General features: G+C 72.0%; 41 protein-coding genes (1 of these 41 running past the window's edge). 13 read left to right on the plus strand and 28 right to left on the minus strand.

The window, feature by feature from the left end:
- Positions 1-132 precede the first annotated feature (132 nt).
- The 5 genes from AB0937_RS11430 to rpsO form a co-directional block, all read right to left on the minus strand.
- The gene (locus AB0937_RS11430; protein WP_366711113.1) at positions 133-588 is read right to left on the minus strand and encodes a tetratricopeptide repeat protein; all 456 of its coding nucleotides are present in this window, start codon (positions 586-588) and stop codon (positions 133-135) included.
- A gap of 13 nt (positions 589-601) precedes the next feature.
- Positions 602-1,354: a 4-hydroxy-tetrahydrodipicolinate reductase gene (dapB, locus tag AB0937_RS11435; RefSeq protein WP_366711115.1), complete on the minus strand. Its 753-nt coding sequence runs from the start codon at positions 1,352-1,354 to the stop codon at positions 602-604.
- Positions 1,355-1,383: 29 nt separating this feature from the next.
- Positions 1,384-2,763, minus strand: a complete 1,380-nt coding sequence (locus AB0937_RS11440; RefSeq protein ID WP_366711116.1) for a pitrilysin family protein — start codon at positions 2,761-2,763, stop codon at positions 1,384-1,386.
- The gene (locus AB0937_RS11445; RefSeq protein ID WP_366711117.1) at positions 2,760-4,976 is read right to left on the minus strand and encodes a polyribonucleotide nucleotidyltransferase; all 2,217 of its coding nucleotides are present in this window, start codon (positions 4,974-4,976) and stop codon (positions 2,760-2,762) included. The genes AB0937_RS11440 and AB0937_RS11445 overlap by 4 nt, the downstream gene beginning before the upstream one ends.
- A 289-nt stretch (positions 4,977-5,265) precedes the next feature.
- Positions 5,266-5,553 carry a 30S ribosomal protein S15 gene (rpsO, locus tag AB0937_RS11450; RefSeq protein ID WP_010042739.1) on the minus strand — a complete coding sequence of 96 codons (288 nt, stop codon included), beginning with the start codon at positions 5,551-5,553 and terminating at the stop codon, positions 5,266-5,268.
- 267 nt (positions 5,554-5,820) lie between these two features.
- Between rpsO and AB0937_RS11455 the strand changes: the two genes are divergently transcribed.
- The 7 genes from AB0937_RS11455 to AB0937_RS11485 all read left to right on the plus strand — a co-directional run bounded on the left by AB0937_RS11455 (position 5,821) and on the right by AB0937_RS11485 (position 16,828).
- Positions 5,821-6,117, plus strand: a complete 297-nt coding sequence (locus AB0937_RS11455; protein ID WP_366711119.1) for a DUF397 domain-containing protein — start codon at positions 5,821-5,823, stop codon at positions 6,115-6,117.
- Between the two features lie 455 nt (positions 6,118-6,572).
- Positions 6,573-10,589 (plus strand): SCO5717 family growth-regulating ATPase, encoded by a 4,017-nt coding sequence (locus AB0937_RS11460; RefSeq protein ID WP_366711121.1) that lies wholly within the window; start codon positions 6,573-6,575, stop codon positions 10,587-10,589.
- A gap of 297 nt (positions 10,590-10,886) precedes the next feature.
- Complete coding sequence (locus tag AB0937_RS11465; protein ID WP_366711123.1) at positions 10,887-12,740, plus strand: ABC transporter substrate-binding protein; 1,854 nt, start codon at positions 10,887-10,889, stop codon at positions 12,738-12,740.
- A 17-nt stretch (positions 12,741-12,757) separates the two neighbouring features.
- Positions 12,758-13,807, plus strand: coding sequence for an ABC transporter permease (locus AB0937_RS11470; protein WP_366711124.1), 1,050 nt, complete (start codon positions 12,758-12,760; stop codon positions 13,805-13,807).
- Positions 13,804-14,715 (plus strand): ABC transporter permease, encoded by a 912-nt coding sequence (locus AB0937_RS11475; RefSeq protein WP_366711125.1) that lies wholly within the window; start codon positions 13,804-13,806, stop codon positions 14,713-14,715. Before AB0937_RS11470 ends, AB0937_RS11475 begins: the two co-directional genes overlap by 4 nt.
- On the plus strand, positions 14,712-15,803 hold the full coding sequence (locus AB0937_RS11480) for an ABC transporter ATP-binding protein (protein ID WP_366711126.1): 1,092 nt from the start codon (positions 14,712-14,714) through the stop codon (positions 15,801-15,803). The genes AB0937_RS11475 and AB0937_RS11480 overlap by 4 nt, the downstream gene beginning before the upstream one ends.
- Positions 15,800-16,828 (plus strand): ABC transporter ATP-binding protein, encoded by a 1,029-nt coding sequence (locus AB0937_RS11485; protein WP_366711128.1) that lies wholly within the window; start codon positions 15,800-15,802, stop codon positions 16,826-16,828. Before AB0937_RS11480 ends, AB0937_RS11485 begins: the two co-directional genes overlap by 4 nt.
- Positions 16,829-16,894: 66 nt before the next feature.
- Here the strand turns inward: AB0937_RS11485 and AB0937_RS11490 are convergent, their stop codons facing one another.
- From AB0937_RS11490 to rimP, 9 genes are all read right to left on the minus strand, one after another.
- The gene (locus AB0937_RS11490; RefSeq protein ID WP_366711130.1) at positions 16,895-17,848 is read right to left on the minus strand and encodes a bifunctional riboflavin kinase/FAD synthetase; all 954 of its coding nucleotides are present in this window, start codon (positions 17,846-17,848) and stop codon (positions 16,895-16,897) included.
- A 205-nt stretch (positions 17,849-18,053) separates the two neighbouring features.
- A complete protein-coding gene (locus tag AB0937_RS11495) occupies positions 18,054-21,590 on the minus strand; it encodes a trypsin-like peptidase domain-containing protein (RefSeq protein ID WP_366711131.1) in 3,537 nt (1,178 codons plus the stop codon).
- Positions 21,591-21,846: 256 nt separating this feature from the next.
- A complete protein-coding gene (gene truB / locus AB0937_RS11500) occupies positions 21,847-22,752 on the minus strand; it encodes a tRNA pseudouridine(55) synthase TruB (RefSeq protein WP_366711132.1) in 906 nt (301 codons plus the stop codon).
- Positions 22,749-23,201 carry a 30S ribosome-binding factor RbfA gene (rbfA, locus tag AB0937_RS11505; protein WP_366711133.1) on the minus strand — a complete coding sequence of 151 codons (453 nt, stop codon included), beginning with the start codon at positions 23,199-23,201 and terminating at the stop codon, positions 22,749-22,751. The genes truB and rbfA overlap by 4 nt, the downstream gene beginning before the upstream one ends.
- A gap of 32 nt (positions 23,202-23,233) precedes the next feature.
- Positions 23,234-23,527 (minus strand): DUF503 domain-containing protein, encoded by a 294-nt coding sequence (locus tag AB0937_RS11510; protein WP_030853207.1) that lies wholly within the window; start codon positions 23,525-23,527, stop codon positions 23,234-23,236.
- A gap of 133 nt (positions 23,528-23,660) precedes the next feature.
- Positions 23,661-26,762 (minus strand): translation initiation factor IF-2, encoded by a 3,102-nt coding sequence (infB, locus tag AB0937_RS11515; RefSeq protein WP_366711134.1) that lies wholly within the window; start codon positions 26,760-26,762, stop codon positions 23,661-23,663.
- Between the two features lie 145 nt (positions 26,763-26,907).
- A complete protein-coding gene (locus AB0937_RS11520) occupies positions 26,908-27,204 on the minus strand; it encodes a YlxR family protein (protein ID WP_366711136.1) in 297 nt (98 codons plus the stop codon).
- Positions 27,205-27,306: 102 nt separating this feature from the next.
- Positions 27,307-28,305: a transcription termination factor NusA gene (nusA, locus tag AB0937_RS11525; RefSeq protein WP_366711137.1), complete on the minus strand. Its 999-nt coding sequence runs from the start codon at positions 28,303-28,305 to the stop codon at positions 27,307-27,309.
- A 2-nt stretch (positions 28,306-28,307) separates the two neighbouring features.
- Entirely contained in the window at positions 28,308-28,805 is a 498-nt protein-coding gene (rimP, locus tag AB0937_RS11530) for a ribosome maturation factor RimP (protein WP_366711138.1), read from the minus strand.
- A gap of 278 nt (positions 28,806-29,083) precedes the next feature.
- On the opposite strand from rimP, the gene AB0937_RS11535 reads away from it, so the two are divergent.
- Genes AB0937_RS11535 through AB0937_RS11545 form a run of 3 tightly spaced genes read left to right on the plus strand, consistent with a single transcriptional unit; the run spans position 29,084 to position 31,050 of the window.
- Complete coding sequence (locus AB0937_RS11535; RefSeq protein WP_366711139.1) at positions 29,084-29,641, plus strand: hypothetical protein; 558 nt, start codon at positions 29,084-29,086, stop codon at positions 29,639-29,641.
- A complete protein-coding gene (locus tag AB0937_RS11540) occupies positions 29,638-30,102 on the plus strand; it encodes a ferritin-like domain-containing protein (RefSeq protein ID WP_366711140.1) in 465 nt (154 codons plus the stop codon). The genes AB0937_RS11535 and AB0937_RS11540 overlap by 4 nt, the downstream gene beginning before the upstream one ends.
- A 48-nt stretch (positions 30,103-30,150) precedes the next feature.
- Positions 30,151-31,050 (plus strand): aminoglycoside phosphotransferase family protein, encoded by a 900-nt coding sequence (locus AB0937_RS11545; protein ID WP_366711142.1) that lies wholly within the window; start codon positions 30,151-30,153, stop codon positions 31,048-31,050.
- 79 nt (positions 31,051-31,129) lie between these two features.
- Here AB0937_RS11545 and AB0937_RS11550 read toward each other — a convergent pair whose 3' ends face one another.
- From AB0937_RS11550 to AB0937_RS11580, 7 genes are all read right to left on the minus strand, one after another.
- Positions 31,130-32,830, minus strand: coding sequence for a proline--tRNA ligase (locus AB0937_RS11550; protein ID WP_366711144.1), 1,701 nt, complete (start codon positions 32,828-32,830; stop codon positions 31,130-31,132).
- A 194-nt stretch (positions 32,831-33,024) separates the two neighbouring features.
- A complete protein-coding gene (locus tag AB0937_RS11555) occupies positions 33,025-33,555 on the minus strand; it encodes a GNAT family N-acetyltransferase (RefSeq protein WP_366711145.1) in 531 nt (176 codons plus the stop codon).
- A gap of 114 nt (positions 33,556-33,669) precedes the next feature.
- Positions 33,670-34,518 carry a GNAT family N-acetyltransferase gene (locus AB0937_RS11560; protein WP_366711146.1) on the minus strand — a complete coding sequence of 283 codons (849 nt, stop codon included), beginning with the start codon at positions 34,516-34,518 and terminating at the stop codon, positions 33,670-33,672.
- 164 nt (positions 34,519-34,682) lie between these two features.
- Entirely contained in the window at positions 34,683-35,840 is a 1,158-nt protein-coding gene (gene ispG, locus AB0937_RS11565; RefSeq protein ID WP_366711147.1) for a flavodoxin-dependent (E)-4-hydroxy-3-methylbut-2-enyl-diphosphate synthase, read from the minus strand.
- Between the two features lie 168 nt (positions 35,841-36,008).
- On the minus strand, positions 36,009-37,301 hold the full coding sequence (locus AB0937_RS11570) for a site-2 protease family protein (protein WP_366711436.1): 1,293 nt from the start codon (positions 37,299-37,301) through the stop codon (positions 36,009-36,011).
- A gap of 8 nt (positions 37,302-37,309) precedes the next feature.
- A complete protein-coding gene (dxr, locus tag AB0937_RS11575) occupies positions 37,310-38,491 on the minus strand; it encodes a 1-deoxy-D-xylulose-5-phosphate reductoisomerase (RefSeq protein WP_366711438.1) in 1,182 nt (393 codons plus the stop codon).
- Positions 38,492-38,839: 348 nt separating this feature from the next.
- The gene (locus AB0937_RS11580) at positions 38,840-40,780 is read right to left on the minus strand and encodes an acyl-CoA dehydrogenase family protein (RefSeq protein WP_366711148.1); all 1,941 of its coding nucleotides are present in this window, start codon (positions 40,778-40,780) and stop codon (positions 38,840-38,842) included.
- Between the two features lie 349 nt (positions 40,781-41,129).
- Between AB0937_RS11580 and AB0937_RS11585 the strand changes: the two genes are divergently transcribed.
- A complete protein-coding gene (locus tag AB0937_RS11585; RefSeq protein ID WP_366711150.1) occupies positions 41,130-42,143 on the plus strand; it encodes a LacI family DNA-binding transcriptional regulator in 1,014 nt (337 codons plus the stop codon).
- A 79-nt stretch (positions 42,144-42,222) separates the two neighbouring features.
- Entirely contained in the window at positions 42,223-44,265 is a 2,043-nt protein-coding gene (locus tag AB0937_RS11590; RefSeq protein ID WP_366711151.1) for a TIM-barrel domain-containing protein, read from the plus strand.
- A gap of 88 nt (positions 44,266-44,353) precedes the next feature.
- On the opposite strand, the gene AB0937_RS11595 is transcribed toward AB0937_RS11590, so the two are convergent.
- The 7 genes from AB0937_RS11595 to AB0937_RS11625 all read right to left on the minus strand — a co-directional run bounded on the left by AB0937_RS11595 (position 44,354) and on the right by AB0937_RS11625 (position 55,209).
- Complete coding sequence (locus AB0937_RS11595; protein WP_366711153.1) at positions 44,354-45,067, minus strand: hypothetical protein; 714 nt, start codon at positions 45,065-45,067, stop codon at positions 44,354-44,356.
- Between the two features lie 32 nt (positions 45,068-45,099).
- A complete protein-coding gene (locus tag AB0937_RS11600) occupies positions 45,100-47,292 on the minus strand; it encodes a glycoside hydrolase N-terminal domain-containing protein (protein ID WP_366711154.1) in 2,193 nt (730 codons plus the stop codon).
- Positions 47,289-49,253: a beta-galactosidase gene (locus AB0937_RS11605; RefSeq protein ID WP_366711155.1), complete on the minus strand. Its 1,965-nt coding sequence runs from the start codon at positions 49,251-49,253 to the stop codon at positions 47,289-47,291. Before AB0937_RS11605 ends, AB0937_RS11600 begins: the two co-directional genes overlap by 4 nt.
- Entirely contained in the window at positions 49,253-51,445 is a 2,193-nt protein-coding gene (locus AB0937_RS11610) for a 1,4-beta-glucanase (RefSeq protein WP_366711156.1), read from the minus strand. Before AB0937_RS11610 ends, AB0937_RS11605 begins: the two co-directional genes overlap by 1 nt.
- A 109-nt stretch (positions 51,446-51,554) precedes the next feature.
- Positions 51,555-52,481 carry a carbohydrate ABC transporter permease gene (locus tag AB0937_RS11615; protein WP_366711157.1) on the minus strand — a complete coding sequence of 309 codons (927 nt, stop codon included), beginning with the start codon at positions 52,479-52,481 and terminating at the stop codon, positions 51,555-51,557.
- Positions 52,478-53,530 (minus strand): ABC transporter permease subunit, encoded by a 1,053-nt coding sequence (locus AB0937_RS11620; protein WP_366711158.1) that lies wholly within the window; start codon positions 53,528-53,530, stop codon positions 52,478-52,480. Before AB0937_RS11620 ends, AB0937_RS11615 begins: the two co-directional genes overlap by 4 nt.
- The gene (locus tag AB0937_RS11625; protein ID WP_366711160.1) at positions 53,530-55,209 is read right to left on the minus strand and encodes an extracellular solute-binding protein; all 1,680 of its coding nucleotides are present in this window, start codon (positions 55,207-55,209) and stop codon (positions 53,530-53,532) included. Before AB0937_RS11625 ends, AB0937_RS11620 begins: the two co-directional genes overlap by 1 nt.
- Before the next feature lie 323 nt (positions 55,210-55,532).
- Here AB0937_RS11625 and AB0937_RS11630 point away from each other — a divergent pair, with 323 nt between their 5' ends.
- Positions 55,533-57,671, plus strand: partial view of a glycoside hydrolase family 3 C-terminal domain-containing protein gene (locus AB0937_RS11630; RefSeq protein WP_366711161.1) — the 5' portion only. Its footprint extends 699 nt past the window's final position; only the first 2,139 of its 2,838 coding nucleotides appear in the window; its start codon is at positions 55,533-55,535; its stop codon lies off the right edge, out of view.

Genomic DNA, 57,671 nt, shown 5'->3' on the forward strand with positions numbered 1-57,671 from the left:
CCACGGCTCCGCTGACTCGGCCGCGGCGTGGGCGTGCGTGTCGGGCCCGGACACCGCCCCCCCCGAACCCACCTCGCGGTGGGCCCGCAAGGTCCACCCCCCCCCCCCCCCACCGGCATGAGGAGGTGCGGCTCAGGCCGCCTCGGGCTGCTTTCCGTCGTGCAGGGCGATCGCGCGCTGCATCGCCTTGCGGGCGCGGGGGGTGTCACGGGCGTCGTGGTAGGCGACGGCGAGGCGGAACCAGGCGCGCCAGTCGTCGGGGGCGTCCTCCGTCTCGGCCTTGCGCCGGGCGAAGACCTCGTCGGCCGAGTCGCGGTCGATGCGCCCGCTGGGGGTGCGCCGCAGTTCGTCGACGGGCAGACCGCCCTCGGCGTCGAGTTCGGCGGCCAGTTGACCGGCCTTCCGCGCGAACTGCGTGTTCTTCCACAGGAACCACAGGCCGATGACCGGCAGGATCAGCACGGCGACACCGAAGGTGACGGTGAGGGGCGTGCCGATCTTGATGAGCAGGACGCCGCGGCTGCCGACCAGGACGAAGTAGACGACCAGGACGGCGGCGGTGAGGGCGTAGGTGAGCTTCGCGCGCATGACGGTCAGGGGCTCAGTTCAGATCAAGGAAGTGTTCGAGGCCGAATGTCAGGCCCGGGGTGCTCACCACGCGACGGGCGCCGAGCAGGATGCCCGGCATGAAGCTGCTGTGGTGGAGCGAGTCGTGCCGGATGGTGAGCGTCTCGCCCTCGCCGCCCAGCAGGACCTCCTGGTGGGCCAGCAGGCCGCGCAAGCGCACGGAGTGCACGGGGACGCCGTCGACGTTCGCGCCCCGCGCGCCGTCCAGGGCCTTCTCCGTGGCGTCCGGTGCCTGGGCGGAACCCGCCTCTGCACGCGCCGACGCGATGAGCTGGGCTGTGCGCGTGGCGGTGCCCGAGGGGGCGTCGACCTTCTTCGGGTGGTGGAGTTCGATGACCTCCACCGACTCGAAGTACGGTGCCGCGATCTGCGCGAACTTCATGTTCAGCACGGCCCCGATGGAGAAGTTCGGCGCGATGAGCGCGCCCGTCTCCGGGGAGGCGGACAGCCAGCCGTTCAGCTGCGCGAGGCGCTCGTCGGTCCAGCCGGTGGTGCCGACGACCGCGTGGATGCCGTGGCCGACGCAGAACTCGAGGTTGGCCATGACCGAGTCGGGCGTGGTCAGTTCGACCGCGACCTGAGCGCCGGTCTCGGTCAGCGTCTCCAGCTTGTCGCCGCGGCCGAGGGCGGCGACGAGTTCCATGTCCTCGGCGGCTTCGACGGCTCGTACGGCTTCCGAGCCGATCCGGCCCTTGGCACCGAGGACCGCCACGCGCAGCTTGCTCATCTCTTGTGCTTCCTTCAACCAGGGGATCGTCAGGCGACGGCGTCGTTGAGGCGGGTCGCCTGTTTGTCCTTCAGCGGGCCGATGACCGACAGGGAGGGCCGCCTGCCCAGGATCTCGCGGGCGACTTCGCGGACGTCGTCCGGGGTGACCGACGCGATCCGCGCCAGCATGTCGTCGACGGACATCTGCTCGCCCCAGCACAGCTCGCTCTTGCCGATGCGGTTCATCAGCGCGCCGGTGTCCTCCAGACCGAGGACCGTGGACCCCTGGAGCTGGCCGATGGCACGCCCTATCTCGTCGTCCGAGAGGCCGTGCTGCGCGACCTGGTCGAGCTCGTCGCGGCAGATCTTCAGCACGTCGTGCACCTGCGAGGGCCGGCAGCCGGCGTAGACGCCGAACAGGCCGCAGTCGGCGAAGCCCGAGGTGTACGAGTACACGCTGTAGGCCAGGCCGCGCTTCTCGCGGACCTCCTGGAAGAGGCGGGAGGACATGCCTCCGCCGAGGGCCGTGTTCAGCACGCCGAGGGCCCAGCGGCGCTCGTCGGTGCGGGCCAGGCCGGGCATGCCGAGCACGACGTGCGCCTGCTCGGTCTTGCGGTCGATCAGCTCGACGCGGCCCGCGGTGCGCAGGGCTCGCGTGCCGCTGCGCGGGGCGACGGGTTCCGCGGCCGTGTCCTTGAAGGCTCCGGCCTTCTCGAAGGCGGCGCGGACCTGCCGTACGACCTTGGCGTGGTCGATGTTGCCGGCACAGGCAACGACCAGGTGGGTCGGGTCGTAGTGCTTCTTGTAGAAGCGGCGGATGCGGTCGGCGGTGAGGGCGTTGACCGTGTCGACCGTGCCGAGGACCGGGCGGCCGAGGGGGTTGTCGCCGAACATCGTGTGCGCGAACAGGTCGTGCACGCAGTCGCCCGGGTCGTCCTCGGTCATGGCGATCTCTTCGAGGATCGCGCCCCGCTCGACGTCGACGTCGTCCTCGCGGATGAGCGAGCCGGTGAGCATGTCGCAGACGACGTCGATGGCGAGCGGCAGGTCGTTGTCGAGCACGCGTGCGTAGTAGCACGTGTACTCCTTCGCCGTGAACGCGTTCATCTCGCCGCCGACCGCGTCGAGCGTGGCGGAGATGTCCAGGGCCGACCTGCGGCTGGTGCCCTTGAAGAGCAGGTGCTCCAGGTAGTGGGTGGCGCCGTTCAGGGCCGGGGTCTCGTCGCGGGAGCCGACGTGCGCCCAGATGCCGAAGGTCGCGGAGCGGACCGCGGGCTGGGTCTCGGTGACGATGCGCAGACCGCCGGGGAGGGTGGTCTTGCGGACCGTGCCGATGCCGTTCTCGCCCCTGATGAGGGTTTGGGTACGGGCGACGGCCCGCGCCTCCGAGGAGGTGCGGGCCGTCGCCTGGAAGCCACGGGACGTCACTTGTCGCCGTCGTCCTTCTTCTCGTCGCCGTCTTCGCCCTCGATGACCGGGATCAGAGAGAGCTTGCCGCGGGAGTCGATCTCGGCGATCTCGACCTGGACCTTGGCGCCCACGCCGAGGACGTCCTCGACGTTCTCCACGCGCTTGCCGCCGGCGAGCTTGCGGATCTGCGAGATGTGCAGCAGGCCGTCCTTGCCGGGCAGCAGGGAGACGAACGCACCGAAGGTGGTCGTCTTCACGACCGTGCCCAGGTAGCGCTCGCCGACCTCGGGCATCGTCGGGTTGGCGATGCCGTTGATCGTGGAGCGGGCGGCCTCGGCGGCCGGGCCGTCGGCGGCACCGATGTAGATGGTGCCGTCGTCCTCGATCGTGATCTCGGCGCCGGTGTCCTCCTGGATCTGGTTGATCATCTTGCCCTTGGGGCCGATGACCTCGCCGATCTTGTCCACGGGGATCTTGACGGTGATGATCCGCGGGGCGTTCGGGGACATCTCGTCCGGGGTGTCGATCGCTTCCATCATCACGTCGAGGATGTGGAGGCGGGCGTCGCGGGCCTGCTTGAGGGCCGCGGCCAGGACGGAGGCCGGGATGCCGTCCAGCTTGGTGTCGAGCTGGAGGGCGGTCACGAAGTCCTTGGTGCCGGCGACCTTGAAGTCCATGTCGCCGAAGGCGTCCTCCGCACCGAGGATGTCGGTGAGGGTGACGTAGTGCGTCTCGCCCTCGATCTCCTGGGAGATCAGGCCCATGGCGATACCGGCGACGGGGGCCTTCAGCGGCACACCGGCGTTCAGCAGCGACATGGTGGAGGCGCAGACCGAGCCCATGGACGTCGAGCCGTTGGAGCTCAGCGCCTCGGAGACCTGGCGGATCGCGTAGGGGAACTCCTCGCGGGTCGGCAGGACCGGGACCAGGGCGCGCTCGGCGAGGGCGCCGTGGCCGATCTCGCGGCGCTTCGGGGAGCCGACGCGGCCGGTCTCGCCGGTGGAGTACGGCGGGAAGTTGTAGTTGTGCATGTAGCGCTTGCGGGTCACCGGGGAGAGGGTGTCCAGCTGCTGCTCCATGCGGAGCATGTTCAGGGTGGTGACGCCCAGGATCTGGGTCTCGCCACGCTCGAACACGGCGGAGCCGTGGACCCGCGGGATGGCCTCGACCTCGGCGGCCAGGGTGCGGATGTCGGTGACACCGCGGCCGTCGATGCGCTTCTTCTCCTTGATGACGCGCTCACGGACCAGGGTCTTGGTCAGCGCGCGGTACGCGGCGGAGATCTCCTTCTCGCGGCCCTCGAACTCCGGGAGGAGCTTCTCGGCGGCCAGACCCTTGACGCGGTCCAGCTCGGCTTCGCGCTCCTGCTTGCCGGCGATGGTCAGCGCGGAGGCGAGCTCCGGGCGGACGGCGGCGGTGAGCGCCTCCAGGACGTCGTCCTGGTAGTCCAGGAAGATCGGGAACTCGCCGGTGGGCTTGGCAGCCTTGGCGGCGAGGTCCGACTGGGCCTTGCAGAGCACCTTGATGAAGGGCTTCGCGGCGTCCAGACCGGCGGCGACGACCTCCTCGGTCGGCGCCTCGGAGCCGCCCTCGACCAGCTTGATGGTCTTCTCGGTGGCCTCGGCCTCGACCATCATGATCGCGACGTCGCCGTCCTCCAGGACACGGCCCGCGACGACCATGTCGAAGACGGCGTCCTCGAGCTCGGTGTGCGTCGGGAAGGCCACCCACTGGCCGCGGATCAGCGCGACGCGGACGCCGCCGATCGGGCCGGAGAAGGGCAGGCCGGCCAGCTGCGTGGACGCGGACGCGGCGTTGATCGCGACGACGTCGTACAGGTGGTCGGGGTTGAGCGCCATGATCGTGGCGACGACCTGGATCTCGTTGCGCAGGCCCTTCTTGAAGGAGGGGCGCAGCGGGCGGTCGATCAGGCGGCAGGTGAGGATGGCGTCCTCGGAGGGACGGCCCTCACGGCGGAAGAAGCTGCCGGGGATCTTGCCGGCGGCGTACATCCGCTCCTCGACGTCCACCGTCAGGGGGAAGAAGTCGAGCTGGTCCTTGGGGTTCTTGGAGGCGGTGGTGGCCGACAGCACCATGGTGTCGTCGTCCAGGTACGCCACGGCGGAGCCGGCGGCCTGCTTGGCCAGGCGGCCCGTCTCGAAGCGGATGGTGCGGGTGCCGAAGGCGCCATTGTCGATGACGGCCTCGGCGTAGTGGGTCTCGTTCTCCACTAGCGTTTTCTCCTCGTCCTCGTCTCCGGCTGCCCGTGTGGCAGGGAGACGGTTGCGGAGAAGCGCGCCGTGCTGTGCGGGCCGGTCTTCGATCGAAGCTCCCGGGGGTTCGTTTTCCCGGGGGCCACTACCGAGGACCGGCGGCGGCCAGGAGCGCCTCTCCTCTTCTTGTCGTACTGTCTCGTCCGTATTGCGTTGTGCTACCACACTACAAAGCGGTGGTGACACTCCGCACGTACAGCAAAGGGAGCGGCCCCCATTCTCCGGGAACCGCTCCCCTCACGGCGTCTTACTTGGCGCCCGCCGCACCACGGCGGATGCCGAGGCGGTCGACCAGCGCACGGAAGCGCTGGATGTCCTTCTTCGCCAGGTACTGGAGAAGGCGGCGACGCTGACCCACCAGGATCAGCAGGCCACGGCGGGAGTGGTGGTCGTGCTTGTGGGTCTTGAGGTGCTCGGTCAGGTCGGAGATCCGACGGGACAGCAGAGCGACCTGGACCTCGGGGGAGCCGGTGTCGCCCTCCTTGGTACCGAACTCGGACATGATCTGCTTCTTCGTAGCGGCGTCGAGCGACACGCGTACTCCTCATGGTCTGTGGTGGCCACCGAGTGCCCCCGGTCTGCATCTCGGGGGAGCTTCCATGACTCGGAAGGCGAGATCCGCTGGGCGCGGCCTCCAGAGCGGTGAGCTCCGGGGGTGCGTACACAAACGGCCGTCGACCAGCGTACCAGGCCGCCGGGGTCCCCTTTGCCCTGGTCCGTCGAACCTCCCGGCCGGGGTGCAAGGGGCCACTAGGGTGAGCGGACTCGGATCGTTCGTACGTCGGGAAGGGGTCGCTGCGGCATGGCGGAGACGGCTGAGGAGATCAAGGCACGCAAGGAACGGGAGCGGGACGAGCTCTACGCCCTCGACATCTCCGGGGTCGAGTGGCACGGCGCGCCGGGCACCGAGGCGCACGAGGAGCGGGTCGAGATCGCCTACCTGCCCGAGGGGGCCGTGGCGATGCGGTCGTCGCTCGACCCGGACACGGTGCTGCGCTACACCGAGGCGGAGTGGCGGGCTTTCGTGCTGGGGGCGCGCGACGGAGAGTTCGATCTCGAGCCGGGGGCGCGCACCGGGGGGCCCGAAGCCGGGCAGTAGGCAACGCGTGGGCGAAGAGGGGTGAGCCGGTGAACGGCCGCCCCTCTTCGCATGTCTCTCCGGCCTGGAGGCGACTGCGTTCTCGTGACCTCAATACGGCTGCGCCGCAAGGTGGTTCACAACCCTTCACGCCAATCACCCTTTTTCTTCACCGAAGTGCGTGCCGTATACGTCACTTCCGGGCACCTTCTGGGCAGGTTGTGACGCGGCGGACAGCTGATCGGGGACGGACGGGCCTGCCGGGGCGGGGCTTGTGGTGATTAGGCTGGGACGGGGCGCGCCGTCAGAACCCGTGGTAGGCGTCGGCGTCCCAGGGGGGAAGGCGGGGGAGCCTGTGGAGCGGACGACCTCGGACGACCTCGATACGCCTCAAACGACTTCGCACGACGTCGGACGACAAGCAAGGGTCGCCCCAGCACGGCATGAGGGTGCTCGACCACACCAGGAGGAACACTGTGAGCAGCGATCGGGACGGGATCCGCGGGGGCTGGGCGACACCCGGCGATGACCAGCCCGACGCGGAGTCCGCAGCGGAGATGACGGGCGAGTTCACCATCGACTACGCGCCGCCCGCCTGGTACACGCAGAACGCTTCGGGGAGTTCGTCCTCGAGGCAGGGGGCGGGGGCGTCCGAGGACTCGAGCGCTTCGGGAGCGCCCGGGGGTTCCGGGCCGGGGGCTTCCGGTGTGCCCGGGGGTCCGGGGGCGAGCAGTGCTTACGGGGCGCCCGGTGGTTCGGGGGTGAACGGTGGTTCCGGCGCTGCCGGGGCCTCGGGGGTGCCCGGCGGGTCCGGAATGCCGAAGGGACCCGTACCGCCGCTGCCCGGGCTGACTCCGCCGCCGCACGCCAATCCTTCCGGTGGTCCTTCGTCCCTGCCGACGTCCCTGCCCGGGCAGGGCTCCGCACAGGCTCCTGCGCCCGGGGCGCCGTTCACTCCTCCCGCTCCGGCTCCCGCTCCGGGCGCCCCGTTCACACCTCCCGCGCCCGCGCCGGGTGCGCCCTTCACGCCGCCCGCACCTCCCACGCCCGCTTCGGGGGGTCCTTCGGGCGTCCCCAAGCTTCCGATGGGCAGCGGGTTCGAGCCGCAGGGGCCGCCGCACGGGGACCGGCCTTCGGGGCCGTCCGAGACGCCCGCGGGCGATGCGGCCTCTCCCACGGCGGTGCCGAACATCCCCGTCGTCGGGTACCAGTCGCCGTGGTCGCCGCAGGCCCCGGCCGTCTCCGAGACTCCGGCTACGCAGCCCGCCGCTGCGGAGACTCCGGACGCCCCCGAGACCTCGGCGGCTGCCGAGGCTCCTGCGGCCCCTGAGACTCCGACGACTCCCGAGGCTTCGACCCCGGCGGCTTCCGTCGATGCCCCGGAGCCGGAGAACGGCGATCTGGAGAGCGGTGCCACCATGCGCTTCTCCGCTGTCGCCTTGAAGCGGGAGATCGAGGAGCGTGCCGCCGCGGAGGCGGTCGCCGGTCCTGAGGCTCCCGAAGCTGCCGACGCCCCCGAGGCTGCCGAGGCTCCTGAGGCGGTGGACTCCGACGGCGCCGACAGCGGTGCCCGTGCCGACGGCACGGAGGACGACGGCCCCGGTGCGGAGGCCGACGACTCCGTCGCGGCTTCGGAGTACGCGCTGGACGCGGACGCCTTCACCGACGTGCCGCCGGTCGAGGAGGCGGAGCCGGAGGACACCCGGCCGGAGCCCGAGGACGTGGCTCCCGAGGTCTCCCAGCCGGAGGTCGCCGCACCCGAGGCCACCGAGGCCGAGGACGCCGGGCCGGAAGCCGTCGGGTCCAAGGGCGCAGAGGCCGAGGACGCCGAGCCCGAGCATGCGGAGCCCGAGGACGCCCGGCCCGAGGACGTCCAGCGCGGGGAAGCGCTGCCCGAAGAAACGCAGCCCGACTCCGACGAGCCTGTGGACGCGGTGCCGGCCAGTGCCGGACACGAGGGCGAGGACCCGGTGGCACCTGCTGCCGAGCCGGCTGACACACCCCCCGCTGACGCTCCCCCCACCGACGGCGTCCCCGCGCAGAGCGAGCCGGAGGACGCCGTACCGGCCTCCCCCGAGGCGCCGCAGAGCACGTCGGCCGACTCCGCTCCCCCGCCCCCGCAGGACGTACCGCCGCTGCCGCCGTCGTACCAGCCGGCCGCTCCGGCACCGGCGAGCGAGTGGCCCGCCCAGCCGCAGCAGCCCCCGGCGCAGCCCTCGGACCCGAACGCCGCACCCGCTCAGCCGCAGCCGACGGCCGCACAGGGGCAGCCCCCGGTGCCCCAGATGCCGGCACAGCAGCCGCCGTTCCAGCCGCAGGCGCCGCAGCCCGCGCCCACCGCGTGGAACGCCGCACCGACGCCGCCCCACCAGCCGCCCGCCCAGCCCACACCGCAGCCCGGCGGCTACGGCTTCCCTCAGCAGGGCAACCCGCCCGCTGCACCGCCCGCCCCCCAGGGCGGCTACGCATACCCGCACACCGCAGCCCCCACCCCGAACGCCCAGCAGCCGCAGAGCCCGCCGGCTCCCGCGCCCCCCGCGCAGGGCGGCTACGGCTTCCCGCAGCAAGGCGACGCGCCCGCCCCGCAGGCCGGCTACGGCTTCCCCCAGCCGGGCGCTCCGGCCCCGGACGCCCAGCAGCCCCAGAACGCGCCGGCCCCCGCACCCGACGCCCAGGGCGGCTACGGCTTCCCGCTGGCCCCGGCCGCGCCCAACCCCCAAGGCGGCTACGGCTTCCCGCACCCGGGCGCCCAGCCGCCGCACGCGCAGGCCCAGCCGCAGCCTCATGTCCCCCCGCAGGCCCAGCCGCAGCCCCATGTCCCCCCGCAGGGCCGGCCCCACCCCGAAGGCCGGCCCTCGCAGGCCGAGCAGCCCGGGCAGTCCGGGCAGTCCGACCCCGCGGCGCAGCAACAGCCCGGGCAACTCCCGCCGCAGCAGCCCGTCGACCCCCGTACCGGTGCGGCCTGGCCGCAGCCCATCCAGCACGACCAGCGGCAGCCGACCAACCCCGGCGCAGCACCGCTCGGTTACACCGCTGCCGTGGAGCTGTCGTCGGACCGGCTGCTCAACAGCAAGAAGCAGAAGGCGAAGAGCAGCCGTCCGGTGGCGGGGGGCGGGCGCTTCAAGCTCGGCGGGAAGAAGGAGGAGGCCGAGCGGCAGCGGAAGCTCGACCTGATCCGCACGCCCGTGCTCTCCTGCTACCGGATCGCGGTGATCAGTCTCAAGGGCGGTGTCGGCAAGACGACCACGACCACCGCGCTGGGCTCCACGCTCGCCACCGAACGGCAGGACAAGATCCTCGCGATCGACGCCAACCCGGACGCGGGCACCCTCGGGCGCCGCGTGCGGCGGGAGACCGGGGCCACCATCCGTGACCTCGTCCAGGCGATCCCGTACCTCAACTCGTACATGGACATCCGGCGGTTCACGTCGCAGGCGTCCTCCGGGCTGGAGATCATCGCCAACGACGTCGACCCGGCCGTGTCCACGACGTTCAACGACGAGGACTACCGGCGCGCGATCGACGTGCTCGGCAAGCAGTACCCGGTGATCCTCACCGACTCGGGTACCGGTCTGCTGTACAGCGCCATGCGCGGTGTGCTGGACCTCGCCGACCAGCTCATCATCATCTCGACGCCGTCGGTGGACGGGGCGAGCAGTGCGAGCACGACCTTGGACTGGCTGTCGGCGCACGGGTACGCCGACCTCGTCTCGCGGTCCATCACGGTCATCTCCGGTGTGCGCGAGACCGGCAAGATGATCAAGGTCGAGGACATCGTGTCGCACTTCGAGACGCGCTGCCGTGGGGTCGTCGTCGTGCCCTTCGACGAGCACCTCGCCGCCGGTGCCGAGGTCGACCTCGACATGATGCGGCCCAAGGTGCGGGAGGCGTACTTCAACCTGGCCGCGATGGTCGCCGAGGACTTCGTCCGGCACCAGCAGTCGCACGGGCTGTGGACCTCCGACGGCAACCCGCCGCCGGTCGCGGCCCCGCCGATGCCGGGCCAGGCCATGCCGGGCCAGCCGTACGCCCAGCCGGGTCAGCCCGCGCCCGGTCAGCCCTACGCCCAGCCCGGTCAGCCCGCCCCCGGTCAGCCCTACGCCCAGCCCGGCCAGCCCGCCCCCGGTCAGCCCTACGCCCAGCCCGGCCAGCCTCCGTACCCGGGCCAGCAGCAGGCGGCTCCCGGCCAGCCGGGCGTGTACCCGCACCTGCCCCAGCAGCCGCAGCCCGGTCAGCCGTACGCCCAGCCGGGCCAGCCCCCCGCCCAGCACGCCCAGCCGTACCCCCAGGCGGCGGGTCAGCCGTACCCGCAGCCGGGTCAGCAAGCCGAGCAGCCGGGTCAGCCGGCGGCCCACCCCGGCCAGCCGTACCCCCAGCCCGGTCAGCCCCCGGCCGCTCCCCCGCAGCCGGGCTACGGCTACCCGCAGCCGGGCCGGCCGGACGGACCCCAGCCGGACGGCCAGACCCCGCCGCCCCCGCCTCCGACGCAGTAATCGCCTCACCCGATCGGCCCCTTCTCAGGGGCCGATCCCCGCCCGGCCCGCGCCGTTCCGACTCGGCGCGGGCCACGGTGCGTTCAGGGGCGAAATTCCGTTGCCAGGCCCTGGCCAGGGGCGCGTCAGTGGTCTCCACCAATGGGTGCGAAAAGCTCGCCAATTCGTTATTTCCGCAGGCCACAAGGGGTGAACGCGCCGTTGACGGGTGGAGACGGCCGCTGGTACACACACATCACGTATCTGACAGCTGATCAACCCGTCCTTCCCGTCCGAGCGATGACGCGAGGTCCGACCATGGGCACGAACGATCAGAAACGCAGCCTCCCGCACGGCCTCCGGCTCGTCGCCCTGGCCGCGGCCGCAGCGCTCACCCTCACCGCCGGTCTCGCGACCCCGCTCGACCCGGCTCCCCAGCAGGCCCGGGCGGCCGACGACGGCAAGAAGGTGCTGACCGTCGCCGTGGCGCAGAGCGTGGACTCGCTCAGCCCGTTCCTGGCGGTCCGGCTGCTCAGCACGAGCATCCACCGGCTCATGTACGAGTACCTGACCAACTACGACCCCAAGGACAACCACGCCATCGCGGGCCTGGCGACCAAGTGGGAGCCGTCGGCGGACAAGCTGACGTGGACGTACACGATCCGCGACAACTCGAAGTGGTCGGACGGCGAGCAGGCCACCGCCGAGGACGCGGCGTGGACGTTCAACAAGATGATGACCGACACCGGCGCGGCCACCGCGAACGGCAGCTACGTCGGGAACTTCAGGAAGGTGACCGCGCCCAGCCCCACCAAGCTGGTCATCGAGCTGAAGAAGCCGCAGGCCACCATGGCCGCGCTGGACGTGCCGATCGTGCCGAAGCACGTGTGGGAGAAGGTCTCGGACTTCTCCGAGTTCAACAACGACAAGAGCTTCCCCGTCGTGGGGAACGGGCCGTTCGTGCTGAGTGGCTACAAGGCCGACAGCTACGTCCGGCTCAAGGCCAACAAGGACTTCTGGCGCGGGTCGCCGAAGTTCGACGAGCTGGTCTTCCGCTACTACAAGGACCAGGACGCGGCCGTGTCGGCCCTGCGCAAGGGCGAGGTGTCCTTCGTCGCCGGGTCACCGTCCCTGACGCCCGCTCAGGCGGAGTCGTTGAAGGGCGCGGACGACATCCAGGTCAACGACGCCCCCGGCCGCCGCTTCTACGCCCTCGCCACCAACCCGGGCGCGAAGGCGAAGAACGGCGAGAAGTTCGGCGACGGCCACCCCTCCCTCCTTGACCAGCGGGTGCGCAACGCGCTGTTCCGTGCCGTCGACCGCGAGGCCATCATCGACAAGGTGTTCCGGGGGCACGCCGTCGAGGGCGAGGGCTACATCCCGCCCCGCTTCCAGGACTACTTCTGGAAGCCGTCCGCGGACCGGAAGCTGGCGTACGACCCGGCCGAGGCGGCCCGGCTGCTCGACCGTGCGGGGTACAAGAAGAACGGCGACGGCAAGCGCGTCGGCAAGGACGGCAAGCCGATCACCTACCGCGTGCTGTGCCACGCCACCGACCCGAACGACAAGGCGGTCGGCAAGTACCTCCAGGAGTGGTGGGGCGACCTCGGCATCGGCGTTCAGCTCAACTGCCTGGACAACGTGACCGACCCGTGGCTGGCCGGCAAGTACGACCTGGCGTTCGACGGCTGGTCGGTCAATCCCGACCCGGACTTCGTGCTGTCGATCCACACCTGCGGCGCGCTCCCGGCGACCCCGAAGGACACCGGCGCGACGGACAACTTCATCTGCGACAAGAAGTACGACGAGCTGTACGCCCGCCAGCTCACCGAGTACGACCCCGCCAAACGGGCGGACATCGTCAAGCAGATGGAGTCGCGGCTGTACGACCTCGGGTACATGAACGTCATGGCGTACCCGAACGCGGTCGAGGCCTTCCGGACGGACCAGATCAAGTCGATCACGACCATGCCGGCGAAGGCGGGCAACATCTACGGGCAGGACGGCTACTGGAGCTGGTGGTCTGCGGTCCCGGCGGACTCCGGCGGCTCCTCGGACAGCGCGTCGTCGACGGGGGTCGTGATCGGCATCGTCGCGGCTGTCGTGATCCTCGGGGGGCTCGGCGCCTTCGCGGCGATGCGGCGGCGGGCCACCGCCGAGGAACGCGAGTAGGCGGCGAGCGGGTACTCATGACCGCTGACGCGACTCCCGCGCTCGTCGAGGACAAGCAGCGGCCGGCGGCCGGGCCACGGGTACGCAAGAGCTCCGCGTACCCGCGGTACCTGGCGGGCAAGGTGGCCGGGGCCGCCGTATCGCTGCTGGCCGTCCTCGTGACCAGCTTCTTCCTCTTCCGGCTGATCCCCGGCGACCCGGTGAAGACCATGACGGGCGGCCGTCAGGTGTCGGCGGAGCAACTGGCCGCCTACCGTGAGGAGTTCGGGCTCGGCCTGCCGCTGTGGCGGCAGTTCACCGACTACTGCGGCAAGGCGCTCACGGGCGACTTCGGGACGTCGTACCAGTTCCGTGCCCCCGTCGTCGACAAGATCACCGAGGCGCTGCCGAACACCCTGCTGCTCACGGGGACGGCGTTCGTCCTCTACACGGCGCTGGGCATCTTCCTCGGCACCCGGTCGGCCTGGCGGCACGGCAAGCTCGGCGACCGCTTGAACACGGGCCTCGCGCTGACGCTGTACTCCATTCCGTCCTTCTGGCTGGGACTGCTGCTGATCATCGTGCTGTCGGTGGGCATCGGCCCGCTGCCGGGCATGTTCCCCACCGGCGGCATGGAGTCGGGCGGCGAGGAGGGCTTCGCGTACGTCCTTGACGTGGCGCACCATCTGGTGCTGCCGGTGGTGACGCTGGTGGCCGTGGAGTACGGGCAGACGCTGCTGGTCACGAGGTCGGCGCTGCTGGACGAGATGGGCAGTGACTATCTGACGACCGCGCGGGCCAAGGGGCTGCGCGACGACCTCGTACGGCGTCGGCACGCGGTGCCGAACGCGCTGCTGCCGACCGTGACGCTGATCTTCATCAACCTCGGCCGGACGGTGGCGGGCGTGATCCTCGTGGAGACGGTGTTCTCCTGGCCTGGCCTCGGCGGGCTGTTCTACCAGGCCTTGAGCGTGCCGGACCTGCCGCTCGTGCAGGGGCTGTTCTTCGTCTTCGCCACCGCGGTGATCCTGATGAACACCCTCGCCGACCTGGTCTATCCGCTGCTGGACCCCCGGGTGGCCCGATGACGACGACCGGAACGGCCCCGAGCCCGCGCTCTCTCGCCCGGCAGCGCCGCCGGGCGTCCGTCGCCCGCTTCTGGCGGCAGTACCGCTCCGAAAGGGCGGGGCTGTACGGCCTGGCCGTGCTCGCCCTGTGCGCGCTGCTGGCGCTGTTCGCACCACTGTTCGTCGGGGCCGACGTGAGCAGCGTGACCGACGCGCCGGGGCGTCCGATGCAGAGCCCGAGCGCCGAGTTCCCGCTCGGCACGGACCAGTTCGGGCGGGACCTGCTCGGCCTGGTGATCTGGGGGGCGCGGGTGTCGCTGCTGGTCGGGCTGCTCGCGGCCGTGCTGTCGGTGGCGATCGGCACCCTGATCGGTGTGACGGCGGGACACTTCAAGGGCTGGTACGCGACGGTGATGATGCGGATCACCGACTGGTTCCTGGTCATGCCGACGCTGGTGCTGGCGATCGCGCTGGCGACCGTGATGTCCCGCTCGCTGACCACGACCGTCGTCGCGATCGGCGTCACCACCTGGCCGACCACGGCCCGGCTGGTGCGCGCGCAGACCCTGGCGGTGGAGACCCGGCCGTACATCGAGCGGGCACAGGCGCTCGGCGGCGGGCACCGGCACATCATGTCCCGGCACGTGCTGCCCAATGTGATGCCGCTGGTGCTGGCCCAGACGACCCTGATCATCTCCTCGGCCATCCTCGCGGAGGCGACGCTCGCCTTCCTCGGCCTGGGCGACCCGACGGTCGTGTCGTGGGGCGGGCTGCTCCAGGACGCGCGGGAGGCGGGCGCGGTCAGTGCCGGGGACTGGTGGTACCTGGTGCCGCCGGGTATCGCCATCGCCGTGGTGGCGCTGGCGTTCACGCTGTGCGGGCGGGCCGTGGAGTCCGTCCTCAACCCCAGGCTGGGGGTGTCGCGTTGACTCTGCTCGACGTCAGGAACCTGACCGTGACCTACGCGGGCGGGGCGGCCGCTGTGCGCGGGGTGGATCTGCGCCTGGACGCGGGCCAGAAGCTCGGCCTCGCCGGGGAGTCCGGCTGCGGCAAGTCCACGCTGGCGCTGGCCCTGCTGCGGCTGCTGCCGGCGGGCGCCCGGATCACCGGGGAGGTGCTCCTGGACGGCGAGGACGTGCTGGCCATGAAGTGGGGCCGGGTCCGGGCGGTCCGCTGGGCCGGGGCCTCCGTCGTCTTCCAGGGCGCGATGCACTCCCTCAACGCCGTGCACCGCGTCGGCGACCAGATCGCCGAGCCGATCCTGCTGCACCGGAAGGCCACGACGGCCGGGGCGAAGAAGAAGACCGGGGAGCTGCTGGAGCAGGTCGGCCTGCCGGCCGCGCGCGCGGACGCCTACCCGCACGAGCTGTCCGGCGGTCAGCGCCAGCGGGTCATGATCGCCATGGCCCTGGCCTGCGACCCGCGGCTGATCATCGCCGACGAGCCGACCACCGCGCTCGACGTGATGATCCAGGCGCAGATCCTCCGGCTCATCGAGCAGCTGGTCGCGGACCAGGACCTGGGCCTGATCATGATCAGTCACGACCTGGCGGTCCTGGCCGACACCTGCGACCGGCTGGCGGTGATGTACGCGGGCCGGGTGGTCGAGGAGGGGCCCGCCCGGCAGGTGTACGAGGACGCCCGGCACCCGTACGCCCGGGCCCTGTCGGCGGCGTTCCCGCGCATCGGCGACCCGGCGTCCCGGTTCGCCCCGCGGGGACTGGCGGGCGACCCGCCCGACCCGGCCGCCCTGCCGTCCGGGTGCACGTTCCATCCGCGCTGTCCGGTGGCGCTGGACTCGTGCCCGGAGGAGGACCCGGTGCTGCGCGCGGCGGGGCCGGAGCGGCGGGCGGCGTGTGTGCTGGTCGGGCCGCCGGGAGCGGAGTCCGGTGCGAAGCGGGCGACGGTGGACCAGGAGGCCCGTGGGAAGGGCTCTGCCGGGGAACCGGGAGCCCGGGAGCAGCAGTCGGCCGGGGAGCCGGAAGCGCTGGAGGAAGCGAGGCCCACTACGCCATGACCACGTCCCCCACGGCCCCCGAGGTCACCACGGTCCCGCTGCTGAGCGCCCAGGGCCTGCACGTCACGTTCGCCGGACGGCACGGCGGCCCCCGGGCCCGGGCCGTGGACGGCGTCGATCTCGACATCCGCCCCGGCGAGATCGTCGCGCTGGTCGGCGAGTCCGGGTGCGGCAAGACGACGCTGGCCCGCAGTCTGCTCGGCCTGGTCGAACCGACGGCGGGCCGGGTCACCTTCGACGGCCGCCCGCTGGAGTACTCCGGCCGGTCCCTCAAGGCCTACCGCAAACGCGTCCAGTTGGTCCTCCAGGACCCGAGCGGCTCCCTCAACCCCCGGCACACGGTGTACGACGCGGTCGCCGAGGGCCTGCGCATCCACGGCTACGGCGGCGACGAGCGCACCGCGGTCGCCGGCGCCCTGTCCCGGGCCGGTCTGCGCCCCCCGGAGCGCTTCTTCCTGCGCTATCCGCACGAACTGTCCGGCGGGCAGCGCCAGCGGGTGGTCATCGCGGGCGCCTTGGTCCTGGAACCCGAACTCCTCGTCGCGGACGAGCCGGTGGCGTCCCTGGACGCCTCGGTACGGGGCGAGATCCTCGCCCTGCTGCTCCGGCTGCGCACCGAGCTGGGCCTGTCCGCCCTGGTCGTCACGCACGACCTGGGCCTGGCGTGGAACATCGCCGACCGGGTCGCCGTGATGTACCTGGGCCGGATCGTGGAGACGGGCGCGGTGGAGCAGGTCCTGACGGCACCGCGGCATCCCTACACGCAGGCTCTGCTGTCCGTTCTCCCGGAGGCACCTGGGCCACCGGTGGTCCTCACGGGGGAGCCCCCGGATCCGACCGGCGTCCCGTCAGGGTGCCGCTTCCACGCCCGCTGCCAGATCCTGGCGGGCGGCGAGGCGGAGCGAGCGGGCGTGGCGGACGCGTGCAGGGACCAGGACTTGCCGGTGCTGAGCGGGGGTGGTGCATCGCAGGTGGCCTGCCACTGGGCGGCTGCGGGCGCGCCCCGAAGGGGCGCGGGGCTGTGACATTGTGCGGCTCCGCCGCGTGGGCGCGGCAAACCACGACGCACCCGCGGACGGATGGCGAGGGGGCTACGCAGGCCCCTCGGCCGCCACCAGCGCCGCGCACTTCTCGACGTCCTGCCCCATCTGAACCAACAGCGCGTCCAGCGTCTCGAACTTCGCCTGCCCCCGCACGAACGCCAGGAAGTCGACCGCGACATGCAGCCCGTACAGGTCGAGCCCGACACGGTCGATGGCGTACGCCTCCACCGTCCGCTCGGTGCCCTCGAACTGCGGGTTCGTGCCGACGGAGATCGCTGCCGGCATCGCCTCGCCCTGGACGTGCAGCCAGCCGGCGTACACGCCGTCGGCCGGAATGGCCGTGTGCGGCAGCGTCTCCACGTTCGCCGTGGGGAAACCGAGTTCGCGCCCGCGCTGGGCACCCCGGACGACGACGCCCTCGACCCGGTGCGGCCGTCCCAGGATCTCCGCGGCGCCCCGGACATCGCCCTCGGCGACGAGCCGCCGCGTCAGGGTGGAGGAGAACGGCTCGCCGCCGCCCGCCTCGCCCGTCACGTACAGGTCGACGACCTCGACCTCGAAGTCGTAGGTCTTGCCCTGCGTGGCCAGGAACTCCACGTTGCCGGCGGCCTTGTGGCCGAAGCGGAAGTTGGGGCCCTCGACGACGGCCTTGGCGTGCAGCTTGTCGACCAGGACCTTGACGACGAAGTCGGCCGGGGACAGCTTCGAGAACTCGGTCGTGAAGGGGAGGATGAGCACCGCGTCCACGCCGAGGTCCGCCATGAGTTCGGCGCGGCGGTGGTGCGCGGCGAGCAGCGGCGGGTGGCTGCCGGGGCGGACGACCTCGCTCGGGTGCGGGTCGAAGGTGACGACGACGGCGGGCACGCCCAGTTCCCGGGCGCGGTCCACGGCATGCCGGATGATCAGCTGGTGTCCGCGGTGGACTCCGTCGTAGGAGCCGATGGTGACGACGCTGCGCCCCCAGTCCTGGGGGATGTCCTCCAAGCCACGCCAGCGCTGCACTGTGCCTGCTCCTTGTCGAAAGCTCGTCGAACCCGTGTCCGGTCGGTTGTCCGTGGTGCCTCGTACGCAGGTCTAAGGGTGCCATGCCGGGTGCTTGCCGCCCGCATCGGCATGGGGGCTGTGACAGGGCGCACGGCACCGCGGCGGCCCGGGCCCTCGGGCCGGGGCGATGCCGGACCCGATCACGTCGGTCCCGCACGGCCGGTCACGCGGGGACGCCCGCGCCCGCCAGGTTCTCGATCGTCCGGTGGGAGCTGGGCCCGACCAGCGCCGCCCAGTCCCCCGGCGCCTCGGTCAGCCAGGCGGCGGCGCGGGCGGCGAAGCCGGGCACGTGCCGGCCCAGGTCGACCAGGGCGCGGTCGAAGCGGGTGGCGCCCTGGGGGGTGCGCACGAGGAGCAGTCCGATCCGGTGGACGAGGTCGCGCAGGTCGTCGCCGCCGTTGCGGGCGGCGGCGTGCAGCAGCGCGTCCAGGACGTCGATGTCGTGCTCGCGGGCCAGGAGGGCGTCGCGCAGTTCGCGGCGGAGCGGACGCGATGCGGGGATGCCGGGCGGGGTGAGGGCCGCGGCGAGGGCGCAGCGCAGCCGCACGTCACCGTCCTCCAGGAGGACGGTGACCAGCGGCAGGAGCACGGGCCGGGCGGCGGGCCCCCGGTCGAGCCGCTGGTCCGCGTACGCCGCAACCTGCCCCGCGAGTTCCGGCCGCCCGCGTGCCGCCCGGCACAGCAGCGCGGCGATCCGCCGGGCCAGACCCGGCGGGGTCGCGTCGGCGAGGGCCCGCAGCGCCTCCTCCGCGCCCGGTCGCTCCAGCCGGGCCGCGAAGGCCCCGAGGACCGGCTCGGGATCGCTCAGCAGCGCTCCGGCCAGGGCTTCGGGCGAGAACCGGGGGTCGCCCGCCGCGAAGTGCTCCAGCGCACGTGCGAGGTAGCGGGCCCGGGTGTGGGGATCCTGGACGAGGAGGGCTAGTGCGCCGCCGTGCAGGGCGCGGTCGGCGGGACGGGCGAGCAGGGTGAGGGCCGCGTAGCGCAGCAGGGCGCGGTCGCCTGCCGTGCCGGCGTGCGGCGCGACGCGCAGTGCGTGGGCCGCCGCTGCGCTCCGCCGTGCGGGGCGCTCGTCGCGCGCCCACCGGTCGACGGCCCGGCACATCGCCGACGGCTCCTCCTCGGCGAGCACCGCGAGCAGTTCGTCGGCCCGCGGGTGCGCGCGGTCCACCAGCACGTCCGTCAGCTCGTCCAGAGCACGGTGGCGGTGGGTGTGCAGCAGGACTTGCGCGGCCGTGGCCACGGTGGCGTCCGGGGTGGCGGGCAGCGGCTCCTCGTCGTCGAACCAGCGGACGAGCTGTGGTTGTACGGCGGTGGGGTCGGCGGCGAGGAGTTCGGCGACGGCGTCCAGGAATCTGGGACCGGCCGCGCACGGCGGCCCGTCGGCGTGGACGAGCCGCCGCAGCAGCGCGCAGCGCGTGTCCGGCAGGAGCCGTAGGCCGGTCCAGAAGGGGGGCCCGATCTCCTCCGGCAGGGGCCGCTCCTGCCGCCGCCAGGCCACGATCCGGTCGGCGAGCAGCCGCAGCACCTCTGTGTACGGCGCCGCGTCGGGCAGGGCCGACAGCGTCCCGGCGAGCAGCCGGGCGGCCCACCAGGACCGTGGGTCGGCGTCCAGGGCGTGCACCAGGTCGGCCAGGCGGGAGGCCAGGGGGCCGGTGCCGTGCCGGCGGCCGAGGTACAGCAGGGCCTGGACGACCGGCCCGATGCGGTGGTGCGGCACGGGGTCGGAGTGGGTGTCGGTGCCGCGGTGAACGAGGGCGTGCAGGGCTTCGTCGAGGTCGAGGTGCATGCCCTGGAGCCAGTCGGCGAGCCCTTCGTGCGCGAAGCGGTAGCCGGGTCCGGCGGGCACGAGCAGGCCTTCGGCGAGCACGGCCGACGCCCAGCCCGTGCAGCCGCCGAGCCGCTCCGGGGCGGTCCCCCAGGGGAACACCGCCGCGAACGCCTCCCGGTCCAGGTCTCCCGGCCCGGGGCCGAGGCCCCGGCGGGCCGCCTCGTGCACCTGCCCCGCGGCCTTGGCCGCCAGCCGGCGTACGGCCGTGCCGCGCAGACCGCTGCCGGCGGCCAGCCGGGTGGCGACGCGCAGCGCCATCAGGTCCAGGTAGGCGGAGAAGACCTCGTCCCGGTCGACGGGGCCGGTCGCCGGGACGGGTGTTTCGGTGGCGTCAGTGAGCCCGTCCCGGATCTCGCCGAGGAGGCGCAGGGTGAGAGGGTGCCGGGCGTCGGCATCGCCGAGGGCACCCTCGGCGATGCCGTACCGCAGCCGGGCCTCCCGGGCCTCGTCCTCGGCGAGGTCGCCGAGGACTACGCATCCGGGACGGTGCAGCGGGCCCGACACCTCCTCCCAGTACTCCGGCCGGCAGGCCACCACCAGCCGCGCTCCCGTCTCGCCGAGCCACCGCACGGTTGCGTCCGCCCAGTCGGACAGGCGGCGGGCCACCGCGGGCGGCATCTCCTCGGGGCCGTCCAGCAGGAGCAGCAGGGGCCGGCCGAGGGAACCGGCGAGGCGGGCGAGGCGCCCGGGGGTCATGTCCCCCAGGTCGGCCATGGAGGACGGGGAGGACGGGGAGAGCGGGGACGGGGCCCGCGTGGCGGCCACGACGGGGGCGGCCCGAGTGAGTGCCCTGCGGACCGCGTCCGCCACCGACTTGTCGTCGTCGCGCAGATCGCAGCCGCGCAGCCAGAGTGTGGGATGCCCTCTGCGGCCGCGGCGCTCGGCGAGCGCGGCGAGTTCCGTCGTACGTCCGCTGCCGGGCGCCCCGACGAGGCCGAGGACGGCTGCCCCGCCTGCCGCGAAGGCGTCGAACTCGGCCGCCACACCGGCTCGTTCGACCGGTTCCGGGACGCCGGTCCCGCCGGGCGGGCCCTCCAGGCCCCGGGATGTGCCGGTCAGTTCCAGCACTCCGGCGAGGTTCAGATCGGCGCCGTAGGCGGGGATCGTCGCGGCGTTCTCGGCGAGCAGCCCGGCGAGGGGGCCTGCCGCCCCGGCGGCCCGCGCCCGCAGCGGCACGGCGAACCCGACGTCGCGGTGTTCGGAGCTGAGCGCGGTGCCGAGGACTCCGACGACGGCGCCGGTCCCGGCGTCGAGCACGGGGCCCCCGGCCGCTCCTCCGCCCAGCCGCAGCGCGTCCCGCCCTGCCGTGCCGACCGCGAGCTCCAGCGCGTCGTCGAGACGGTGGAAACGGTCCGTGGCCGCGTACGTGACGGAGGCCGGGCCCAGCACCCGCGCCTCGCGCCAGCCACCGGCGGCGATCCGCACATACGTGCCGGTCCCGGCCCCGTCGCGCACGGTGACGGGCAGCGGCGGCACGCCGAGCCCCTCGGTCCGTACGAGGGCCAGATCCAGCGCGGGCAGCGGGGTGACCGCGTCGGCGGCCACGACCAGGCGGCGGTCACCGGCCCCGTGCAGCACGAGCCGGGACAGGCCGTCGACGGCCTCGTGGCTGGTGATCAGTGTGCCGTGGTGGTCGGCCAGGAAGCCGGTGCCGCGGGGGCGGCCGGCCAGATCGTGGATCCGGACGAGACCGTCGCCGGGGACCGCCCCTGCCTCGTGCCCGGCCGTCCCGGGGCCGGGGAGCGCCCGGCCCTCCTGCCCGGCCGTGCCGAGGTCGGAGACCGCCCTGCCCTGCTGCCCCGCTGTTCCGGGGCGGTCCGGGGAGTCCGGTGCGTTGCCGCCCGTCTCCCGGGACCGGTTCCGCGACGCCATCGTCGAGCCTCCCCGCCGTACACCCGTGCCCTTGTGTTCGACGGTAGGGGCGAGATGATCAGCGGGACAGATCCCTTCCCGAAAGCGCCCCCTTCCGCTCCCCCGGTTCACTCCGAGCGCCCGCACGGACGGGTGAAGAAGCTGGGGTGGCTGGATACACCCTAGGGGTGGGGGAACCGAGGGGGGACCGTGGAGCGGCGGAAGTGGAGGTACCCCGTGGCCGCCGCTCCACGGGCGGACTCCCGCGCCCGGGATGTCAGGCGAAGACGGCGAGGCTCCTGGCCTTGCCGCGCTGCTCCTCGACGAGCGCGAGCAAGCGGCCCTCGGAGTCGAAGACGGCGACGGGGCCCGTGCCGGCGTACGTCTCGGGCATCTCCAGCCGGACGCCGTTGGTGAGCAGCTTGGCCCGCCGGGCGTCGACGTCCCACCGGGGGAACGCGGCCGCGGCGGCCTCGGCCATCGGCATCACCGTGAGCTCCTGCTGGAGCTGGTCCAGCGTGCGGGCCGTGTCCAGCTTGTAGGGGCCGACGCGGGTGCGGCGCAGCGCGGTGAGGTGCCCGCCCACACCGAGGCCGGCGCCGAGGTCGCGGGCCAGGGCCCGGATGTAGGTGCCGGAGGAGCAGACGACTGAGACGACCAGGTCGAGCACGGCCGTGCCGTCGTCGGCGACGGCGTCCCGGACGTCGTACACACTGAAGGAGGAGACCGTGACGGGCCGGGCCGGGATCTCGAACTCCTCGCCCTCGCGTGCCCGCTTGTAGGACCGCACGCCATTGATCTTGATGGCGCTGACCTTGGACGGCACCTGCATGATGTCGCCGGTCAGCTCGGCGATGCCGGCGTCGATCGCGTCGCGGGTGACCTTGGAGGCGTCCGTGGAGGAGGTGGTCTCCCCCTCGGCGTCGTCCGTGAGGGTGTTCTGCCCGAGCCGGATGGTGCCCAGGTACTCCTTCTCGGTCAGCGCGAGGTGGCCGAGGAGCTTGGTGGCCTTCTCGACGCCGAGGACGAGGACGCCCGTCGCCATGGGGTCGAGGGTTCCGGCGTGCCCGACGCGTCGCGTTCTGGCGATGCCGCGCATCTTGGCGACCACGTCGTGCGAAGTGAAGCCCGACGGCTTGTCGACGATGACAAGGCCGTCGGGCGTGGTGTGCTTCTGGGTCATTCGGCGCCGTCGTCCGTCTCGTCGTCCTCGTCGGGCTTGCGGTACGGGTCGGCCCCGCCGGCGTACTTGGCGCCCGCGGACGCCTCGCGCACCTTCTCGTCGGACTGGCGCGCCTTGTCGAGGAGGTCCTCGATGGTGCGGGCGTTGTCCGGGAGGGCGTCCATGACGAAGGTCAGGGTCGGCGTGAACTTCACACCGGCCGCGCGGCCCACCTCGGACCGCAGGACGCCCTTGGCGCTCTCCAGGCCGGCGGCGGCCGCCGAGCGCTCCTCGTCGTCCCCGTAGACCGTGTAGAAGACGGTCGCCTCCCTGAGGTCACCCGTGACCCGGGTGTCCGTGATGGTGACGTGGGAGCCGAGCCGCGGGTCCTTGATCCCCCGCTGCAGCTTCTGGGCCACCACCTCTCGGATGAGGTCCGCCAGCCTCTTAGCCCGCGCGTTGTCGGCCACTGGTCCGTCTCCTTAAGTGCTTACTTGTTGCTTCAGTCTTCGTCGCTGTGGAGCCGGCGTCGAACCGAGAGCAGTTCGACCTCGGGCCGGCCGGCGACGAGCCGCTCACAGCGGTCCAGGACGTCGGTGAGGTGTCCGGTCTCCCCCGAGACCACCGCGAGCCCGATCTCGGCTCTGCGGTGGAGGTCCTGGTTACCCGTCTCGGCCGCGCTCACCCCGTACTTGCGCTGGAGTTCGGCCACGATCGGGCGGACGAGAGAGCGTTTCTCCTTGAGCGAGTGGACATCGCCGAGGAGCAGATCGAAGGACAGAGTCCCCACATACATGTGTGTATCCGGATGTCCCGCCGGTTCGGGGTACGGGCGCCACGCTTCGACGCCGATACGGGAACCGTACACGCAACGGCCGGGGCCGATCGACGGAATATGTCCCGCCGACCGGCCCCGATCGTGACTCAGGTCAGACGCGCGGCTTCTCGCGCATCTCGTACGTCGCGATGACGTCGTCGACCTTGATGTCGTTGAAGTTGCCGAGGTTGATACCGCCCTCGAACCCTTCGCGGATCTCGGTGACGTCGTCCTTGAAGCGACGCAGCCCCTCGATGTTGAGGTTCTCCGCGACCACCTTGCCGTCGCGGATGAGGCGCGCCTTGGTGTTGCGCTTGACCTCGCCGGAGCGGATGAGAACACCCGCGATGTTGCCCAGCTTGGACGACTTGAAGACCTCGCGGATCTCCGCCGTACCGAGCTCGACCTCTTCGTACTCCGGCTTGAGCATGCCCTTGAGGGCCGCCTCGATCTCCTCGATCGCCTGGTAGATGACCGAGTAGTACCGGACGTCGACACCCTCGCGCTCGGCCATCTGCTGCGCACGCCCGGCGGCGCGCACGTTGAAGCCGATGACGATGGCGTCGGAGCCCATGGCCAGGTCGATGTCGGACTCCGTGACCGCACCGACACCGCGGTGCAGGACGCGGATGTCGACCTCTTCGCCGACGTCCAGCTGGAGCAGCGAGGACTCGAGCGCCTCGACGGATCCAGAAGCGTCACCCTTGATGATCAGGTTCAGCTGCTGGACCTCGCCGGCCTTCAGCACCTTGTCCAGGTCCTCCAGCGACACGCGGCGCGTGCGCTTGGCGAACGCGGCGTTGCGCTCACGGGCGGCGCGCTTCTCGGCGATCTGACGGGCCGTACGGTCCTCGTCGACCACCAGGAAGTTGTCGCCCGCACCCGGGACGTTGGTCAGGCCGAGGACCTGGACCGGCGTCGAGGGACCGGCCTCGGCGACGCTGTTGCCGTTGTCGTCGTGCATCGCCCGGACACGGCCGTACGCGTCGCCGACCACCATGGTGTCGCCGACCCGCAGCGTGCCTCGCTGGACGAGGACCGTCGACACGGCACCGCGGCCGCGGTCGAGGCGGGACTCGATCGAGATGCCCTGCGCGTCCTGGTTCGGGTTGGCCCGCAGGTCGAGCGAGGCGTCGGCGGTGAGGATCACGGCCTCCAGCAGGGAGTCGATGTGCAGACCCTGCTTGGCGGAGATGTCGACGAACATCGTGTCGCCGCCGTACTCCTCGGCCACCAGGCCGTATTCGGTCAGCTGGCCGCGCACCTTGGTCGGGTCCGCGCCCTCGACGTCGATCTTGTTGACCGCGACGACGATCGGGACCTCGGCCGCCTTGGCGTGGTTGAGCGCCTCGACCGTCTGCGGCATGACGCCGTCGTTGGCCGCGACGACCAGGATCGCGATGTCGGTCGACCTCGCACCACGGGCACGCATGGCGGTGAACGCCTCGTGACCCGGGGTGTCGATGAAGGTGATCTTGCGCTCTTCGTCGTTGACTTCGGTCGCGACCTGGTAGGCACCGATGTGCTGGGTGATGCCGCCGGCCTCGCCCGCGATGACGTTCGTCTTGCGGATGGCGTCGAGGAGCCGGGTCTTACCGTGGTCGACGTGACCCATGACGGTGACGACCGGCGGGCGGACCATCAGGTCCTCCTCGTCGCCCTCGTCCTCGCCGAACTCGATGTCGAAGGACTCGAGGAGCTCGCGGTCCTCCTCCTCCGGGCTGACGATCTGAACCGTGTAGTTCATCTCGTCGGCGAGGAGCTGCAGCGTCTCGTCGGAGACGGACTGCGTGGCCGTGACCATCTCGCCGAGGTTCATCATGACCGCGACGAGCGACGCCGGGTTGGCGTTGATCTTCTCCGCGAAGTCGGTGAGCGAGGCACCGCGCGACAGGCGAACGGTCTCGCCGTTGCCGCGAGGCAGCATCACACCGCCGACCGACGGGGCCTGCATGGCCTCGTACTCCTGGCGCCTCTGCCGCTTCGACTTGCGGCCACGACGCGCGGGACCGCCGGGACGGCCGAAGGCACCCTGCGTGCCACCACGGCCACCGGGACCGCCGGGACGGCCACCGAAGCCGGGACGGCCACCGCCGCCGGGACCACCGGGACGACCGGCGAAACCGCCGCCACCGCCACCGGGACCACCGGGACGACCGGCGAAACCGCCGCCACCGCCACCGGGACGACCGGCGAAACCGCCGCCCGGACGACCGCCACCGCCACCGGGGCGACCGCCGCCGCCGGGACCGCGGCCGCCGGGGCCACCGCCACCGGGACGCGGGCCGGCAGCCGGACGCTGCGGCATCATGCCGGGGTTCGGACGGGGACCGCCGCCGGGACGGGGACCGCCGCCCTGCGGACGGGGCATGCCGCCCGGGGTCGGACGCGCGCCGCCCGGAGCCTGCGGACGAGGACCGCCGCCTGCGCCCTGCGGACGGGGACCGCCCTGGCCGCCCTGGCCCTGCGGACGCGGAGCACCACCGGGAGCGCCGGGGCCACCCGGACGCGGGGCACCGCCCGGACGGGGCGCCTGCGGGCGCGCCATGCCGGTGGAGCCACCGGAGGTGAAGGGGTTGTTGCCCGGACGGGGACCCGCCGGACGGGCACCGGGACGCGGGGCGCCGCCACCCGGACGCGGGGCGCCGGGACGGTCGCCGCGGTCACCACGGCCCTGGCCGCCCTGGCCGGCGCCACCCTGGCGCGGGGCACCCGGACGCGGGGCCTGGCCGGCCGGACGCGGGGCGCCCGGACGCGGGCCGGAGCCCTGGCCCTGGCCCTGAGAGGCGGCCGGTGCGGCGGGAGCCGACGGGGGCGCCGTGAACTCGGGCGTCGTCGGAGCCGGGGACGCCGGGGCGGGCCGCGGCGCGGGCTTCGGGCCCGGGGTGGGACGGGGGCCGGGAGTGGCCGGCGCGGCGGGGGCCGCGGGCTTCTCGGCAGCCGGCTTGGGGGCCGGCGGGCGCGGGGCGGCCGGACGGGCGGCCTGCGCGGGAGAGGGGGCACCCGGCTTCGCCGGGGCAGCCTTGCGGGCGGGGGCGGGCTTGCCGCCACCGCTGCCCTGCTGGAGGGCGTCCGTCAGCTTGCGTACAACGGGCGCTTCGATCGTCGAAGACGCCGAACGGACGAATTCACCGAGTTCCTGGAGCTTGGCCATGACGACCTTGCTCTCGACGCCGAACTCCTTGGCGAGTTCGTAGACCCGGACCTTAGCCACTTCGCTCCTTTGAGGTCCGGGTTGCGTCCGGACCGTCGCTAGTTCATGGGCGTACTCATCGCGTACTCATCGAGTGCTCATCGCAATCTCGACCTGCTTTCGACTCGCGAGGTACCTAGCCGCACGGGGTTCCGTACGGCACGTCTTACCGTGTTGCCTGCTCGGCAACTGTCGTCTGCTCGACGTAACGGCGCAACGCCTTTGTGTCGAGCGGTCCCGGGACGCGCAGTGCCCTCGGGAACGCCCGGCGGCGTACCGCCTGGTCGAGACAGACCAGTGCGGGGTGCACGTAAGCACCCCGGCCGGGCAGCGTACCGCGTGGATCAGGGACGCACGCGTCCTCGATCGCTACGATCCGCAGCAGTTCGGCCTTGGCCGCTCGCTCCCGACACCCCACACAGGTGCGTTCAGGGCATGCGCGGGCGCGCGTCCGGCCAGACACCGTTAAGTCTACCTCCCCGAAGGCGCCTCACCCCTTTGGGGCAGGATTCGAACAGTTGCCGCGCACGAACCTGTCGTGATCTGAACGGCGCGCGGCTTGGATCTATTCCCCTGAGCCGTTGCCGGCCGGTTCCGTGTCCGGGCGGATGTCGATCCGCCAGCCGGTCAGCCGGGCCGCGAGGCGGGCGTTCTGCCCCTCCTTGCCGATGGCCAGGGACAGCTGGTAGTCGGGCACGGTCACCCGGGCCGACCGGGTCGCCAGGTCCACGATCTCCACCTTGGAGACCCGGGCCGGGGACAGCGCGTTCGCCACCATGTCGGCCGGGTCGTCCGACCAGTCCACGATGTCGATCTTCTCACCGTTCAGCTCAGCCATGACGTTGCGCACCCGGCCGCCCATGGGGCCGATGCAGGCGCCCTTGGCGTTCAGGCCGGAGCGGGTGGACCGTACGGCGATCTTCGTGCGGTGACCGGCCTCACGGGCGATCGCGGAGATCTCCACCGAGCCGTCGGCGATCTCCGGCACCTCCAGGGCGAAGAGCTTCTTCACCAGGTTGGGATGCGTGCGCGAGAGGGTGACGGAGGGCCCTCGGACGCCCTTGGCCACGCGGACGACGTAGGAGCGCAGGCGCATGCCGTGCGGGTAGGTCTCCCCCGGCACCTGCTCCTGCACGGGCAGGATCGCCTCGAGCTTGCCGATGTCGACGAGCACGTTCTTCGGGTCGCGGCCCTGCTGGACCACGCCGGTGACGATGTCGCCCTCACGGCCGGCGTACTCGCCGAGCGTCGCGTCGTCCTCGGCGTCGCGCAGGCGCTGCAGGATGACCTGCTTGGCCGTGGTGGCGGCGATACGGCCGAAACCGGACGGGGTGTCGTCGAACTCGCGGGCCTCCTGGCCCTCCTCGAGGTCGTCGGGGTCCTCCTTCGCCCACACGGTCACATGGCCGGTCTCCCGGTTGAGCTCCACGCGCGCGTGGCGGCGGCTTCCCTCGGTGCGGTGGTAGGCGATGAGGAGGGCCGACTCGATCGCCTCGACCAGCAGGTCGAAGGAGATCTCCTTCTCCCGAACCAAGCCCCGCAGGGCGCTCATGTCGATGTCCACGGCTACGCCTCCTCTTCCTTCTTGTCCTTGCGGCTGAATTCGACCTGGACACGCGCCCGGACGATGTCGTCGAAGGCGATTCTCCGTGCGGTGGCCTTGCGGCCCTTCACGCCGGGCACCTCGGTGTCCACACCCTCGTCGTCGACCTTCAGGATCCTGGCGACCAGCTCACCGCCCTCGGCCAGCTGGAACTTCACCAGCCGGTCCGTGGCGCGGACGTAGTGCCGGTGTTCCGTGAGGGGGCGCTCCGCGCCAGGGGTGCCGACCTCGAGGGTGTACTCGCCCTCGCCCATCGCGTCCGTCTCGTCGAGCTTCGCCGAGAGCGCGCGGCTCACATCGGCGATCTGGTCCAGGTCGGCGCCCGTGTCCGAGTCGACGACGACGCGCAGCACACGCTTGCGTCCGACGGAGTCCACCTCGATCTCCTCGAGATCCAGGCCCTGGGAGCTGACGAGCGGTTCCAGTAGCTCTCGCAGCCTCTCGCTCTGGGTGGTGCTCATCCGGGTGACTCCTCGGCCGCGTGTGCTGTTGTGGGATGGGTCGCGTGTCTGGTCAAAGGGTATCCGGTCGCGGGGAGTGTTGCCGTCCACCCGGTCACGAACGGTGCCGCTGAGTGATGCCGGGCGAGGGCCCGGGTACCGTGATCACACGCGTGCGGCCCTTGCAGTGCCGTTTTCTCGAAACACCCCTCGCACGCCTCTCGCCCACCGTTCGTACACCTCCCCATCATTCGAGTCGTTCGCGAATGTTTCCCGCACGAGCCCCGAGGACGTCTGACGTGCCGTTCCCGCCATCGCCGCGTGCCCGCTCGGGGCCGCGCAGAAGGAGTCTGTTCGCCGTCGCCCCGGCGGCCCTCGCCCTGACGGGCTGCACCGGCGGGGACTCCGGCGGCCCGGCCGGGGACGGCCCGTCGGCCGCCGACCGGGTACGCGCGCGTGCGGCCCGGGACAGCGAGGGGCTGGTGGAGCGCTACGACGCGGTGATCGCCGCCCGGCCGGGGCTCGCGGGCCGGCTGCGGCCGCTGCGCGAGGAGGTCGTGCGGCACGCGCAGGCGTTCGGCGGTGGCCGGAAAGCATCGCCTTCGGCGTCCGTCCCGGCCTCGCCGTCCGCGTCCGCCTCGGTCTCGGGGTCCGCGCCGGTCTCGCCGTCGCCGGCCGCGACGGTGCCGGGGAACGACAAGGACGCCCTCGCCGGGCTCGCCGCGGCGGAGCGGGAGCTCGCCGACCGGCGGGTCAAGGCGCTGGGCGGGGTTCCGGGTGAGCTGGCGCGGTTGCTGGCGTCGGTTGCGGCGGCCGGGGCCGCGCACGTGTATCTGCTGACGGAGGGTGCCGCGTGAGCGAGGAGAAGGACCGGGAGCTGCGGGCCCTGCAGGCGGCGCTGGCGGCCGAGCACGCGGCGGTCTACGGGTACGGCGTCGTCGGCGGGAAGATCGGCGACGGCAAGCGCGCGGAGGCGGTCACGGCGTACGACGCGCACCGGGCGCGCAGGGACGCGCTGGTGCGTGAGGTGAAGGACCTGGGGGGCCGGCCGGTGGCCGCGTCCGCCGGTTACGCCCTGCCCTTCCGGGTGCCGGACTCCGCGGCGGCCGTGCGGCTCGCCGCCGAGCTCGAGGACCGGGTGGCCGGGGTGTACGCCGATCTGGTGCGCGCTGCGGGCGGCGGCCGCCGGGCCCTGGCCGTCGAGGCGCTGCGGGAGGCGGCGGTGCGGGCGGTGCGCTGGCGCGGCGAGAGCGTAGCCTTCCCTGGGCTCGCCGAGCGGGCCGGCACGGCCCCGCCCTCGGCGGCGCCGACGGCGTGACCCGCGCAGGGCACGCACCGCGGACAGCATGAAGGGAACGACTCGCGCATGGTTTTCGAACCGCCGAAGCGTCTGGTCAGGGCGCTCGGTGAGACGGCGCCGGACGGTGACGACTGGCTGGAGAAGCTGCCCGAGGCGGCGCAGCGGGCCGTCGAGCTACGCGAGTTGACCGTGGAGCGGGTGCAGGTGCCCGGCGGGCGCAGCAGCCTGGTGCTGTTGGTGCGGGCGGCCGACGGGACACCCGCCGTGCTCAAGCTGGCGCCGGGCCGGGCCCGCCCGGAGGCGGAGCGGGCCGCACTCGCGCACTGGGCCGGGCGGGGTGCCGTGCAGCTGCTCGAGTCCTCGTCGACCGAGGGCGTGCTGCTGCTGGAGCGGCTTCACCCGGATGTGTCGGTGCGGTCGCTGCCGGAGGCGAAGGCGTTGCTGGAGGCGGCGGGGACGCTGCGGCGGCTGTGGGTGGAGCCGCCCGCCGGGTTCCCCTTCGAGACCGTGGCGGAGCGGACCGGGCGGCAGGCCGAGGCGATGCGCGCCCGGGCCAGGACCGAGCCCGAGGTGGCCCCGCTGGTCGACCTGGCGCTCGCGGCGCGTGAGGAGCTGCTGGCGGCGCCGCCGGAGCACCGGCTGCTGCACGGCACGTTCCGGCAGAGCAAGGTGCTCGGCGGGGAGCGGATGCCGTGGCTGGCCGTGGGGCCCGACCCGGTGGTCGGCGAGTGCGCCTTCGATCTGGCCCGGCTGGTCCGGGACCGGGTGGAGGACCTGATCGCCCAGCCGTCCGGCGCGGCCACGACCCGGCGCCGGGTGAAGCGGCTCGCCGAGTCCCTGGACGTGGACCAGGAGCGGCTGCGGGGCTGGACGCTGTTCCGGGCCGTGGAGTCGGGCGTGCGGGCGGGACGGGTCGGACGGCCGCGCGACGCGGAGCTGTTGCTGGAGTTCGCGGCCTGGCTGTGAGTGCTCCGCCTGCGGAGCACTCACAGCGGCGTCGATGCGGGCCGCGAGCCGTTGCCGCAGGGCAACGGCCCTCTCCCTGCTACGCCGTGAGGCGGGCGACGGCCTCCTCGACCGTCAGTTCCTCGCGCTCGCCGCTGCGGCGGTCCTTCAGCTCCACCACGCCGTCAGCCGCGCGCCGGCCCGCCACCAGGATCTGCGGTACGCCGATCAGCTCGGAGTCGGTGAACTTGACGCCCGGGGAGACGCCGGGGCGGTCGTCGACCAGGACGCGGACACCGGCGGCGGCCAGCTTCTGGGAGATGTCCAAGGCCAGTTCGGTCTGGAGGGCCTTGCCGGCGGCGACCACGTGGACGTCGGCCGGGGCGACCTCGGCGGGCCAGCACAGGCCCTTGTCGTCGGCGCTCTGCTCGGCGAGGGCGGCCACCGCGCGGGAGACGCCGATGCCGTAGGAGCCCATGGTGACGCGGACCGGCTTGCCGTTCTGGCCGAGGACGTCGAGCTTGAGGGCGTCGGCGTACTTGCGGCCCAGCTGGAAGATGTGGCCGATCTCGATGGCCCGGTCGAGGACGAGGCCGGTGCCGCACTTGGGGCAGGGGTCGCCCTCCTGGACGACCACGACGTCGACGTACTGGTCGACCTCGAAGTCACGGCCCGCGACGACGTTCTTCGTGTGCGTGCCGGCCTTGTTGGCGCCGGTGATCCAGGCCGTGCCCGGGGCGACGCGCGGGTCGGCGAGGTATGTGACCTTGTCCAGGCCCTGCGGTCCCACGTAGCCGCGGACCAGGTCGGGGCGGGCGGCGAAGTCGGTCTCGGTGACCAGCTCGACGGCGGCCGGGGCGAAGTGCGCCTCGACCTTGTCCATGTCGACCTCGCGGTCCCCGGGGACGCCGACGGCGACGATCTCGCCGTCGACCTTCACGAGGAGGTTCTTCAGCGTGGCCGAGGCCGGGACGCCGAGGTGGGCGGCGAGGGTCTCGATGGTCGGGGTGTCGGGGGTGGGGATGTCCTCGGCGGCGGGCACGTCCGAGCTGTCGACGGGCTTCAGCTCGTACGTGATCGCCTCGGTGTTGGCGGCGAAGTCACAGTTCGGGCAGTCGGCGAAGGTGTCCTCGCCGGCCTCGGCCGGGGCGAGGAACTCCTCGGACTTGGACCCGCCCATCGCGCCGGCCGTGGCGGCGCAGATGCGGTAGTCGAGGCCGAGGCGCGCGAAGATCTTCTGGTAGGCCTCGCGGTGCAGGGCGTAGGACTGGGCGAGGCCCTCGTCCTCGGTGTCGAAGGAGTAGGAGTCCTTCATCAGGAACTCGCGGCCGCGCAGGATGCCGGCGCGGGGGCGGGCCTCGTCGCGGTACTTGTTCTGGATCTGGTAGAGGATGACCGGCAGGTCCTTGTAGGAGGACGCCTGGTCCTTCACCAGGAGGGTGAAGATCTCCTCGTGGGTGGGGCCGAGGAGGTAGTCGCCGCCCTTGCGGTCCTGGAGGCGGAACAGCTCGGGGCCGTACTCCTCCCAGCGGCCGGTGGCCTCGTAGGGCTCACGCGGGAGGATGGCGGGGAGCAGGACCTCCTGGGCGCCGACGGCGTCCATCTCCTCACGGACGATCCGCTCGACGTTGGCGAGCACCTTCTTGCCGAGGGGCAGCCAGCTCCAGATGCCGGCGGCCGTGCGGCGCACGTAGCCGGCGCGGACGAGGAGCTTGTGGCTGAGGACCTCGGCGTCCGCCGGGTCGTCGCGCAACGTCTTCGCCAACAACTGGGACATGCGCTGGACCGGTGCGTTTGCCATGGTTCCTCTGCTCCTGCTGCTGGGTGTCCCCCCGCTCGAGCGGAGCCGAGAGCGGGGGAGGGTGATGGCAGGAGGTTATCCGGGGGGTGCGCGGGGGTGGAAATCGGTTAGGCGGCTTCTGCCGGATCTCCGTGGAGGAAGGAGCGGCGTTCGTGCCGGGCGTCGCGACGCCACGGAGGTCCGTCAGAAGCCGCCTAACGGCGCAGGAGTGGGAGCGGGGCTCCCATCACCGCGTACGGCTTGGGGGCGCTGGGGAAGAGGACCTGGCGGGCGAGGTCCTGGTAGCCGAGGGAGCGGTAGAGGGCGCGTGCGGGGCTCTCGGTGTCGATCGCGGAGAGGATCGAGCGGGGTTCGTCGGCGCCGTCGGTGACCGTGGTGATCAGGGAGCGTCCGAGGCCGCGGTTCTGGTACGCGGGGTGGACGTGCAGCTCGGTGATCACGAAGGAGCCGTCGAGCCAGTGGTCGTTGTGCTGGGCGCGGAGGTAGGGCTCCACGACGGTGGACCACCAGTGGGTGCGGTCGTTGGGCATGCCGTAGACGAAACCGACGAGCTCGCCGTCGGCGGTGGCGCCGAGGGCGCGGGCTCCTGGGTACGTCATGTGACGCAGGACGATCTGGCGGCGGACGGCCACCTCGTCCGGGCCGAGACCGAAGGCCACGGCTTGGACGGCCAGCGCCTCGTCGACGTGGGCGGAGAGGTCGAGCGGGCCGATCACCAGGTCCATGGCGGGGAGCCTACAGGGGGGTTCCCGTTCGTTGCCGGGTGCGGCTTGGATGTGGCTGATCGCGCCCAAGCGGCGGAGCCGCACATCGGATACGGCCCCGCGCCTTCGGGGGCGTCAGAACAGCACGCTCATGAAAGCTCCGACTTCCCTGAAGCCCACCCTCTGGTAGGCCCGCCGGGCCGCCGTGTTGAAGTCGTTGACGTACAGGCTGACGACCGGGGCGACGTCGGCGAGGGCGTAGCGCAGGACGGCCGCCATGCCGGGGGCCGCCATGCCGGTGCCGCGGTACTCGGGGGCCACCCACACGCCCTGGATCTGGCAGGCGCGGTCCGTCGCGGCGCCGATCTCGGCCTTGAAGACGACCTTGCCGTCGGAGTCGAAGCGGGCGAAGGCGCGGCCGGAGCCGACGAGTTCGGCGACGCGGGCCTGGTAGAGCAGGCCACCGTCGCCGGCCAGCGGGGAGACGCCGACCTCCTCGGTGAACATCGCCACGCACGCCGGCATGATCTTCTCCATCTCGTCCTTGCGGACGCGACGGACGTAGGGGTCCGGGGTGACGCCGTCCGGGAGCCGGTCGGTGACCATGAGCGGCTGGTGGCGGCGGACGTCGCGGGCCGGTCCCCACTGGGGTTCCAGGAGCCGCCACAGGTCGGAGGTGGGGCCGGAGGGGCCGACGATGGAGGAGCAGCGGCGACCGGCCCGGCGGGCGCGGTCGGCGAAGGCGCGGACGGCGCGCGGACCGGCGCAGATCGGGACCAGGTTGGCGCCGGCGTAGCAGAGGGAGGTGAGTATGCCGTCCTCGTACCAGCCCCACATCTCGCCGCCGAGCCGCCACGGGTCGAGGCCGGCGACCTGCACGCGGGACGTCACGAAGGCGTTCGCGACGGGCTCGCGGTCGAGGACGGCGAGCGCGGCGTCCAGGTCGCTCGGTTCGAGGACCCGTGAGGTGGTCTGCGTCAACACGTGCGGGGCCTCACGAACTGGGGTTGCTGGTCTCCGCACTATAGCTGCGCTGCCTGGGTGGGACGCCCCGGAGCTCGGGGCGTCCGGTTGCCGGGCGGGTGCGGGACGTCTGTGGCCTGTCGCGCAGTCCCCGCGCCCCTTGCGGGGCGCGGAGAGCCCGGCCTTCAGCCCGCGACCGCCACCGACGGTTCGCCCGAGGTCACGCCGTCCTTCTCCATCTGCTCGGCCAGCTTCATGGCCTCCTCGATGAGGGTCTCGACGATCTTGGACTCGGGGACGGTCTTGATGACCTCGCCCTTGACGAAGATCTGGCCCTTGCCGTTGCCCGAGGCGACGCCGAGGTCGGCCTCGCGGGCCTCGCCGGGGCCGTTGACGACGCAGCCCATGACGGCGACGCGCAGCGGCACATCCATGCCGGTGAGGCCGGCCGTGACCTCTTCGGCGAGCTTGTAGACGTCGACCTGGGCGCGGCCGCAGGACGGGCAGGAGACGATCTCCAGGCCGCGCTGCTTGAGATTCAGGGACTCCAGGATCTGGAGGCCGACCTTGACCTCCTCGGCGGGGGGTGCCGAGAGCGAGACGCGGATCGTGTCGCCGATGCCCTGGGAGAGGAGCGCGCCGAACGCGACGGCCGACTTGATGGTGCCCTGGAAGGCCGGGCCCGCCTCCGTGACGCCGAGGTGCAGCGGGTAGTCGCACTGGGCGGCGAGCTGCTTGTAGGCCTCGATCATGACGACCGGGTCGTTGTGCTTGACGGAGATCTTGATGTCGCGGAAGTCGTGCTCCTCGAAGAGGGACGCCTCCCACAGGGCCGATTCGACGAGGGCCTCGGGGGTGGCCTTGCCGTACTTCTGGAGCAGGCGCCGGTCGAGGGAGCCGGCGTTGACGCCGATGCGGATCGGGGTGCCGTGGTCGCGGGCCGCCTTGGCGATCTCCTTGACCTTGTCGTCGAACTGCTTGATGTTGCCCGGGTTGACACGGACGGCCGCACAGCCGGCCTCGATGGCCGCGAACACGTACTTCGGCTGGAAGTGGATGTCGGCGATGACCGGGATCTGCGACTTGCGGGCGATGGTCGCCAGCGCGTCGGCGTCGTCCTGGGTCGGGCAGGCGACGCGGACGATCTGGCAGCCGGAGGCGGTGAGTTCGGCGATCTGCTGCAGGGTCGCGCCGATGTCGGAGGTGCGCGTCGTGGTCATCGACTGCACCGACACGGGGGCGTCCCCGCCGACGGCCACGGACCCGACCTGGATCTGGCGGCTCTTCCGGCGCTCGGCGAGCTTGGTCGGAACGGACGGCATGCCGAGAGAAATCGCAGTCATCTGCTGTGCAACCCCAAGTCGTGGATCAAGGTCCGGTCCCGTGAGCAGCGGGCTCCGAGCTTCGAGATTACGGCACGTGCCTCGGCGCGGGCACATCCCACCCGCCGTGCCACTCGATGAGAGGCGGCCCGGCGCACAGCCTGCCGGGCCGCCGTGAACGCCGTGCGGCTAGGAGATTTTCACCGGGTTCACCACGTCGGCGATGAGGACCAGGATCGTGAAGCAGATGAAGATCCCGGCGACGACGTAGGCCACCGGCATGAGCTTCGCCACGTCGAAGGGGCCCGGGTCGGGCCGGCGCAGCACCTTGGCCGTGTTGCGGCGCAGCGACTCCCACAGCGCGCCCGCGATGTGGCCGCCGTCGAGCGGCAGCAGCGGGAGCATGTTGAACAGGAACAGGGAGAGGTTGAAGCCGGCGACCAGCATCAGGGCCATGGCCAGCTGCTGGGTGGGCGGGATGTCGAGGGTGAAGATCTCACCGCCGACACGGGCCGCGCCGACCACGCCCATCGGGGAGTCGGCCTCGCGCTCGGCGCCGTCGAAGGCCGCGTTCCACAGCGCCGGGATCTTGCCGGGGAGGGCGGCGAGCGAGTCGACGGCCTCGCCGATGCGGTCGCCCATCCAGGTCACCGAGTCGCCGAAGTCCTGTTTGACCACGCCGGTGGCGGCGCTGAAGCCGAGGAATCCGGCCTGGACGTACTGTCCCTCGACGATCTGGCCGCCTGAGTCCTTCTTGGCGACCTGGTTGGTGGCGATCTTCGCGTGCAGGGTGACGTCCTTGCCGTCCCGCTCGACGACGATCGGCACCTCCTTGCCGGGGGTGGCGCGGATCAGGTCCGACAGCTTGTTCCAGTCGTCGGTCTGCACCCCGTCGAAGGAGACGATCTTGTCGCCCGCCTTGAGGCCCGCCGCCGCGGCGGGGGCGGCCGGGTCGCCCTTCTCGCACTTGTCGCGGTTCTCGCTCTGCGCGATGACGCACTGGGAGACCGAGCTGACCGTGGTGGTCTGCTGGGTGATGCCGAAGCCCATCAGGACGGTGAGGAACAGCGCCACCGCCAGGATGAGGTTCATGAAGGGGCCCGCGAACATCACGATCACGCGCTTCCAGGGGGCGCGCGTGTAGAACATGCGGTTCTCGTCGCCCGGCTTGAGCTCTTCGTAGGCGGCGGTGCGGGCGTCCTCGATCATGCCGCGCCAGGGGGAGGTGGAGCGGGCCTCCATCCGGCCGTCGGGGCCGGGCGGGAACATGCCGATCATGCGGATGTAGCCGCCGAACGGGATGGCCTTGATGCCGTACTCCGTCTCGCCCTTCTTGCGCGAGAAGATCGTGGGGCCGAAGCCGACCATGTACTGCGGCACGCGGATGCCGAAGAGCTTGGCGGTGGAGAGGTGCCCCAGCTCGTGCCACGCGATCGAGACGAGCAGGCCGACCGCGAAGAGGAGTATGCCGAGGATGAACATCAGGGTCGTCATGCACGGGCCTCCGCCGTCTGTGCCGCCAGTTCCCGGGCCCGGGTCCGCGCCCAGGTCTCCGCTTCGAGGACGTCCGGCACGGTGAGCGAGGTTCCCGTACGCGGGGTGCCGTGCTCCTCGACGACCCGGGTGACGGTGTCCATGATCCCGTCGAAGGGCAGCGCGCCCTGGCGGAACGCCTCCACGCACTCCTCGTTGGCCGCGTTGAAGACCGCCGGGGCGGTGCCCGCGAGCTCACCCACGTGCCGGGCGAGGTTCACCGAGGGGAAGGCCTCGTTGTCGAGCGGGAAGAACTCCCAGGTCGAGGCCTTGCTCCAGTCGAAGGTGGGGGCGGCGTCGGGCACGCGCTCGGGCCAGCCGAGGCCGATGGCGATGGGCCCGCGCATGTCGGGCGGGGTCGCCTGGGCCAGTGTCGATCCATCCGTGAACTCAACCATCGAGTGGACATACGACTGGGGATGCACGACCACCTCAATGCGGTCGAAGGGAATGTCGTAGAGGAGGTGCGCCTCGATGACCTCCAGGCCCTTGTTGACGAGGGTCGCGGAGTTGATCGTGATGACCGGGCCCATGGCCCAGGTGGGGTGCGCGAGGGCGTCCTCGACGGTGACGTTCGCCAGCTCGGCCTTGCTGCGGCCGCGGAAGGGGCCGCCGGAGGCGGTGACGACCAGCTTGCGGACGTCGGCGCGGGTGCCGGCGGCCAGGGCCTGGAAGAGGGCGGCGTGCTCGGAGTCGACCGGGATGATCTGCCCGGGCTTGGCGAGGGCCTTGACCAGCGGGCCGCCGACGATGAGCGACTCCTTGTTGGCGAGCGCGAGGGTGCGGCCCGCCTCCAGGGCGGCCAGGGTCGGGGCGAGTCCGATGGAGCCGGTGATGCCGTTCAGGACGGTGTGGCAGTCGGACGCCGCGAGCCGGGTGGCCGCTTCCGGGCCGGCGAGGATCTCGGGGAGCGGCTCACCCGTGCCGTACTGCGCGGTGAGCGCGTCGCGCAGGGCCGGTACGACGTCCTCGCGGGCGACCGCGACGGTCCGCACCCGCAGCCGGTGCGCCTGCTCGGCCAGGAGGGCGACCCGGCCGCCGTTGGCCGACAGCCCGGTGACCCGGAACCGGTCGGGGTTGCGCAGCACGAGGTCGATGGCCTGGGTGCCGATGGACCCGGTGGAGCCGAGGATCACCACGTCCTTGGGGCCGTCGCCCGCCACGGGGTCGTAGACGAGGTGCGGGTCGGCGAGGGCACGGGGCGCAAGCCCCGTCGTCCGCCCGGAGGGCGGGCCCTGCGGCGTCAGGTGCGTGCTCTCGGCGTGCCGGGCGTCGCCCCCAGTACTGGATGTACTGGGGGTGGCGCCCGGGGCGGCGAGAGTGCGTGCATGGCGTCGCGGGGCAGACGGGGCTTGCGGCCCGTGCCCTGAGGGGGCTGGACTGTCGCTCATTGCTCCATTGTTGCCGTAAGGCCGGTGTGTGAGGACAGCGCATCCCCTCATGGGGGCGCGCGCCACCTGCGTGCGCGCCCCCGCGGGAGGCCGGGGTTACCGGATCGGCCGGTGGACGTTCTCCTTCTGCGACGGTCCCGGTGTCGCGTCCGCGATCCAGGGGCCCTCGCCGGAGGGGTCGACGATGCCCTGCTCCAGCCACTCGTAGGTGCCGGACAGGACGCCCTTGACGACCTTGCGGTCGAGGTCGTCGGTGTTGGTCCACAGGCGGGTGAAGAGCTCCTCGATCCGGATGCGGGCCTGGCGGCAGAAGACGTCGGCGAGCTGGTAGGCCTCGCGGCCGTGGTCGCCCTGGCTGCGCAGCAGCTCGGCCCGCACGCAGGACGCGCTCATGGCGAACAGCTCGGCGCCGATGTCGACGATCCGGCCGAGGAAGCCCTGCTTGGACTCCATCCGGCCCTGCCAGCGGGACATGGCGTAGAAGGTGGACCGGGCGAGCTTGCGGGCGGTCCGCTCGACGTACCGCAGGTGGCCGGAGAGGTCGACGTCGTGTTTGAACTCGCCGTAGGAGGCGGGGAGCTGGCCGGGTCCTGCGACCAGTTTCGGCAGCCACTTGGCGTAGAAGACGCCCGCGTTCGCACCCGCCCTCGCCTTGTCGCCGAGGGACTTCTCGGGGTCGATGAGATCGCCGGCGACCGACAGGTGGGCGTCGACGGCCTCGCGCGCGATCAGCAGGTGCATGATCTCGGTGGAGCCCTCGAAGATGCGGTTGATGCGCAGGTCGCGCAGCAGCTGCTCGGCGGGGACGCCGCGCTCGCCGCGGGCCCGCAGGGAGTCGGCCGTCTCGAAGCCGCGGCCGCCGCGGATCTGGACGAGCTCGTCGGCCATCGTCCAGGCCATCTCGGAGGCGTACAGCTTGGCGAGGGCGCCCTCGATGCGGATGTCGTTGCGGTCCTCGTCGGCCATCTGGGAGGCCAGGTCCGTGACGGCCTCCAGGGCGAAGGTGGTGGCAGCGATGAAGGAGATCTTGGAGCCGACCGCCTCGTGGTGCGCGACGGGCTTGCCCCACTGCTCGCGGGCCGCCGACCACTCCCTGGCGATCTTCAGGCACCACTTGCCGGCCGCGACGCAGGAGGCCGGCAGGGACAGCCGCCCGGTGTTGAGGGTGGTCAGGGCGATCTTCAGGCCCTGGCCCTCCTCGCCGACGCGGTTGGCGGCGGGGACGCGGACCTGGTGGAAGCGGGTGACGCCGTTCTCGATGCCGCGCAGGCCCATGAAGGCGTTGCGGTTCTCGACCGTGACACCCGGCGAGTTGGTCTCCACGACGAAGGCGGTGATGCCGCCGCGGTGGCCCTCTGACTTCGGCACCCGGGCCATGACGACCAGCAGGTCGGCGACGACGCCGTTGGTGGTCCACAGCTTCACGCCGTCGAGGACGTAGTCGTCCCCGTCGGGCACGGCCGTGGTGGCCAGGCGCGCGGGGTCGGAGCCGACGTCGGGCTCGGTGAGCAGGAAGGCGCTGATGTCCGTGCGGGCGCAGCGCGGCAGGAAGCGCTCCCGCTGCTCCTGGGTGCCGAACAGTTTCAGGGGCTGGGGCACGCCGATCGACTGGTGCGCGGAGAGCAGGACGCCGATGGCGGGGCTCGCGGAGCCGACCAGGGCGAGTGCCTTGTTGTAGTACACCTGCCCGAGCCCGAGACCGCCGTACTTGGTGTCGATCTTCATGCCGAAGGCGCCGAGCTCCTTGAGCCCGTCGATCACCTCGTCGGGGATCCGGGCCTCGCGCTCGATGAGGGCCCCGTCGACCTTCGTCTCGACGAAGTCGCGGAGCTTGGCGAGGAACTCCTCGCCGCGCTGGGCCGCCTCGTCGGCCGGGAGGGGGTGGGGGTGGATGAGGTCGAGCCGGAAGCGGCCGAGGAACAGCTCCTTGGCGAAGCTGGGCTTGCGCCAGTGCTGTTCCCGGGCGGCCTCCGCCACCTCACGGGCCTCCCGCTCGGTGACGGCGGGACGGGAAGAAGGGGTGGTTGAAGCGGACATGAGGGGCACCTCGCCGCAACTAGGAAGATGGAGGACCGTTTCGTTACCGACCAGTGCTACTGGATCGTTGGTACCCGAATCCGGACGCTCCCACCAGTCCTCGCGCGTCCGTTCGGCCGAAGGGGGGCCGATCGTCCCCGGTACTTGTCGGGCGCCTGACGACGGTGTTGCATCGAGGTGCCCTCCCGGTGGTGGTCACGACCCTGAGAGCACGCTGGGAAATCGGCATCGAAGCGCTTCGACAACCTATGGACACCCACTCCTGCTGGGGCTACTGTCGAACCACCCTCACCAATCCGTATCAGCTACGCGCACTGTCGAAGCGCTTCACAAGAGCTTGGAGAGCTGGATGGTCACCCTTGCCGAGGTCGCCCAGCACGCCGGAGTCTCGGCAAGCACGGTGAGCTATGTCCTCAGCGGCAAGCGGTCCATCTCCGCGAGCACCCGGCAGCGGGTCGAGCGGAGCATCCGCGAGCTCGGCTACCACCCGAACGCCGGGGCCCGCGCCCTGGCCAGCAGCAAGTCGAACATCATCGCGCTCATGGTCCCGCTGCGCACGGACATGTATGTGCCGGTGATGATGGAGATCGCCATCGCCGTGGCGACCTCGGCCCGCGCCCACGGGTACGACGTGCTGCTGCTCACCGGCGAGGAGGGCCCCGACGCGGTGCGCCGCGTGGCGGGCAGCGGGCTCGCCGACGGAATGATCCTCATGGATGTCGAACTCGACGACGAGCGGCTGCCGTTGCTGCGCGCGACGGACCAGCCGTCCGTGCTGATCGGGCTGCCGGCCGACACCGCGGGGCTGACCTGCGTCGACCTGGACTTCCGGGCGACGGGCGCGCTGTGCGTGGAGCACCTGGCCGAGCAGGGGCACCAGGACATCGCCGTCATCGGCGAGGCCCCGGCCGTCTACGAGCGGCACACGGGCTTCGCCGAGCGCACCCTCGACGGACTCAGGTCCCGCTCCCGGGAGCTCGGCGTGCGGCTGCTGCACCGGCCGTGCGAGGGCGGGTACGACGCGATGGCGGTCACCCTCGCCCGGATCCTCGACGAGCGTCCGGGCACCTCGGGGCTCATCGTGCAGAACGAGTCGGCGGTCGAGCCGCTGCTCGCCCTGCTGCGGCAGCAGGGCCGGGCCGTGCCGGAGGACATGTCGGTGGTCGCGATCTGCCCCGACCAGGTCGCGCTGCAGGCCTCGGTGCGGCTCACGTCGGTGGCCATCCCCGCGCAGGAGATGGGCCGGCACGCCGTGGACCACCTGGTCGCCAAGCTCGACGGGCGCGGCAGCGACGAGGTCGTGCTGATCGCGCCCGAGCTGACGGTCCGGGCCAGCACGGGACCGGCGCCCAGCCGGCCGTAACCCCTCACCTCCGGAACACCGCCCTTCTGCCAGGGCACTCCCATGTCTGCACTCCTCCAGGAGCACAGGAGCACGCCACGTGAATCAGCCTGCCGAAAACCAGACCCAGGTGAGCCTTGCGCAGTCCTCCCCCACCGTCGGAACGCTCCGCGAGCGGGGCGGTGCACTGGAGTGGAGCGGTCGCCAGGAGACCGTCCGGATCGAGCCCTGGGGCCCGGACGCGGTCCGGGTGCGGGCCCGGCTCGGCGGCCCGGTGCTCGAAGGACTGCCGGGCGCCCTGCTCGACGAGGCACCCACGACCCCGTCCACGGTGAAGATCGAGGACGGCGGCGGGCTGCTGACCGTCGGCGCGCTCACCGTCGAGGTGAACGCCGAGGGCCTGATCCGCTTCCTGCGCACGGAGGACTCGGCCGAGATCCTCGCCGAGGACCGTGCCCACTTCTGGTGGCCCGGCCCCCGCCTCTACACGGCCGTCGGCAACGGCCACCACCGCCTGGAGCAGCGCTTCGCCGCCTACGACGACGAGAAGCTGTACGGCCTCGGCCAGCACCAGCACGGGCGGCTGGACCAGAAGGGCCTGGTGCTGGACCTGGTCCAGCGCAACGCCGAGGTGGGCATCCCGGTACTGACCTCCAGCCGCGGTTACACCCTGCTGTGGAACAACCCGGCGATCGGCCGGGTGGAGCTGGCGCACAACGGCACCCGGTGGGTCGCGGACTCGGCGCGGCAGATCGACTACTGGATCACGGCGGGCGATCCGGCCGGCGCCCAGCGCCGCTACAGCGCGGTGACCGGCCGCAGCCCGATGCTGCCGGAGTGGGCGGCGGGCTTCTGGCAGTGCAAGCTGCGCTACCGCACCCAGGACGAGCTGATGGCGGTGGCCCGGGAGTACAAGCGGCGGGGGCTGCCCATCTCGGCGATCGTCTGCGACTTCTTCCACTGGACGCACCTCGGCGACTGGAAGTTCGACCCGAAGGAGTGGCCGGATCCGGCGGCGATGGTGCGCGAGCTGGAGGAACTCGGCATCAAGCTGGTGGTGAGCGTCTGGCCGTCGGTGTCGCCGCTCAGCGAGAACCATCCGGTCCTGGAGCAGCGCGGCTGGTTCATCGGCACCCAGTACGGGCCGATGGCGCACGCCGACTGGCCCGACAAGGAGGTCGCCTCCACGGTCCAGGTGGCCTTCTACGACGCGACCAACCCGGAGGCCCGGGAGTTCGTGTGGTCGAAGGTGAAGGAGAACTACCTCGACCCGTACGGCATCACGGCGTTCTGGCTGGACGCCTGCGAGCCGGAGCTGAAGCCGGGCTTCCAGGAGAACCTGCGCTACTGGGCGGGCCCGGGCCTGGAGGTCGGCAACGCCTACCCGGCCGAGAACGCGCGCACGTTCTACGAGGGCCTGCTCGCGACCGGCGAGGAGGAGATCGTCACCCTCAACCGCTCGGCGTGGGCGGGCAGTCAGCGCTACGGCGCCGCCCTGTGGTCGGGTGACATCGGCACCGACTTCCCCACGCTGCGGCGGCAGATCGCGGCCGGGCTGAACACGGCCCTGTCGGGCATCCCGTGGTGGAACACCGACATCGGCGGCTTCCACGGCGGCGACCCGGACGACCCGGCGTACCGGGAGGTGATGGTCCGCTGGTTCCAGTTCGGCGCCCTGTCCCCGCTGATGCGCCTGCACGGCTTCCGCGACCCGGGCATGCCGCTGGGCCCGCAGATGACCGGCGGCCCCAACGAGGTGTGGTCCTACGGGGAGGAAGCCGGGGCCGTCCTGGAGAAGTACCTGCGGCTGCGCGAGCGGCTGAAGTCGTACGTGCTGGACGTCATGCGGTCCGCCCACGAGGAGGGGCTGCCGGTGATGCGGCCGCTGTTCCTGGAGTTCCCGGACGACCAGGCCACCTGGACGGTCGACGACTCCTACCTCTTCGGCCCGGACCTGCTGGTCGCGCCGGTGCTGACGGCCGGCGCCACGGCCCGTACGGCGTACCTGCCGGCGGGGGCGTCGTGGACGGACGCGTGGACGGGCGAGACCTACGAGGGCGGCCGGTCCGTGACGGTCGACGCCCCGCTGGACCGGATCCCGCTGTTCCTGCGGGACGGGGCGCGGCTGCCGGTGGCGGAGTAGCCGCGCCGACGGGGATGGCGGCCGGATCGACGGAGGTCTTCCGGCCGCCCCCTTCGGCCTGTCGGGCGGCCTTCGGCTCACCGTCGGTTCAGCTGCTGCCGACCGTCAGGTTGTCGGTGGTGAAGTCGAGCCCGCCGGACGACGAGGTGATCTCGTAGCCGAACTGCACGTCACCGATGGTCTCGTTGCCCATCCATTTCTTGGTGTCCTTGATCCACTTCAGGATCGGCAGGATGTTCACGGTGCCGGCGCTGGAGTTGGAGGTGCGGATGAACGAGAACACCTCGTTGGCGCCGTTGGTGCCCTTGAAGACGTTCCAGGAGTGGCCGCCGAGGCTGACCGTGCCCTGCGAGGTGCCGAGCGGGCCGACGGCTCCGGTCTTGTTGACCCAGAGCATGATCTCGTAGTCGTGGTCCGTGTCCCAGATGTCGTACGACGTGTTGTACGCGCCGGACGACGGGACGCTGACGTTGTAGCTGCTGGTCAGCGAGGTCAGCGAGGTGATCGACTTGTTGATCGCCTTCGTCTGGTTCGGGTAGGACTTGATGCCGCCGGTGTTGGGGTGGTTGGCCCAGACGCCCCAGTTGGTACCGGAGTTGGCCCAGATGCACTGGCTGCCGGCGCCGCCGCCCCAGATGTTGTTGTAGAGCGTGTAGCCGTTCAGGTTGGTCTGGCCCCACTGGTCGCAGGAGTTCCAGACGGCGGCGGAGGCGGGGGCGGAGGCGAGGCCGACGGTGGCGCCGAGTGCCAGGGCGGGGGCCAGCAGGGCCTTGGTGACCCTGCTCAGCGTGCTTGATGCCATGGTGTCCCTTCCATGGGTGGGGGGTGGGGGAACTACCACGTCCTCAGGGTGAGGACCTGGTCTTCTCCGGCGACCAGGTGGAGGGATGTCGTGCCGGAGGAAGTCCGCAGGTCGACGCGGTGGGTGCGGCCGGGTCTGATGACGGCGGTGGCGCGCTCTCGCGTCCAGGTGAGGTCGAGTTCGGCTCCGAAGCGGGTGCGCACCCCGCGCAGGGCGCCCTCGGGGTGGGCGGCCGGCAGCGCGGGCAGCAGGACCAGCCGGTCGGGGGTCGACTGGACGAGCATCTCGATCAGTACGGCGGGCAGGGTGTGCGCGGCGTCGGCGTTGTAGACGTCGCGGCCGGGGTAGTGCGCGCTCATCAGGGACGCGTGGAAGAAGTCGCCCTCCAGGACCTGGCCGAGAGCGTGGGCGACGCGGTCCGCGTCGCGGAGCCGGGCCGCGATGAGCGCGTGGTGCAGGTGGCCGTGCGCGGAGTCGTTCTCGGCGCCGCGCAGTTCCAGGGCCCGGTGGGCGGCCGCCGCGAGTTCGGGGGTGTCGTAGGGGGTGATCTCGTCGAGCGGCCAGACGCCGTAGAGGTGGCTGAGGTGGCGGTGGTCGTAGGAGTCGGTGAGGCCGGGCCAGGCCCATTCGGCCAGGGCTCCGTCCTCGTTGACCCGGTGCGGCGGCAGGCGGTCGGCGAGGGCGTGCCAGCGGGCGGCGTCCGGGGTGCCCGGGTGGTGGGTGGCGGCCGTGCGCAGGGCGTGGCGGGCCGCGGAGAGGTCCATGGCGGCGTTGATCGTGCCCCAGCTCGCGTTCGCGGGCCGGTTCTCGGGCGAGTAGGACGGGACGACCACGAGGTGGCCGCTCTCGTCGGTCCTGGTGAGGAAGTCCTCGTAGAACAGGGCGACTTCGGCGAGGGCGGCGGCGGTGCGGGGATCGCGCGTGCCGTGGGTCTCGTCGTGGTCGACGAGCGGCTTGAGCAGCCAGTCGGCGCCGGCGGTCCACAGGTGCAGCGGGTACTCGCGGTCGAAGTGGTACGAGTGGCCGGACTCGCCGTCGGTGTGCGCGGGGGCGACGACGCCCCGGGTGCCGAAGACCGCGCGGGCGTTGTCGCGCCAGTCGGGGAGCAGGCGGTGGACCAGGTTCGCGTGCGCCTCGGTGACCTCGGGCAGGGCGGCGGCGGGAGCCGAGGAGACCTGGAGGTTGAGGTTGGCGTCGTTGGTGAACGCGCCGGACCATGCGGTGTTCCAGTCGCCGGTCCACAGTCCGGTCAGGCGGGGCGGGAAGAGCCCGCTCGCGGAGAGCAGGTGGTAGCGCCCGGCGGCGAAGAGGCGCTCCAGCAGGGCGGCGCTGTGCGGCTGCTTGAGCAACTCCGACCCCGGCAGGGCCCGTTCGGCGGGATCGGCGGCGAGGTCGAGGGTCACGCGCTCGTAGGCGGTGCGGTGCAGGGCCGCGTGGCGGTCGAGGAGCTCGTCGCAGGCGGTCGGCAGCTCGCGCAGGGCACGGCCCTCGGCGGCCACGTCGAGTTCGCCGTGGTGCCGGCGCACCCGGGTGAGGAGCAGCACGGACCGGGCGCCCTCGATGTGCACGCCCGGCGGCACGAGGGTGGTGGTGCCCCCGGTGACGACGACCTGCGTGACGCCGGTGCAGGCCCGGTCGCTGTCCGGGTAGCGGGCGCGCAGGCTGAGCAGGGCCCCCTCGGGGGTGAGGACCGCTTTGTGGCCGACGCCCAGTCCGGCGGGGGCGCCGGGCAGCCGGGGGTCCAGGTCGATGTCGAGGGTGAGGCCGGGTCCGTCGACGTGCTGGACGACGACGTCGTCGGCGCGGGAGACGAAGACACGGGAGGTCAGGCCGGCACAGGTGGTGCTGACCACTCCGGTGGTGAAGTCGACGTCCCGGCGGTAGCCGGCACCACCGCCGAGGGGCCGGGCCAGCCGGACCTGGAAGGCGGGGTGGAAGGGCCGCACCCACTGCAGCGGGCGGCCGTCGGTGAAGTCCTCGGCCGCGGTCGTGTCGCCCGCCAGGAGGCGGTCCCGGAGGGCGGGCAGTCCTTCGGCGAGTTGCGGAGGACGGCGGTCCCGGCCGCCCGGCCGTACGAGGGTGTGGTGCGTGACGACGACCCGCTCGGCGTGCGGATCGCCGAACACCAGGGCGCCGTGCCGGCCGTTGCCGCTGAGGAAGCCGTCCTCCCAGCGGGTGGCCGGATGCGGCTCCCAGGTTCCGTGGACGGGGGCGGAGGCGGTCATGGGCGCAGCACCGCCGCCCCGTAGCGGCCGAGGGTGAGCCGGTCGGTGACGTCCGTACCGGTCAGCAGGTCGCGGTGGGTTCCGGGCACGTCGACGGTCACCGGCTCGCGGCCGTGGTTGAGCACGAACAGTAGCTCCCCCCGGCGTACGGCCTCCACCTGCTCGGGGAGGCCGTCGAGCACCGGCCGGACGCCCGCGCCGGCGGCGATCGACGCCAGCAGGTCGCGCAGCGCCCCGGGCTCGGGGAGCGTGGAGACGTACCAGGCGCCGTCCTTGCGCAGCACCGCGGGCATGCCGTCCAGTTCGCCGCCCTTGTAGCAGGTCGTGTCATCGGGATCGGCGGGCTCGATCTCCTCGGACCACAGTGTGCCCCGGAACCCCTCGCAGGCCACGGTCTCCCCCGCCTCCAGCGGCCACCACTCGTGCAGGGTGCGGATGCCGAACAGCCTCCGCAGCCGGACGTCCATGCCGCCGGGGCGCACCCGGTCGTCCTCGTCGGCGACCCCGGTGAGGAATCCGCAGACGAGGGTGCCGCCCTGTCGTACGTAGGCGAGGAGGTTGTCGATCGCGGCGTCCGTGAGGGCGTACAGCTGCGGTACGACGACCAGCGAGTACGGCGTCAGGTCGTGCTCGGGGTGGGCGAAGTCGGTGGTGAGGTGGGCCTGCCACAGGGCCCGGTGCCAGGCGCGCAGCACGTCCGGGAGGTCCACCAGGCGGGAGGGGCGGCCGTCCTGGGCGCCGGCCCACCAGGAGTGCCAGTCGTGCAGGACGGCCACGTTCGCGGCGAGGTGCCGTCCGGCCACCTCGGGCGCGATCCGCCGCAGTTCGGCGCCGAGCTGCTTGACCTCCTGGTACGTGCGGCCCTCCGCCCCGGCGTGGCTGACCATGCCGGAGTGGAACTTCTCCGCGCCCTGCCGGGACTGCCGCCACTGGAAGTAGCAGACGGCGTCGGCGCCCCGGGCCACGGCCTGGAGGGACCACAGCCGGTTGAGGCCGCGTGGCTTGGGGTGGTTCACGCCCCGCCAGTTGACCGGCCCGGCCGCCTGCTCCATCAGCATCCACGGGCCGCGCGCCTGCGAGCGGGTCATGTCCTGGACCAGGGCGCCGTGCTGGGCGCCCAGTGGGTCGCGCGGGTCGGGGTAGAGGTCGACGGAGACGACGTCCTCCTCCTCCGCCCAGCGCCACGCGTCCTGCCCGGACCACAGCGGCATGAAGTTGCTGGTGACCGGGACATGGGGGGTGTGCCGCCGGACGATGTCCCGCTCGGCGGTGTAACACTCCAGGAGCATGTCGGAGGTGAACCGGCGAAAGTCCAGGACCTGGCCGGGGTTGCGCAGGTAGTGGGGCAGGCGGGGCGGCAGGATGCCGTCCCAGGTGTCGTAGCCCTGGCTCCAGAAGGCGGTGCCCCAGGCGGTGTTGAGGGCGTCGAGGGTGCGGTACTTCTCCCGCAGCCAGCGGCGGAAGGCGGCCGCGGCCTCGTCGCCGTAGTCGTAGGTGCAGTACTCGTTGTTGATGTGCCACATGGTGAGGGCCGGGTAGCCGCCGTAGCGGGCGGCCAGGTCCTCGGTGATGGCGGCGGCGTAGCGCCGGTAGGTGGCGCTGGAGTGCGAGAAGTGCTGCCGGCCGCCCCACCACTCGGTGCGGCCGTCCTCGGTGACGGGCAGGGTGTCGGGGTGCAGCCGGCCCATCCAGGGGGGCGGCGAGGAGGTGGGTGTCGCGAGGACGACGCCGATGCCGTTGTCGTGCATCAGGTCCATCAGCGTGTCCAGCCGGCCGAACTCCCTCGCGCCCGGCTCCGGTTCGAGAGTCGACCAGGAGAAGACGCCGAGGGTGACGGAGTTGACGCCGGCGTCCTTCATCAGCCGGACGTCCTCGTGCCAGGTCTCCTCCGGCCACTGTTCGGGGTTGTAGTCGCCGCCGTAGAGCAGCCTTCCCCTGGTCGCATCGCTCAGCTCAGGCATCAGGCAGGCTCCCCGTACTGCACTCCGCGTCCGTTGGTGGCGATGTAGACCCGGCCGTACACACGCGGGTCACCGGTGATCGCCGCGCCGATCCAGCCCCACTGGTGCCGGTCGTCGTTGATCCGCGTCCAGGTGTTCGCCTCGTCGTCGGACCGGTACACGGCGGTGCCGCTCTCGGTGGAGCCGGCCATGTAGACCGCCGGGTGGGAGGCGCCCTCGGCGGCCTTGCCGAAGCCGAGGGTGTACGACGCCCGGCAGCTGCTCACCTTGGTGAAGGTCGCGCCGCCGTCCGTCGAGCGGTACAGCCCGTTCGACTTGAGGCTCAGCCACAGGTGCCCGGAGCGGCCGGGCGTGACGGCCAGCTGGAACTCGGTGTCGCCCGCTTCCAGGCCGGTGGCCCGCGCGGTGAAGGTCCGGCCGCCGTCGGCGCTGGCGAAGAGCGTGCCCGTGGTGGTGTCGAAGCCGTAGAAGCGGGTCGGGTCGACCGGGTCGGCGACGGGCGTGGCGCCCTTCGGGAAGGAGGGGACCTCGGACCAGCCGGCGCCGTTGTCCACCGAGCGGTAGCCCGGGTTGCCCGTGCCGAAGGACCACAGCAGCACACTGCCGTCGGCGTTGGTGGCGATCGGGCCGGGCGCGGACTCGGCCGCCTCGGGCTGGGACCTGAACGGCGCCCAGGTCCTCCCGCCGTCGTCCGAGAAGGCACCGTTGCCGTGGTCCCCCCAGCCGGCCCGGACCACGTACGACGGCTTGGCCGCGGCCAGCGACAGACCCGTCGCCGTGCCGAACACCGGGTTCGACGCCATGCCGCGCGACGGGGACGCCGTGAGCCGCTCGTGGTACATCACGCCGATGTCCCCCGACCCGCTGAGCAGGTGTGCCTCTCCGGTAGGGGGCGAGACCAGCAGGCGGACGGACGCCTCTTCCAGGCCGCGGATCTGCGGGGCCCAGTGCCTGAGGTCACGCGTGCCGTAGAGCGTCGCGCCGGTGCCGTGGACGACGTGCCCGGAGTCGAACGGGTCGAGTGCGACGGCCTGGATCCACCAGCCGAACTTCGGCTTGTCGGCGCCCCACGTGAGGTAGGGGGTCTCGGAGACGTCCAGGACGGCCTCGTCCTTCAGGGACGTCCAGGTGCGGCCGCCGTCGGTGGTGCGGTACAGGGTGTCGACCAGCGCCCAGCGGTTGTTGGTGGAGACGACGACGGTGCCGGGGCGGCGGGCGTCGACGGCGACGCCGCCGTAGCCGAAGGAGTCGGTCCCGCCGTCGCTCGTCGTCCCGCCGGGCTTCACCGGCGTGACCTCGGTCCACTCCCCGCTCGTCGTCCGCAGCTTGTGCACACTGCCGTCCGACTGGCCGTTGGGTCCCGGGGCGTTGGCGTAGGTCACGTACAGCTCGCGGGTGTGCCGGTCGTACGCGGCCCGGACCGGCACCTTGGCGGCGGTACCGCCGGGCTGCCCGGGGACGGCCTCCCAGGTGGAGCCGTCGATGGTTCGGTACAGGTTCGCGGAGGTGCCGTCGGAGTCGCCCCAGCCTGCGTAGACGCTGCGGCCCGCCGCGATCAGGAGGGTGATGCCCTGGCCCGCGGGCGCGGGCGCGGCCGGGAAGCTCACGGGCTGCCAACCGGCGCCCCGGTCGGTCGACTTGAGGAGTCCGTCGTGCCGGGTGCCCAGCCACAGGGTGTCGCCGTCCCGCGGGTCGACGAGCAGCCGCTCCCCGCATCCCCGCCCGTCCTCGTTGGCCCCGAGCTTCACGCCGAGGTCGGTGCGCTTCCAGGTGGCTCCCCGGTCCTCCGACCGCAGCACGGCCCCGCTGCCGGCCCAGGACTGCGCGTAGGTCCCGAGGGCGAGGTACAGCCGGCTGGGATGCGCCGGGTCGACGGCCATGGCCTCCACGCCGAGCAGGTTCCAGTCGTCCCAGCCGATGTGGTCGGTCAGCGGGACCCACCGGTCGGTCCGGTCGTCCCAGCGGTAGGCGCCGCCGATGTCGGTGCGGGCGTAGGCGAGGCCGCGGACCGAGGGGTGGAACAGCACGCCGGTGACGAACCCGGTGCCGCCCTGGACGGCGTTGCGCCAGCGGTACCGCGTCCCCGCGGGAGCGGCCTGCGCCCGGCCCTGCCCCGCCGGAAGAGCGGTGATCGCCGCGGCGGCGGTGGTCCCGGCCAGGACGGAACGTCTCGTGAGGTGAAACGCGCACATGACATACCTCGGTTCTTGCGAAAGGGGGGAAGCCGACGCACCCGGGGGCGCGGGAAACCGCGCGAACGACGACGCGGCCGCAGCCGGCATGACGGACAGCCCGTACCGGTCAGCCCTTGACGGCCCCCGTGAGCATGCCCTTCTTGAAATGCCGCTGGACGAAGGGGGACGCCACGGCGACGGGAATCAGCGCGAGGACCATGACGGCCATCTGCAGCCCCAGCGCGGAGAGCTGCCCGGTCCGCACCGCCTGCTGAAGCCCCGTCGGCGCCTCGGTGTTCTTCTGGACCAGCTGGATGAGCACGTTCTGCAGCGGCATCATCTGCTGGTCGGTGAGATAGATGGAGGCGTTGAACCAGGCGCTCCAGTACCCGACCGCGTAGAAGAGCGAGATGACGGCCAGCACCGCCCGCGACAGCGGCATGACGATGGTCAGCAGGATCCGCAGGTCTCCGGCCCCGTCGATGCGGGCGGACTCGGTGAGTTCGGGTGAGATGCCCATGAAGAAGGCGCGCAGGACGAGGATGTTGAAGACACTGACCGCGCTCGGCAGGACCAGCGACAGATAGGTGTCGGTGAGGCCCAGCGACTGCACCAGGAGGTAGGTCGGGATGAGCCCGGCCCCGAAGAACATGGTGGCCATCATGGTCATCAGGAAGAACCGGTGGCCCAGACTGCCCGGCCGGGACAGCCCGTAGGCCGCGAGCACCGACACCGTCATCGAGAACAGGGTGCCGAAGAGCGTGACACCGACCGAGACCATGATGGCCCGGCTGACCTGGCCGCCGCTGAGCAGCTCGGTGTAGTTGACGAAGGTGATGCCCTGGGGGATCACGACGAGGCCGCCGGCCCGGTCGATCACCGGCTTCGGGGAGAGGCTGGTGACGACGGCGATCCACAGCGGACCGAGGACCGCCAGACAGCACAGGACCAGGACGCCGCCCTTCGCGGTGAGTCCGGCCCTGCTGGGCGGCTCTTCCCACACGGGCCGCGCGGGGGCCTTGAGGCTGCGGATGAGCTGCGTGTTGAGGCTCACTTCTGGTACACCCCCTGCTCGCCGAGCAGATGCGCGACCTTGTTCGCGCCCAGGACGAGACACACCCCGATGACTCCCTTGACGAGGCCGACCGCGGCCGCGTAGCTGAAGTCGCCGTTCTGGATACCCATGTTCCACACGTAGGTGTCGAGGACCTCGCTGGCCCCCACGCCGACCGCGTCCCGCTGCAGCAGGAACTGCTCGAACCCGACACTCAGCGCGTCGCCCACGCGCAGCACCAGCAGCAGCGCGATCACGGGCCGCAGCGCGGGCAGCGTCACGTGCCACATGCGGCGCCGGCGCCCCGCGCCGTCCATGGCGGCGGCCTCGTACAGATCGGTGCTGACGGCGGCCAGCGCCGCCAGGAAGACGATGATCCCCCAGCCGGCGTCCTTCCACACGGTCTGCGCGGTGACCAGGTACTTGAAGATGCTCGCGTCGGTCATCAGGTCGAAGCCGGTCCACCCGTGCTTCTCCAGGGTCTGCGCGATGATGCCCGCGCCCCCGAGCACCTGCTGGAAGACGGTGACCACCAGGACCCACGAGAAGAAGTGCGGCAGATACATGATCGCCTGGGCCACGGCCCGCACCCGCGGCCGGATCACGCTGTTGATGAGCAGCGCGAGGGCGATGGGGACGGGGAAGAACAGCACCAGTTGGAGCACGAACAGGACGACGGTGTTCTTCGCCGCGCTCCAGAACAGCGGGTCGTCGGCCATCCGCGAGAACTGCTCCACCCCGACCCAGGGGCTGTGGAAGATCGCTGTGACGCCGTTGCTGGAGACGTACGGGTCGTAGTCCTGGAAGGCCACGACGTTGCCGAGGAGCGGCACGTAGTTGAAGAGCAGGAGCAGCGCGACGACGGGCAGCGTCATCAGGATGAGCGCGCGGTCCCGGCGCAGCCGGATCCGCCAGTGGACCTTGCCGGCCCCGCTCGCCCCGCGCGGCACCCGCTTCTTCACCGTGGCGGTGGCGACCGCGGCCGTCGGCTCCTCGACGGCCGCGGGGGGACGAGTCCCGTCGGGCCTGCTCCCGGCCGTGAGGGACATCAGTTGCCGCTGCCGTTCTTGTCGATGAGCTCCTTGTACCAGTCGCGCAGCTTGTCGCCGCCGGAGGACTTCCAGGTGGAGATGGCCTGCTGGACGTCGGACAGCTTCTTGTTGCCGCGCACGTAGTCGATCTCCAGCTGCTCGAACTGGCTGGAGAGGTTCGCGTAGCGGGACGGCTCGACGATGTTCATGCCGTAGGTGGACGTCTTCTTCATGAAGGCGCCCATCCGCTGCTGCCATTCGACCTGCCCCCGGGCGACGTCGGGGAAGTCGGGGTGGGCGTAGTAGGCGGCGGGAGCGGCCAGCATCACCCAGGCGTTGAGCACTTCGGAGTTGCCGAGGTCGTTCTTGACCGGGACGCCGTCCTTGACGGTGTAGTGGGTGCCTTCGACGCCGTAGTCGACGAGCATCCTCTCCTTGGTGCCGTAGGGCGCGGCCGCGAAATTCGCGGCGGCCAGCGCGTTCTCCACGGTCTGCTTCGAGGCGCCCTTGCGGATCAGCGACCAGATGGTGGCGGGCTGGGACGCGTACAGCCGTGGGTCACCGCCGTCCGCCCCGAAGATGTCCATGGCCTGGATCCTCAGGTCCGGGTTGGACTGGGCCTGTTCGGCGGTCTTCCCGTACCAGTCGGCGACGTTGGTGTTCCAGACCAGGATCTGGCCGGCGGTGAAGCGCTGGCCGACGTCGCCCGAGCGCGCCTTGTCGTCGGGATGGACGACGCCCGCCTCGAACAGCTTGCGGACCCACTCCAGGGCCTCCAGGTATTCGGGCTGTTCGATGCGGTACGTCAGCTTGCCGTCGGACCCGATGTCCCAGCCGATCGTCCCGGAGCCGCGGACGCCGAAGATGTTCCACGCGGACCAGGTCATGTCACCGCAGGCCCACACCTTGGCCTTGGAGCTGGTGGCGTCCTTGGCCCAGTTCATGAACTCCTCGGGCGACTCGGGTACCGCGTAGCCCTTCTTGTCGAAGACGTCCTCGCGGTACAGGGGCGCGATCCAGTTCGCGGTGGCGGTCGGCATCGGGATCCCGCGCAGCGCACCGCCGAAGATGCTCATGCGCCAGGCGTCGGAGGGGATGGCGGCCAGGTTGGGGTACTTCTTGACCTTGTCGCCGGCCAGATAGGGGCCCAGGTCCATGAACTTCGCGGTGACCGCGTTCGAGATCTTGCCGACCAGTTCCCAGCCCGGCACCACCACCATGTCGGGTAGGGAACTGGAGGCGAGGACGGCGCCGAGCTTCTGGCCGTAGGTGTTGCCGTCCTGGTTCTGCCAGGTGACCTTGGTGCCCGCCGCGGCGTCGACCGCCTCGTAGTAGGCACAACCGGCCTTCGGCGGGGAGCCCCAGAACGGCGACATGATCTTGAAGGGCGCGCCGGTGCCGAGCTTGTCCGGGACCGACGTGGCCAGCGCCGCGATGTCGACCTTGGCGGTGAAACCGGCCGCCGAACCGTTCCTGGACGGCAGGTCCGGCTTGGCGACCGTGCTGGCGACGAACGCCGGGAGCAGCTTGTCCGCGGCCTTGCCCGACGTGGTGCCGTCCCGCGACCCGCCCTCCGACCCGCCGCACGCGGCGAGCAGCGGCATTCCGCCCGCCACGGCCGCGGTGACGGCCGCGGAGGAGGCGAGGAAGCTTCTCCGGCTCGGCCCGGAAGAGGTTGGGGCGGCGTTCGGCGTCATTGCGTCAACCCTTCATGGCGCACCAGGACACCCGGCGGAAGGCCGTCGGCTGTGGTGTCTCGAGTGGAACTGGCTGAGCGGAAGCGGGACTTCGACCAGCGGGGCTTCTGCAGTCGAAGCGCTTCGATATTGCTGCGAGGTTAAGTGAACACCCCAGGGCGCACAAGACTCGTCCCCAAACTTCCTCATCGACACCAATAGGGACCGTTCCTCATGCCCGCCTTGAAGCGACGACCCCGGTCCCTTGACACCCGCCCGTGCCACGTCTCAGCATCGAAGCGCTTCGAAAGCGCCTCGCCGATCCAGCGCAGGGGGATCCCCACGTGACCGCACACACGCCGCCCACCGAACCGTTCCGCGATCCGCGGCTGCCGCTCGCGAAGCGCGTCGACGACCTGCTGGGGCGGCTCACCCTCGACGAGAAGATCTCCTTCCTGCACCAGTTCGCACCCGCCGTCGAGCGGCTCGGTGTCGCCGCCTTCCGCACCGGACAGGAGGCCCTGCACGGCGTGGCGTGGATGGGCCCGGCCACGGTGTTCCCGCAGGCGGTCGGCCTGGGCGCCACCTGGAACCCGGAACTGGTGCGGCGCGTCGGCGACGCGGTGTCCAGGGAGGTCCGCGCGATGCGCGCCGAGGACGACCGGGTCGGCCTGAACGTCTGGTCCCCGACGGTCAACCTGCTGCGCCACCCGCTGTGGGGCCGCAACGAGGAGGGCTACTCGGAGGACCCGAAGCTCACCTCGGCGATCGCCACGGCCTATACGCGCGGCCTGCGTGGCGACCACCCCACCCGCTGGCGCACCGCGCCCGTGCTGAAGCACTGGCTGGCCCACAACAACGAGAGGGACCGCTCCACGACGTCGAGCTCGGTGCGCCCGCGCGTGCTGCACGAGTACGACCTGCGGGCCTTCCGCGACACCGTGGAGGCGGGCGCGGTGGCCGGGGTGATGCCGGCGTACAACCTGGTCAACGGCCGCCCCAATCACGTCTCCCCGCTCCTGGCGGAACACCTGCGGACCTGGACCGAGGAGGAGCTGCTGGTCTGCTCGGACGCGGGGGCGCCGAGCAACCTGGTCGACTCCGAGCACTACTTCGACACCCACGAGGAGGCCACCGCCGCCGCCCTCGTCGCGGGTGTCGACAGCTTCACCGACCACGGCACCGACTCCTCGCAGATGACCGGGCGGCTGCGCGGCGCCCTGGAACGCGGCCTGCTGACGGAGGCCGACGTCGACACGGCCGTCCGCCGCCAGCTGTCGGTCCGCTTCCGGCTCGGCGAGTTCGACCCGGGTGACGACCCGCACGACGCGACCGCCGAGTTCGACACCCCGGCGCACCGCGACCTCGCGCGGGAGGCGGCCGAGCAGGCGATCGTGCTGCTGAAGAACGACGGGGTGCTGCCGCTCGCCCCGGACACCCGGATCGCGGTGGTCGGGCCGCTCGCCGACGAGTGCAAGCTCGACTGGTACAGCGGCACGCTCATCCACCGCTCGACGCCGCTGGAGGGCCTGTACGAGCGGTTCGGCGCGCAGCGGGTGGAGTTCGCGGAGGGCGTGGACCGAGTCCGGCTGAGGACGTCCGCGGGCGCGTACCTGCACGTGCCGCCGGCCGAGGGGACCGCCGACGAGGTGCGTGGCGCCGCAGGCGCGCTGGACCCGGCGCTGCTCGCGGGCCGCACCGACCTGCCCGCGCTCACGACGGACGCCGACGGCACCGAACTGGCGCTCGCGGACTGGGGCGAGGGCGTGCTGACCCTGCGCGCTCCCGACGGCCGCTACCTGTCGGTCGCCGACGACGGGTGTCTGCGCGCCTCCGCCGACCAGCCGGGCGGCTGGATCGTGCAGGAGACCTTCCGCCTGGATCCGCACGGGGACGGGCACCTCCTCAAGCACCTGGGGACGGGTCGCCATGTGTGTGTCTCCGCCGACGGCGTGAAGGTTGCCGACGAGGATCCCGAGGTCTTCGAGCTGGTCGTCACCGAGAGCGGCGAGGAGACGGCGGCCCGGGCCGCCGCGGCGGCCGACGTGGTCGTGGTGGTCGCGGGCAACGACCCGCACATCAACGGCCGCGAGACCGAGGACCGCACGACGCTGTGCCTGCCCATCCGGCAGGAGCGGCTGCTGCGGGCGGCCCGGGCGGCGAACCCGGCCACCGTGCTGGCGCTGGTCTCCGCCTACCCGTACGCCGTCGCCCCGGACGGGCTGCCCGCCGTGCTGTGGACCGCGCACGGCGGCCAGGCGGCCGGCACCGCCCTGGCCCGCGTCCTGGCCGGCGACGTCTCCCCCGCCGGCCGCCTGCCGCAGACCTGGTACGCGGACGACGCCGACCTGCCGGGCCTGCTCGACTACGACGTGATCGGCTCCCGCCAGACGTACCTGTACTTCGAGGGAACCCCGCTGTTCCCCTTCGGGCACGGCCTGTCGTACACCTCGTTCGCGTACGGCGGCCTGACGGCCCGTGTC

Origin of the sequence: Streptomyces sp. NPDC047880 (assembly GCF_040706515.1) — a bacterium.
Taxonomy (GTDB): domain Bacteria; phylum Actinomycetota; class Actinomycetes; order Streptomycetales; family Streptomycetaceae; genus Streptomyces.

Excerpts from the sequence above, each read along its gene's own strand:
- AB0937_RS11430 (WP_366711113.1), bottom strand. The coding sequence starts at position 588 with ATGCGCGCGAAGCTCACCTACGCCCTCACCGCCGCCGTCCTGGTCGTC.
- dapB (WP_366711115.1), bottom strand. The coding sequence starts at position 1,354 with ATGAGCAAGCTGCGCGTGGCGGTCCTCGGTGCCAAGGGCCGGATCGGC.
- AB0937_RS11455 (WP_366711119.1), top strand. The coding sequence starts at position 5,821 with ATGGCGGAGACGGCTGAGGAGATCAAGGCACGCAAGGAACGGGAGCGG.
- AB0937_RS11465 (WP_366711123.1), top strand. The coding sequence starts at position 10,887 with ATGGGCACGAACGATCAGAAACGCAGCCTCCCGCACGGCCTCCGGCTC.
- AB0937_RS11470 (WP_366711124.1), top strand. The coding sequence starts at position 12,758 with ATGACCGCTGACGCGACTCCCGCGCTCGTCGAGGACAAGCAGCGGCCG.
- AB0937_RS11475 (WP_366711125.1), top strand. The coding sequence starts at position 13,804 with ATGACGACGACCGGAACGGCCCCGAGCCCGCGCTCTCTCGCCCGGCAG.
- AB0937_RS11485 (WP_366711128.1), top strand. The coding sequence starts at position 15,800 with ATGACCACGTCCCCCACGGCCCCCGAGGTCACCACGGTCCCGCTGCTG.
- AB0937_RS11495 (WP_366711131.1), bottom strand. The coding sequence starts at position 21,590 with ATGGCGTCGCGGAACCGGTCCCGGGAGACGGGCGGCAACGCACCGGAC.
- truB (WP_366711132.1), bottom strand. The coding sequence starts at position 22,752 with ATGACCCAGAAGCACACCACGCCCGACGGCCTTGTCATCGTCGACAAG.
- AB0937_RS11510 (WP_030853207.1), bottom strand. The coding sequence starts at position 23,527 with ATGTATGTGGGGACTCTGTCCTTCGATCTGCTCCTCGGCGATGTCCAC.
- rimP (WP_366711138.1), bottom strand. The coding sequence starts at position 28,805 with ATGAGCACCACCCAGAGCGAGAGGCTGCGAGAGCTACTGGAACCGCTC.
- AB0937_RS11545 (WP_366711142.1), top strand. The coding sequence starts at position 30,151 with ATGGTTTTCGAACCGCCGAAGCGTCTGGTCAGGGCGCTCGGTGAGACG.
- AB0937_RS11550 (WP_366711144.1), bottom strand. The coding sequence starts at position 32,830 with ATGGCAAACGCACCGGTCCAGCGCATGTCCCAGTTGTTGGCGAAGACG.
- AB0937_RS11555 (WP_366711145.1), bottom strand. The coding sequence starts at position 33,555 with ATGGACCTGGTGATCGGCCCGCTCGACCTCTCCGCCCACGTCGACGAG.
- ispG (WP_366711147.1), bottom strand. The coding sequence starts at position 35,840 with ATGACTGCGATTTCTCTCGGCATGCCGTCCGTTCCGACCAAGCTCGCC.
- AB0937_RS11570 (WP_366711436.1), bottom strand. The coding sequence starts at position 37,301 with ATGTTCATCCTCGGCATACTCCTCTTCGCGGTCGGCCTGCTCGTCTCG.
- AB0937_RS11580 (WP_366711148.1), bottom strand. The coding sequence starts at position 40,780 with ATGTCCGCTTCAACCACCCCTTCTTCCCGTCCCGCCGTCACCGAGCGG.
- AB0937_RS11585 (WP_366711150.1), top strand. The coding sequence starts at position 41,130 with ATGGTCACCCTTGCCGAGGTCGCCCAGCACGCCGGAGTCTCGGCAAGC.
- AB0937_RS11595 (WP_366711153.1), bottom strand. The coding sequence starts at position 45,067 with ATGGCATCAAGCACGCTGAGCAGGGTCACCAAGGCCCTGCTGGCCCCC.
- AB0937_RS11600 (WP_366711154.1), bottom strand. The coding sequence starts at position 47,292 with ATGACCGCCTCCGCCCCCGTCCACGGAACCTGGGAGCCGCATCCGGCC.
- AB0937_RS11605 (WP_366711155.1), bottom strand. The coding sequence starts at position 49,253 with ATGCCTGAGCTGAGCGATGCGACCAGGGGAAGGCTGCTCTACGGCGGC.
- AB0937_RS11610 (WP_366711156.1), bottom strand. The coding sequence starts at position 51,445 with ATGTGCGCGTTTCACCTCACGAGACGTTCCGTCCTGGCCGGGACCACC.
- AB0937_RS11620 (WP_366711158.1), bottom strand. The coding sequence starts at position 53,530 with ATGTCCCTCACGGCCGGGAGCAGGCCCGACGGGACTCGTCCCCCCGCG.
- AB0937_RS11625 (WP_366711160.1), bottom strand. The coding sequence starts at position 55,209 with ATGACGCCGAACGCCGCCCCAACCTCTTCCGGGCCGAGCCGGAGAAGC.